We start from the raw sequence: 55,877 nt of genomic DNA, 5'->3' as shown, positions 1-55,877 counted from the left end.
CCATGGATGCCGATGCCGTGCGCGACGAGAAGTTGAAAGTCCTGCGCTCGCTTGCCCGCATCGATGCCAAGAATGCCGAAGAGCTGACCGTGCGCGGCCAGTACCGCGCCGGTGCGTCCGCCGGCGGCCCGGTCAAGGGCTATCAGGAAGAACTGGGCGCGACGAGCAATACGGAAACCTTCGTCGCCATCAAGGCCGAGATCGCCAACTGGCGCTGGGCCGGCGTTCCGTTCTACCTGCGCACCGGCAAACGTCTGGCCACACGCGCATCCGAAATCGTCGTTTCGTTCAAGCCCATTCCGCACTCGATCTTTGGCGAGAGCGCGGGCCGGGTTGTCGCCAATCAGCTGGTGATCCGCTTGCAGCCCGATGAAGGCGTGAAGCAGTGGATGATGATCAAGGATCCGGGTCCGGGCGGCATGCGCCTGCGTCACGTTCCGCTCGACATGAGTTTTGCGGAATCGTTCCAGGTCCGCAGCCCCGATGCCTATGAACGCCTGCTGATGGATGTGGTGCGCGGCAACCAGACCCTGTTCATGCGCCGCGACGAAGTTGTTGCCGCATGGCGCTGGATCGATCCGATCCTGAAAGCCTGGACCGACAATGACCAGTCCGCAGCAGGTTACACCGCCGGTACATGGGGACCATCCGCGGCCATCGCCTTGATTGAACGCGACGGACGCACCTGGCACGAGACATGATCATGCAGCAGACACTGAACAGTTTTGCCGATGGAAACGCTCTTGCGGAAGCACTGGCGACCAGTGTTGCAGCACACCTGCAGGCCGCATGCGATGCGCGCGGCAAGGCGGTTCTGGCCGTATCGGGCGGAACCACCCCTGCCCGCTTTTTCAAGGCGCTGTCGGTCAAGGACCTGCCCTGGACCCGGATCACCGTCACGCTGGTGGACGAACGTTTCGTGCCGCCAAGCAATGACCGCTCCAACCAGAAGCTGGTGACGGAGCTGCTTCTGCAGAATGCCGCAGCGAAGGCCAATTTCGTCGGGCTCTATCATGCGTCTGCGGATGCGGACGCTGCGGTTCAATCCGCGGCGGCGGCCATCGCCGCACTGGGCCAGCCTTTCGACGTGACCATTCTCGGCATGGGCGGCGATGGTCACACGGCCTCGTTCTTCCCCGGCGGCGACCGCCTTGCCGACGCGATTTCGATGACGCAGCCGGCGCTCGTCCTGCCGATGCAGGCGGAAGGTGCCGGTGAGCCGCGCCTGACACTCACCCTGCCGGTGATCGTTCATTCCCGGTTCGTTGTCCTGCACATCGAAGGCGACGGCAAAAAAGCCGTTCTCGACAAGGCGCTTGGCGACGGGGCAACCGCTGACATGCCCATTCGCGCCGTGCTGCGACACACACCCATCAATCTTGAGATTTTCTGGGCTCCATAAGGAGAAAACCGATGACCGTCCTGCAAAGGGTCAAAAGCATTACCAACCGCATCCGTGAGAGGTCGATCCCGACCCGCGATGTCTATCTCGACCGTCTGCGCGAAGCTGCTTCCCACAAGCCGAAACGCGCTGCATTGGCCTGCGCCAATCTCGCCCACGGCTTTGCCGCCTGCGGACCGTCCGACAAGGCCGCGCTGGCTGGCGATGTTGTGCCCAATATCGGTATCATCACGTCATACAACGACATGCTGTCGGCGCATCAGCCGTTCGAAACCTATCCGCAGCTGATCAAGGCGGCCGTGCACGAGGCGGGCGGCGTAGCGCAGGTTGCCGGCGGCGTGCCGGCCATGTGCGATGGCGTGACCCAGGGACAGCCGGGCATGGACCTGTCGCTGTTTTCCCGCGATGTCATTGCCATGGCGACGGCCGTTGGCCTGTCGCACGACATGTTCGATGCGGCTGTCTATCTCGGCGTCTGCGACAAGATCGTGCCGGGCCTCGTCATCGGCGCGCTGACATTCGGTCACCTGCCCGCCGTGTTCATCCCGGCCGGTCCGATGACCACGGGTCTTCCCAATGACGAGAAGGCAAAAACCCGCCAGCTCTATGCGGAAGGCAAGGTCGGCCGCGACAAACTGCTGGAATCGGAATCCAAGTCCTACCACGGACCGGGAACCTGCACATTCTACGGCACGGCCAATTCCAACCAGATGCTCATGGAAATCATGGGGCTGCACACGCCGGGCTCGTCCTTCATCAATCCGGGCACGCCCTTACGCGAAGCATTGACGCGCGAGGCCGCCAAGCGCGCCCTTGCCATCACCGCGCTCGGCAATGAATACACGCCGGTCGGCGAAATGATCGACGAGAAGACCATCGTCAACGGCGTTATCGGGCTGCATGCCACGGGCGGTTCGACCAACCACACCATGCACCTCGTCGCCATGGCTGCGGCTGCGGGCATCAAGCTGACATGGCAGGATATTTCGGACCTTTCCGACGTGGTGCCGCTGCTCGCCCGCGTCTATCCGAACGGTCTCGCCGATGTGAACCATTTCCATGCGGCCGGCGGCATGGGCTACATCATCCGCGAATTGCTGGATGCAGGCATGCTGCATGAGGACGTCAAGACCGTCTGGGGCGAAGGCCTGCGTGCCTACACCATCGAGGTCAAGCTCGGCGAAAACGGCACGGTACAGCGCAATCCCATTCCAAGCGAAAGCGCCGACAAGAAGGTCCTGTCCACGGTCAAGGAACCGTTCCAGGCAACCGGCGGCCTCAAGATGCTGAAGGGCAATCTCGGCACCGCCGTCATCAAGACATCGGCAGTCAAGCCGGAACGGCGCATCATCGAGGCGCCTGCCATCGTGTTCGACAGCCAGGCGGCGCTGCAGGACGCTTTCAAGGCCGGAAAGCTCGACCGTGACTTTGTCGCTGTTGTCCGCTTCCAGGGTCCAAAAGCCAATGGCATGCCGGAACTGCACAAGCTCACGCCGCCGCTCGGCGTCCTGCAGGATCGCGGCCATATGGTCGCGCTGGTGACGGACGGGCGCATGTCGGGTGCCTCGGGCAAGGTGCCTGCGGCAATCCACGTGACGCCGGAAGCCTTGAGTGGCGGCATCATCGGCAAGATCCGCGACGGCGACATGGTGCGGCTCGATGCGGAAATCGGAACGCTCGACGTACTGGAAGACCCGGAGGTTCTCGCCGCCCGTCCCGAACCGGTTGTCGACCTCAGCCATAACAGCTACGGCATGGGCCGCGAACTGTTCGCCGCCTTCCGCAACGTGGTGGGCCGCGCCGACGAAGGCGCGTCGGTTTTCCGCTGATCAATAGGTGGTGCGGCGCTCATCGGAGGGTGAGCGCCCGAACTGCGCCCGGTAGCTCTGGGCAAAATAGGAATGGGATGTGAATCCCGTTGCCAGCGCCACGTCGAGAATAGGCGAATGCGTCTGCCGCAGCAGCTCGCGCGCCCGCTCCAGCCGCAGACTCATATAATAGCGCCCCGGCGTCATGTTGAGATGGCGCAGAAACAAGCGCTCCACCTGCCGGACGGACAAGCCGACAGCCTTGGCCAGCCGCACCGCCGATTTCGGCTGTTCGAGATTGTCGGCCATCAGCTCGACGATCTTGCGCAGCTTCTCAGATTTTCCGGTCAGGTCCCGCTCGGGCCCGATGCGCTGGCGATCCGTCTGCGAGCGGATGCGCTCATGATGGAACTGGTTGGCCACTTCATTGGCAAGGCCGGGATCGAAATCCTGCCGGATGATCTCCAGCATCAGATCGATCGAGGTCGTCCCGCCCGCGCAGGTATAGCGCTTGCGGTCGATCTCGAAAACATTGCCGGTGCATTCGATCTGCGGAAAACGCTCCTGAAAACCGGCGCGGTTTTCCCAATGGATCGTGCAGCGATGCCCTTCGAGCTGGCCTGCTTCGGCGAGGATGTAACTGCCGATATTGAGCCCGCCCAGCGCCGCACCGCGCCGTCCGAGATTGCGCAGCGCAGCAATCACCTTGGGTTTTTCTTCAAATTCGGTCGTCAGCCCGGCGCAGATGAAGAAAATATCGGCGGCGGGAAGCTCCGCCAGCGAATATTGCACATTGATCTGCAGACCGTTCGATGCGGTGACCGGCGCACCCGTGGCGGACACGGTGGTCCACCCGTAGAATGGCTCTTCCGCCATACGGTTGGCCGTGCGCATCGTATCGATGGCAGCGGCAAGGCTGAACATCGGGAATTTGTCGACAAGCAGAAAAGCGAAGGTTCTACTGACCTTGAGGGCTTCGGGCATATGCTGTTCTAACGACAATCCGGTTGCAAACCAATGAATTAGAAGCGGGGCGGCGTTTTTCCGGCACTGCGGTGGGCGGCAACCAGCGTGTTGGCCATCAGCATGGCAATCGTCATCGGCCCGACACCACCGGGAACCGGTGTCAGCGCGCCGGCGACGGGAGCCACGTCGGCAAAATCGACATCGCCGACAAGACGCGTCTTGCCTTCACCCCGCTCGGGAGCCGGAATGCGATTGATACCGACATCGATGACAGTCGCGCCGGGCTTCACCCAGTCGGCCTTGATCATCTGCGGACGGCCGACGGCGGCCACCAGAATATCGGCATTGCGGCAAAGGCCCGGCAGATCCTTCGTCCTGCTGTGGGCAATCGTGACCGTGGCATTGTGTGCGAGCAGCAGGTTGAACATCGGCTTGCCGACGATATTGGAACGGCCGACAACCACCGCATTGAGGCCGGAGAGATCACGGCCGAGAATGCGGTCGATCAGCAGCATCGAGCCCTCGGGCGTGCAGGGGACGAATGCGGTGTCGAGCTCGCCGGTCCCCAGCTTGCCGACATTGATGAAGTGGAAGCCGTCGACATCCTTGTCGGGTGAAATGGTCTGGATGATGCGGCCGGAATCGATGTGCTTGGGCAAAGGCAATTGCACGAGAATGCCATGGATGGCCGGATCGGCATTGAGCGTTTCCACCAGCCTGACCAGTTCATCTTCGCTCGTCTGTTCCGGCAGGGTGTGCTGCACGGAATGGAAGCCGCATTCCTTGGCCTTGCGTCCCTTCGAGGCGACATAGACCTGGCTGGCCGGGTCCTCGCCGACGATCACCACGGCAATACCGGGCGTGATGCCAGTGACCTCAATCAGCTCGGCGGCGGACGCCTTGACCTTTGAAACCACGTCTTCGGCAATCTGCTTGCCATCAATCGTCACTGCCATGTGCTGCTCCTGGGCATCGCGCTTCGGGAATGGACGTCATTCTGAGGATTCTTAGGCAATACAATACCGCCAGAACGGCGTTCACTGACGCAATAACGAAAGCGGCCCATAAGGGCAATGCGATGATGTGACCCAAGGATGGTTCTGGGGCTTGCGAATACGCCAAAACCACGCATGATCACACTGTTCCGCCCGCAAACTGGATTCGTCGATGCGCTATTCCGCTTTCTCCCTTCTCAAGAACGCCCTCAACGGCAACAAGGACTGGAAGCCTGCGTGGCGCAAACCCGATCCGAAGCCGGCCTATGATGTGGTGATCATCGGCGGCGGACACGGGCTGGCGACGGCCTATTACCTGGCCAAGGAACACGGCATCCGCAATATCGCCGTGGTGGAAAAGGGATGGCTCGGTTCCGGCAATATCGGCCGCAACACGACGGCGGTGCGATCCAATTATCTCCTGACGGAAAACCAGCACTTCTACGAGGCATCGATGAAGCTCTGGGAGACCATGTCGCACGACCTCAACTACAATGTGATGTTCTCGCAGCGCGGCGTGGTCAATCTTGCGCATAATCTCCCCCAGCTCGATGTCTATGTCAGGCGTGGCAACCAGATGCGGCTCAACGGCATCGATTGCGAACTGCTCAATCCGAAACAGCTGGAAAAGCTCATACCCGGTCTCGACACCAGCGCATCGGCGCGGTTTCCGATCATTGGCGGCCTGATGCAGCGCAGCGCGGGAACCGCACGCCATGATGCGGTGGTCTGGGCCTATGCCCGTGCAGCCGACCAGCTCGGCGTCGATATCATCGAGAATTGCGAAGTCACCGGCTTCATCAAGGACGGCGACAAGGTCACCGGCGTCATGACTACCCGCGGTCCGATCAATGCGAAAAAGACCGCCTGCGCCGTGGCCGGACACACAAGCGAGCTGATGCGCCGGGCCGGTGTCGACCGGCTGCCGCTGGAATCCCATGTCCTGCAGGCCTTTGTTTCGGAAGCGCTCAAGCCCGTCGTCGATACGGTTGCGACGTTCGGCGGCGGCCATCTCTATTTCAGCCAGTCGGACAAGGGCGGGCTGGTTTTCGGCGGCGATATCGACGGCTACAATTCCTATGCACAGCGCGGCAACCTGCCCGTGGTGGAAGATGTGATGAGCGAGTTCGTCGCCCTCATGCCGGCGCTGGCCCGCGTCAAGCTGCTGCGCTCCTGGGGCGGAATCATGGACATGTCCATGGACGGCTCCCCCATCATCACTACCGGTCCGTTGCCGGGCATGTATCTCAACACCGGCTGGTGTTACGGCGGCTTCAAGGCAACCCCGATCTCCGGCAAATGCTTCGCCTGGACTATCGCCAAGGACGAGCCGCATCCGCTGTCGGCGCCGTTCACGCTTGACCGGTTCTACAGGGGCTATGTCATCGACGATAAAGGCATGGGGCCGACGCCGCGCCTGCACTGAACGCGGCTTTAGTCTCCGGCACGCTGCCGCAACACATCACGAATCTCGGCAATATCGGCGAGCATGTCCTCGATATTGGAGTTGTCGTGATGACGCGGGGCGAAATGCATGTCGGCATATTCGTAGAGAAGCTGCGCAACCGCGACCTGATCCTCGGCCCAAGCCGCATCTTCATCGGCCATTACAGCCGCATCGGAAGCGGAATTGCGCGTTTGGGCCTGTTTTATGGCAGCACCCAGGCGTGACTCGGCGGTTGCCGTGAGTGGGCTGGTAGCAGCCTGTTCCGTCTGCTTTCCGCCCGACGGCGGACCCGGATCAAACGGGCCGTCGTTTCCGGCACCTGCTGCCGCAGGCTTATGTCGGTTGCGGGCACCCGACCCGCGCAGCATTGCGACACCCAGTCCGGCAAGCAGGCCAGCCAGCATGCCGCCAATCACGGGAACACTGCGTGACGGCCCTGCGGGCTCGGCTGATGGCTGCGCTGGCGAAACGACCCGGATACTGGTGCCGCTCATATCGGCGTTTTGCGCGCTTGCCTGGCCGCGCTGCGCATAGGCGTCATAGGCCGCGCGCTTTGTTGCGGCATCCTGCTCCAGTGCTCGCAGCCGGCTCATATCCCCGCTTGTTCCGGCCGTGCGCGATTTGAGCTGCGCAAGCTGGTTTGCCAGATCCTGCTCCCGCTGCACCGAACGTTTGAGTTCGGCCTGCGCCGAGGCCGCCATGCGGCTCAATTCGCTGCGCGCTTCCTTGCGGATTGCCTCGACTTCCGACCGCGCCTGTATGAGCAGCGGATGGCGCGGTCCAAGCTTGATCGCCAGCGTATCGGCCTGCTGCTTGAGAACCGCATATTGCGAACGCAGCGCTGCTATCGCGTCGGACCCCAATGCATCCGGCACCGTGTTGCCGAGAACACTATCCACCGACGCGCCTTGGATGGCGGCAGCCTGCGCGTTGAGCTTTATTGTCTGATCGCGGGCGGCGGCGAGCGCATCGCCCGCCTTTGCTACATCGTCAGCCGGTCCGCCCTGGGCATCGGCGAGATTGTTGTCGATCCTGAATTTCTGCGCCGCATTCTCGGCATCTTCCGCAGCACTGCGCAGCTCATTCAGCCGGCCGGCAAGCGGGGCCGCTGCTCCCGCACCCGGGGACGGATTGCGCTGTTCCTCGATGAAGACATCGGACAGAGTGTTGGCAAGGCGTGCGGATTTCTGCGGATCGCTGGATTTGACAGTAACATTGAAAACAAAATTCTGTGCGCTCCGCTCCACGGTGAGATTGTCGGAGAGATTGCGCACCAGCAATGCTTCGCGTGACGCTGTGTCCGGTGTGCTGTCGGTCGAGAAAAGCTCGCGAACGGCCGCAAGCCAGCCCTTGTCCTTCAGATTGCCATTGAATTCCGGATCTTTGGCGAGACCTGTCCGGTCGATCACCTGGGAAAGCACGCGGTTCGAGCGGATGGCGCGCAATTGGCTCTCGGCAATGGCCAGGGACGCCTCGGCCGGCAGCTGACCGGTTGCTGGCGCTGTCCCGCTCAACGGGATGTTGCTCGGGTCGACCAGCAGTTCAGCGGTTGACGGGTAGAGCTTCGGCATTGTCATCGCATAGCCGGCACCAAGCAAAGTGCCGATCAGGGTCGTCGCGATAATCAGTTTTTTGGAATTGACGACGCGATTGAGAGCGTTGGACGGCTCGATGAACCGTTTCATCGCGACATGGTTGTCAGCAACGGGCTCGACGGGGCTTGTCGCCGGTGCAACGGGTGCATCGGCGGCAATCGTCGGCGAAACCGGCCCGGCGGACGCGTTATCGTCGATCCGGCGGTTGAGTTCGGCCTTAATGGCCGCCATGTCGGCACGCATGCGATCGATGGCGATCTGCTCGGCCTCTTCATCCGTCAGGGCAGTATCGGGCGCCGGCGCGGGGAGCTGCGTGATTTCGCTGCTGGCCGCCAGACGCAGCGCCCGCATCCGCTGATAGTGTTCCAGATCGTCTTCGCGGCGGGGTGCTTGCGGGGGTGTTGCAGGCGCCACGCGTGCGGGCGCGCTGCCCGCCGTTTCCGGCTGGCTGGCAAACGAGAGCAGCGAGCGTCGTGGCCGCTTGTCTATCCCGTTGTCCCGATCACCCATTCCTGTCCGCACTCCATAAGAACCGTTCAATACCTTACCCCCGAAGCATGGCTTACGGTTAACCCAACCTAAAGTTCTATGGGAAATAAATCGTTAATCATTGGTGAAACACCGGGGAATTTATCCGAAGATGCCCTGCGGTGTCGCGGTGTCTCCCATTATTTCAATGATCGGTGCACCGGCCGCAGGGTTGCCCAGTTGACCCGGCGCTTAGGACCGGATCAAAGTGCGGCCACATGATTTGGGAGAAGACAAATGGTTGACAGCGTGGTTCTGGTTGGTTGCGGCAATATGGGTTTCGCCATGCTCAAGGGCTGGCTGGATGCCGGCATATTGCAGCCGGGACAGGTCCATGTCGTCGAACCGACCGATGCCTTGCGGGATCGGGCAGCGACACTCGGGGTCAATGCCGTCGCCGACGCCGCATCGCTTGCCGCCGGTCTTCGGCCGCGTGTGATCCTGGTTGCAGTCAAGCCGCAGGTCATGGGCGACGTCCTGCCCGCCTACAAACGCTTTGCCGAACACGCAACATTCGTGAGCGTGGCTGCCGGCATTACGGTAAACTTTTTCGAGAAGCATCTGGGCGATAAGACTGCGATCATTCGCACGATCCCCAACACCCCAGCGGCAATCGGCAAGGGCATGATCGTCACCTTCCGCAACCCCCATGTCGGTGACGACGATGCGGCATTTGTCGACAGGCTGCTGAAAACCAGCGGCGCCGTCGCCTCCGTTGACGATGAAAGCCTGATCGACGCGGTGACGGCCGTTTCGGGTTCCGGACCCGCCTATGTGTTCCATTTCATCGAAGGCCTGACCGAGGCCGGGGTCGCCGCCGGGCTGACGCGGGAGATCGCCGGCCTTCTCGCCATGCAGACCGTTTATGGCGCCGGTGCGCTGGCTGCCGCCAGTGCCGACACCCCGACGACGCTGCGCGAACAGGTGACCAGCCCCAACGGCACCACGGCTGCGGCGCTGAAGGTGCTCATGGGCGAGGACCGGCTGAAAAACCTTCTGACCGAGGCCGTGCATGCGGCGCACCAGCGCGCCATCGAACTTGGGAAAGTTTGAGCTTTCCCACCCCGCCGGGCTGCGCTAGCCTTGCGGTATGAACGTTCACCCGTCCCTTGACCTGATACCGGAAACCAGGCCGCAGCGCGCCTACGGGCACGCCCGGCTGGCGGTGAAACCCGTCAATGGGCGTACGCGCATCGCCACGCTCTATCAGGAAGGCTGCGCGAAAATCCGACTGCCGGACCGGGACGATGCGGCGCTGGAAGCCGTGATGATCAACACATCCGGCGGCCTGACCGGCGGCGACGACATGCGCTGGCAGTTCGATGCGGGAAATGATTGCCACGCGCAGATCACCACGCAGGCCTGCGAGCGCATCTACAAAGCATCGTTTTCTATCGCCCAGGTGGAAACCACGCTGTCGGTTGGCGAGAACGCCAGTCTCGCCTGGCTGCCGCAGGAGACGATCCTGTTTGAGCGCTCCGCCCTGAAGCGAACGCTGACTGCGCGGCTTGCCGGAACGGGCCGCGCGCTGATCATCGAGCCGGTGGTGTTCGGCCGCAAGGCGATGGGCGAGGACGTCCAGACCTGTACCTTCCGTGACCGCTGGCGCATCTACCGGCAGGACAGGCTGGTTCACGCCGAAGACTTTGCGATTGGTCCTGATACGGCAGCCATGCTTGCCCGGCCTGCCCTGCTCGGCGGAATGCGGACAATGGCCACCATCCTGCTGCTCGACCATGATGCGGAGCGGCATCTGGAGCCGGCGCGAAAAATAATCGGTGAAAAAGGCGGCGCTTCCGCCTGGTCTGGCAAGCTTCTTGCGAGGCTGGTGGATGAGGATGCCTATTCCCTGCGGAAACGGCTGATACCGCTGATCGAACTGCTGAATCAAAAGGCAGGCGTGCCTAAAGTCTGGTCAATCTAGGGGCTGGGCCGCGGCGCACGGAACAAACATGGGATGGCCAAGAGGACAAAATGAACCTGACACTCCGTGAAAAAGACAAGCTCCTGATTGCCATGGCGGCAATGGTCGCCCGCCGCCGCCTCGAACGCGGCGTCAAGCTCAATCATCCGGAAGCCATTGCGCTCATTACAGATTTTGTCGTGGAGGGCGCGCGCGACGGCCGCTCGGTCGCCGAACTCATGGAAGCCGGGGCCCACGTCATCACCCGTGCCCAGGTGATGGAAGGCATCCCCGAGATGATCCACGACATTCAGGTGGAAGCCACGTTCCCCGACGGCACCAAGCTCGTCACCGTTCACGAACCGATCCGTTAGGAGACACCATGATCCCGGGTGAAATCATTCCTTGCGCAGGCGAGATCGAACTGAACGCCGGCGCAACCACTGTAACACTAAAGGTTGCAAACACCGGCGACCGTCCCGTGCAGGTCGGCTCGCATTATCATTTCTTCGAAACCAACAATGCGCTGATATTCGACCGTGCTCAGGCACGCGGCATGCGGCTGGATATCGCGGCGGGAACCGCGGTGCGGTTCGAGCCGGGACAGGAGCGCGACGTGACGCTCGTACCGCTTGGCGGCAACAGGACCGTTTACGGGTTCCAGCAAAAGATCATGGGAAAGCTTTGACCGACCAGCTTCCCCAATGCTCTGTCGCGCGGTCAGCTCGGCTTTTTGGTGACAAGGGTCAAAAGGCCCTTGGCATCGAGGCTCGCGACAACCACCGCCGCCGACGTCAGGCCCTTTTCCTTCAGGGCAGCGGAGACTTGCGGCGATGCATCGATCGAGGTGCGCAGCTGCTGCATGTCCTTGTCGGAGCGCTTGGCCACGGCATCGTTGACCTGGGTTTTCGTGCTCTCGGGCAATTCGTTGATATCGACAATGTTGATCGTCGTGATCGGCACCGCTCCGGATTGCGCCGGGGCCTTGCTGGCCGGTTGCTGTGTGGCTGGTGCCGCAGTCTGCGCATAGGCGGCGGACGTGGCGAGCGGGAAAGCGGCACACATGGCCAGGATCATCATCTTTCGCATCGTTTTTCCTTTCACGTGATTGGCGAACGATCATCTTTTGATGACGGGCGCAGTTCACCTGCGGAATTCGATCTCAAGCGGTCGGTTATCGGGTCATTCCGGGGCGATATCGTGACCGGAATGTGGCCCCGGTCTCCAGCCGCCGTGCGCGTACCGTGCCAGACCTACAGCCCAGGAGGGAACCACCATGCCCGCTAAAATCTCCCGCTCCGCCTATGCCCGCATGTTCGGCCCGACAACCGGCGACAAGGTGCGCCTTGCCGACACGGAGCTGTTCATTGAAGTGGAAAAGGATTTCACCATCCATGGCGAAGAGGTGAAATTCGGCGGCGGTAAGGTCATTCGCGACGGCATGGGACAGAGTCAGGTGGCCCGGGCTGACGGCGCCGTCGATACGGTCATCACCAATGCCCTGATCGTCGACCATACCGGCATCTACAAGGCGGATGTCGGGCTCAAGGACGGGCTGATTGCCGCCATCGGCAAGGCCGGCAATCCCGACACGCAGCCGGGCGTTACCATCATTATCGGACCGGGCACGGAAATCATCGCCGGGGAAGGCAAGATACTGACGGCCGGCGGCATGGACGCGCATATCCACTTCATCTGCCCGCAACAGATCGACGAAGCGCTGATGTCGGGCGTGACCACCATGTTCGGCGGCGGCACCGGCCCGGCACACGGCACGCTGGCAACCACCTGCACGCCGGGGCCATGGCATCTGGCGCGGATGATCCAGGCCTTCGATTCCATTCCGATGAATCTCGGACTATCGGGCAAGGGCAATGCCTCGCAGCCGAAAGCGCTGGAGGAGATGATCCTCGGCGGCGCCTGCTCGCTGAAACTGCATGAGGATTGGGGCACCACACCAGCCGCCATCGACAATTGCCTCACCGTTGCCGACCGGTTCGACATTCAGGTGATGATCCATACGGACACGCTCAACGAGAGCGGGTTTGTCGAGGATACGGTTGCCGCGTTCAAGGGGCGCACGATCCACGCCTTTCACACGGAAGGCGCAGGCGGCGGGCATGCGCCTGACATCATCAAGATCTGCGGCCTGCCCAATGTCATTCCCTCGTCGACGAACCCGACACGGCCCTACACGAAGAACACCATTGCCGAACATCTCGACATGCTGATGGTCTGCCATCACCTGTCGTCATCGATCCCCGAAGACGTGGCGTTCGCCGAAAGCCGTATCCGCAAGGAAACCATTGCAGCCGAAGATATCCTGCACGATATCGGCGCTTTTTCGATCATCTCGTCGGACAGCCAGGCCATGGGCCGCGTCGGCGAAGTTCTGATCCGCACATGGCAGACCGCCGACAAGATGAAACGCCAGCGCGGCAGCCTGCCGCAGGAAACCGGCGACAACGATAATTTCCGCGTGAAACGTTATATTGCCAAATACACGATCAATCCGGCGATTGCGCAGGGCGTTTCCAGACATATCGGATCGATCGAGGTGGGCAAGCGCGCCGATCTCGTGTTGTGGAATCCGGCCTTCTTTGGCGTCAAACCGGACATGGTGCTGCTGGGCGGCTCCATCGCCGCCGCGCCGATGGGCGACCCCAATGCATCCATCCCGACGCCGCAGCCGGTGCATTACCGTCCCATGTTCGGCACCTTCGGCAAGAATGTCTCCAATTCCTCCGTTGTCTTTGTCAGCAAGGCATCGATTGAGGCTGGCCTGCGCCAGTCGCTTGGAACGGACAAACGCTTGATCGGCGTCGAGAACACCCGTGGCGGCATTTCAAAGGCATCGATGATCCACAATGACGCCACGCCGCACGTGGAAGTTGACCCTGAAACCTATGAAGTGCGCGCCGACGGCGAACTTCTGACATGCGAACCGGCGACGGTACTGCCCATGGCGCAGCGCTATTTCCTGTTCTGAGGAGAATGAACCATGAAACGCGTCACAGGCCATGCGCATGCCGGTCACTACAGCGGTACGCCCTTCGACCATATCGTCCTGGCGCATGACGAGAGGCATCTGCGCCGCAAGGTCCTGACCCTGCAAAAGGGCGAGCAGATCCTGATCGACCTGCCCGATCCCATCGCCTTCACCCATGGCGACGTCCTTGTCCTCGATGATGGAAGGATGGCGGAGATTATCGCCGCCGAGGAAGTCCTCTACGAAGTGACGCCGCGCGACCGGCAGCACCTGTCGGAACTGGCCTGGCATCTGGGCAACCGCCATTTGCCGGCGCAGCTGGAAGAAGACCGCATCGTCATCTTACGCGACCATGTGATCAAGACCATGCTGGAAGGTCTTGGAGCCAAGGTTACCGAGATTGTCGCCCCATTCCATCCGCTGCGCGGCGCCTATCACAGCGGCCATGGTCACGATCACCACGATCATGCGCATCATGATCACGGGCATCACCATCATTCCCATGACTGATTTCACCGCAAACACCGCGCTGCTGCGGCTCATGACCTGGCTGTCCCCGGCCTTTCCCGTCGGCGCCTTTTCCTACAGCCATGGCATTGAACGGGCGGTCCACGACGGACTGATCCGCGACAAGGATACGCTGCACGCATGGCTGACAGACCTTCTGCACCACGGGTCGATCTGGAATGATGCGGTCTTGTTTGCGGCGGGCTGGCATGATGCGCGGGAAGGCGGGGATTGCCAGTCCATTGCAACCCTTGGCGAAGCCATGGCCGGATCGAAGGAACGGCACATGGAAACCATGCTGCAAGGCAGCGCTTTCCTGCAAGCCATCGTGCACTGGGGAGCAGACCAATCGGGCACGACCGGCGAAATGCCCTACCCCGTTGCGGTGGCCATGGCCGCTGCCGGCAATGGCGTAGCGCTGCAGCCGGGGCTGGCCGCCTTTCTGCATGCGGTCATTTCCAACCTCATTCAGGGTGCGGTACGGCTTGTTCCGCTCGGTCAAAGCCACGGGGTCGCGCTGATAGCGGCACTGGAACAGCCGATCCTGGCGGTTGCGCAACGCGCCGCCGCCTCAAGCCTCGATGATTTGGGATCGGCAGCGATCCTGTCGGACATCATGGCGATGCAGCATGAAACACAATATTCGAGGGTTTTCCGGTCATGATTTCACAGAATGGACCGCTTCGCGTCGGGATTGGCGGCCCCGTTGGCTCCGGCAAGACCACAGTCACCGAAATGCTGTGCAAGGCGATGCGCGACCGCTACTCCGTCGCCGTCGTGACCAATGACATCTATACCAAGGAAGACGCACTGATCCTCAGCCGCCTGCAGGCCCTGCCCGAGGACCGGATCATGGGTGTGGAGACCGGCGGCTGCCCGCACACGGCTATTCGAGAAGATGCCACGATCAATCTGCAGGCGATTGCCGAGATGAACAAGCGCCATCCGGACCTCGATATCGTCTTCATCGAATCCGGCGGTGACAATCTGGCCGCAACATTCTCGCCCGATCTCGCCGATCTGACCATCTATGTCATCTCGGTCTGCCAGGGCGAAAAAATACCGCGCAAGGGAGGCCCCGGCATTACCCGTTCCGACCTCCTGATCATCAACAAAAAGGATCTGGCACCCTATGTCGGCGCCGATCTTGACGTCATGGATGCCGACACGAAGCTACAGCGCGGGGCCAAGCCCTATGTTTTCACCGACATGCTGCGGCGCAACGGGCTTGATGAGGTCATCGCGTTCATTGAGACCGCAGGGGGTCTGCGGCCTTAGCCGCTGGCCCGTGCAGGCTCGGCCTGCTGCCCTGCGATCATGACCTCGGCGAGAATTTCGTAGGACCGAATCCGCGCCTTGTGATCGAATATATGGCCCGTCGCCATGATTTCATCGGCGCCTGTGCGCCGGATGAACTCTTCGACACCCGCCTTGACGGTCGACGGTGAACCGGCGACCGTGCACGACAGCGACTGGCGTAAAATCGCCCGCGCGTGCAGGTCGAGTGTTTCCTCGTAGCCTTCGACAGGCGCGGGCAATGGCCCCGGCATGCCCGTACGCAGATTGACGAATGCCTGCTGCTGCGAGCTTTTCAGCAAGTGTGCTTCATCATCCGTTGCCGCTGCAAAAACGTTCAGCCCCAGCATCACATAAGGCTTTTCCAGATGTTCGGACGGTTCGAAACGCGCGCGATAAATCTCGACTGCCCGCTCCATCTCTGCCGGAGCAAAATGCGAGGCGAAGGCGTAGGGCAGCCCGAGGGCTGCGGCCAGCTGGGCGCCAAACAGGCTCGACCCCAATATCCAGACCGGAACATCGAGGCCCGCGCCCGGTACGGCCTGGACCTTCTGGCCCGGCTCCGGTTCGCGGAAGTAGCCCATCAGTTCCACCACGTCCTGCGGAAAACCGTTGATGTCCTGCTCAAGATTGCGGCGCAGGGCATGGGCTGTTATCTGGTCCGTCCCCGGTGCGCGGCCAACACCGAGATCAATACGGCCGGGGTGCAGCGCCGCGAGCGTGCCAAAAGCCTCGGCGACCATCAGCGGCGCATGGTTCGGCAGCATGATGCCGCCGGCGCCGAGGCGAATGGTCGACGTGCCGGCGGCCACATGCGCGATGACGACGGCTGTCGCCGCACTCGCAATGCCGCGCATGTTGTGATGCTCGGCAAGCCACAATCGGTTGTAGCCGAGACGTTCGGCATGCTGGGCCAGATCCAGCGAATTGCGGAGGGATTGCCCTGGCGTGCTGCCAACGGGAACCGGTGAAAGGTCGAGGACGGAGAGTGGGGTCATCGCCTTCATATAGGCGAGCAATCACCGTGCACAATGCGCGGCAACCGATTCATGATTCACAAAATTTGAAGCCATGTTCAATGGAAGACAATGAATCCCCGCGCCCTGAATTGAACCAGTATTCAGTTCTTCAGGACCCGCAGACCGGCAGACTCGGCACGCAATTCCATTCCGACAAGCGCACGTGTTTCCTGGGACAATTGTTCATCGGACTCACGGATAGCCGTTTCAATGAAATAGGCGATCATCTCAAAGCCTTCACCATCGGCAATAGCGCACAGTTTCGAGAGTTCTGTTTTCAATACTTTCAGCGTTTGAACTCTTTTGTTCATGCTATTCTCTCCAGATCCCACCAGCGGCACTGCCATTTTTTCTTTTCATTGAAACATTCACACTATTGCAGATAAAAATCCATGTTGCAGACCACGCGATCAACAAACTCCACGGCACAATTGATGGATATTTTCCTCAGTAGTTAATTGTTCTTGCAGTTTATATTGAAAGTTTTCTAACGGTATTATTAGCAAAATTCACCGCTTGAAAAGCCCCGCAATGATCACAACTTTTGGCAATAACTTCTTACCTTGATTCAAATTTACATAAAATTAGAATTACTTGCGAACAACATCATGAATGCATTCATTTATTTTTTCCGGCCCCAAATTTATCGGTCAGAGCCGGGAAATTCGCAGCTGTGGTTTTCCGCATATTTCTTTTGATCCCGACTTCACCGCCTTGTCGATCAGGCCGGAAGCAAGGTCTGAAACCACTTCGACGGCGATATCTTCCGGCAATCCGGTCTCGGCCATTCCGGCTTTCATGGCGGCAAAACTTGCCGCACTGTCGGTTCCGCAAATATAGGCTTTGGCTTCCAGCAAGGCGGCCCGTTCAAACTTTTTATTGTAGATCTCACTGGCCTCGGACGGCGCTGCGGCCTGCCCTTTCATGCTGAAGGCTCCTGCCGGCTGGATCGACAATGCCGACGCTATCATTGCTACCATAAGGACTGACGCAGATATTTTACGCATCTTCTCGGCCTCGATTGCGGAGGTCCGATGCTTTCATCATCGGCCCCTTTACGAAGCATTAACGAATCAGGATGCCCGAAAGTTCCGTTCGCGCGCTCAACTCGGCGTGATGGCCAGGTGATAATTGAACGCTTCTTTGCTGCATTGCACCAGGCGCATTGCTGCTATGCAATATTATCTGTATTAAATCACATCAATGGAGTTATTGTTGGATCAGGAATTTTCGACAGCGTCACCTCCTCCCGGCTCTGTCGAAACGGTCGGCCTCTTCTCCTCCCAGAAGGCCTTCCATAACCAACGAAACCCATCGCACCTCCTCCCGCGGTGGGTTTTGTTGTTTCAGGGCTTCCCACACTTCCCTCATGCAACACGCCAGACGAAAACACCGGCCGGAGTTTGATCTCGCGGGCCGGTGCTTTGAAAAACATTCAAGTCTTTGGAGGTGTATCCAGGTCCTACTGCACCGCGTTCTGCGCGCCCGGTGTCTCGGGAACTTTTGACGGAACGGCCTTCTGGGTCAGGGACTTGGGGGGCGGAACAAAATGTGTGTCCTTCGCCGGCGACAGGGCATCAGCTGCTGCTTTTGGACTGTTGCTCGTGCTGGTACTCGTGCTTGTGCTGCAGGCCGCCAGGACCATGAGAGACAAGACAGCCAAGGGTAATGCAATGCGCATTCGACATTCCTTTGTTTGCATGAAAGAGCCGCCCAAGCGACACTTAGGACAATCGCGCCCGCTTGACCACCCAATCCAAGCCACCAAGCGTCAAATAAAGCCCGGGCCCGGTCCTTGAAAACCGGGCAAGCGTTCCCTAGCGAATGAGGATCGCCCTGAGATCATTGACATTGGTGCCGGTTGGTCCCGGGACGAAGAGATCGCCGATGGCATTGAACGCCGACCAGGCATCATTGCCGTTGAGATAGGCGGATGCGTCGAGCCCCTTCGCCAAAAGCCGCGCGATGCTGCCGCTGTCGGCAAAGGCCCCGGCATTGTCCTCCGAGCCATCGATCCCGTCCGTGTCCGCCGCAAAGGCGCTGATACCGTCATATCCGTCGATATCGAGCGCCAGGGACAGCAGGAACTCGCTGTTGCGGCCGCCCTTGCCTTTTCCGCGCACGGTCACCGTGGTTTCACCGCCGGAAAGCAGGACCACGGGTTTGGCAAACGGCTGATTTTTGGCCAGCACCTGCTTGGCCAGAGCCGAATGCACGTGCGCCACCTCGCGCGCCTCGCCTTCAATGGCATCGGACAGCACGACCGCCTCCACGCCAAGTGAACGGGCGGCATCGGCCGATGCTTCCAGCGAAACGGCAGCGGAGGCAATGACCCGGTGCTCATGCGACGCAAATACCGCATCTGACGGCTTGGGTGCGTCGGCCGCTGCCGACTGCAGGTGTTTCAGGGCTGCCGCCGGCAGAGCGAGACTGTAGCGCTCGACGATCCGCAGGGCATCCTCGCGGGTTATGGCGTCGGCAACGGTCGGACCTGATGCAACAAAGGCTGGATTGTCGCCGGGTATATCGGACACGATCAATGAAAAGACGCGGGCGGGATAGGCGGCCGCAGCCAACCTTCCGCCCTTGATCGTGGAGAGATGTTTGCGTACGGCATTCATCGCGGAAATCGGCGCTCCCGAAGCGAGCAGCGCCCTGTTGACCGCGATCTCGTCATCGAGGGTCATGCCTGCCGGCGGCGATGGCAGCAAGGCCGACCCGCCGCCTGAGATCAGCGCGACCACCAGATCATCGCTGGTCAGGCCCGAAACGGTTTCGAGCAGGCGCTTCGAGGCAACAAGACCCGCCGCATCCGGCACGGGATGCGAAGCTTCGATGATCTCGATGCGCTCGCACGCAACCCCAAAGCCGTAACGGGTGACCGCAAGCCCTTCCAGCGGGCCATCCCAGGCCTTTTCAAAGGCGCTTGCCATCTGCGCCGATCCTTTGCCCGCACCGATCACAATGGTCCGGCCCTTGGGCTTTTCCGGCAGATGCGCGGCAATCGTGCGCTGCGGATCAGCGGCAGCGACGGCGGCTTCAAACAGCTTTTTGAAAAATTCCTTATCCTGCATGCGCGTCACATATCCAGATCAAAGACAAAAACACCCTGAACACCGGCGGCAGCGGCGGCAACAATGCGCCCGCCGATAGCCCTGTGCCCGGCGTCGTCAAGGTAGGTGTCACGCGCATCCGCATCGGCGAAATCGATGATGAAGCCTTCGCTGAAGCCTTTGTCCATACCGGTTTCCGGACTGACATTGGCACCGGCATGAAAGGACAGGACGCCGGGCAGTTTTCCGCAAAGCGTTGCAAGATCGTTGTATATGTCCTGGCGGGTAACAGCGGCGACATCACCGCGAAAACGAATAAAAACACAATGGCGTATCACGGAAGAAACTTTCACTGATGGTTGGCGGCGCGATTGTGCGGTGAAGCAGCAAGGCCTGGCATTATCTTGGATCAATCGACGTGTATCCTGACGGGATTGCCGAAAATTGCGAGCGCTATTTCCGCCTCCTGCGCAAATTTCTCTGGACGGAACCTAACCGAACAATCGTTCCACCGACATGGCCATCGACAACAGGCGACGATCCGCACCATGCCGGGCAAACAGCATCAGCCCTCCGGGCAATGCCAGGCCCGGCATGGGAATGCTGATCGCGGTCAAATCGAACTGGTTGGCAATCTGCGGGTTGCGTAACAAGAGGCCTTCCGTGCGTTTGTAGAACTCCTCGTTCTCGCTCACGTCAGCGATCAGCGGAGCCGTCATCGGCACCGTCGGCAGTGCCAAGAGATCATAGGCGGCAATATGCCGGTCCATTTTTCGCACGAGCGCCTGCCGCTTTTGCATCACGCCGATGTAGTCGGCTTCCGCAACACTCAAGCGCCGCCGCAAGGTTTTCTGGACGCGCTGGTCCACATCAAGCCCGGTCTCATTCAGCCAGTCCGCATGAACCCGGCTGCCTTCGATCCCGGCAATGGAGCCGACCGACGTCGCCTCAGCCATTTCATCGACCAGTTCATCCAGCGTGCATTCCACCAGGATCGCTCCGGCTTTTTCGCATCGCTGCAGGCTTTCCTCGAATGCCCGAGCGATAACCGGTTCCATTGCGGAGAGAACCTCCCCCTGCGGCAGGCCGACGCGCAGGCCGGTAAGGGACAGGGGTTCAGGGACATCCGGGGCCTCGCCCGCCATCACCGCATCCGCCACGGCGCAATCGGCGACCGAGCGCGCCAAGGGACCAACGGAGTCAAGACTTGGCGCCAAGGGAAAAGCACCCTGCAGGGGAATGCGCTTTGCCGTGGGCTTGAAACCGGCAACACCATTCAGCGCCGCGGGAATGCGGATGGACCCGCCCGTGTCCGACCCTATGGAAATCTCACTCGTGCCATCGGCGACAGAAACCCCGGCGCCGGTCGACGATCCGCCAGCAATGCGGCGGCTGTCGCAGGCATTTCCGGCGATGGGATAGTGCGGATTGAGGCCAACGGCAGTGAAGGCAAACTCGGTCATGATGGTCTTGCCGACAATGACAGCACCGGAGCGCCGCAAACGCTCGACGATCACCGCATCCTTGACCGGGGCAGGCGCACGCTGGCGCATGCGCGAGCCAGCCAGGGTTGGTTCGCCAGCCACATCGAACAGATCCTTGATCGAAACGATCCGGCCATCGAGGCCGCCAAGGCTGGTCCCCTCGCGCATCCGCCGGTCCGAGGCGTCCGCCTCCGCCCGTGCGGTGGCGGCATAGAGCTTGACGAAGGCATACCCGTCTCCAGCAGCGATGGCTGCAAGGCTTTGCTCCAGTTTATCACGCACAGATCCGGCCGATTGAGACAAAGGCATCCTCCCCTCCCACATGAACTGCATTGTCTATAACGCCGCCTGCTGAAAATTCAAAAGGAGGTTCGGATTGCCGGTCATATTGCTATGCAGCATGCTCATTGCTGCCATGCAACATTGGCAATTTTCATGTGGCCGGACGCGTCGCACTATTTTCCCCGGGAGGTTGATCAAAAATAAGGGGAATACCAAATGAGCCTTCGCAACCATATCCAAAAGTGGCGCCAGTATCGTCAGAACCTGTATGAATTGAGATTGTGCACCGATCGCAATCTCGCCGATCTGGGCATCGCCCGCTCGGACATCCGCCGCGTCGCGTGGCAGGCCTGCGACTGAGCCTTTCAACAGCTGCATTTATATGGACTAAATCGGGCAGGCCGTTATCGGCCTGCTTCAGTGACCGACGCCGAACGAGTAATTCCAGGTCACGCCGATTGCCTTCTGGTCCTTGGACCCGAGTTTCGGCACAATCGGGCTATCCTCCGCATCGCCCGCCAGCCGGTCATACCGGCCGAACACCTGAACGCTCCACGCATCGGAGAATGAGTAGGTGGTGGCGGCGACAACCCCGTATGATTTGACCCCGCCACCGGGCGTGTACGGCTCGACGCGGTGGTTGTTGTGCGATTCCTCTTCCGTCACACCGAAGGTGTTGCGCATATAGGTGCTGTCGGCAAGCGACAGGCGGGGCCCGACAGAGAACAGAAATTTATTATAGCGCTGGAATACGTCAGCCGAGAGATCGGCGACGAGCCCCTCGGAATTATTGAAAGCCTGCCTCACCTCGGCGCGCACGCGCAAACGATCCTGGATCGGCCAGAACTGCGCGAACACGCCGCCATCCACGGTCCATGACACATGGCGCAGGCCGACAAAGCCCCGATCATCCGAATGGGAACGGCCGGACCGGAAACCGATGACAGGGCCGATCTCCAGCCCGCCGAGGGTCAGCAGCGTATAGTCGATATTGTCGTCGGGCGCACTCATGCCCTCGGGCTCATCGCCACGCCGGATATCGAAGGACGGCATGAAACCGAAGCCGTTGGCGCGTGCACCTTCAAACTTGCTGCCATATTCGACGCTGGCGCCAACCGTCACGATCCAGCGCGCCGGATTGACGGGCTTGCCGTCGCTGGCAATCGGGTCAGAATCTGCCGCAAAGGCACTGTGGGCAGTGGCGGTCACAAGACCAGCGCACGCCAGTGCGGCGGCAAATTGCCTTATACTCCGATACATCATCTCAAACGGTTGTCCCGATTTGCAATCATCCAGGATTGCCCCACCAGCAAAATTCATTTCCCTGGCCAATGCCAGCGCCATTCTCATCAGAGAAAATAGGCGCTTCAATGATATAAGTCACCTTCTGAACGGAAACGACAGGAAAATCGATATACGCAGTGAATCAATTTTAAACCAGAGGCAATCCACAGGGACACGCGCCCTTCCCGCAAACAACGCAACCGCGGCGGCGGGGCTGTAAGCATATTGCCTTTTTACAACCGCTGATTTAGTGACGGTTATGGTGTTACTCTCGAAGCTTCGAATAGTATTTCTCCGCGCAGTTCGACGTGAAAACAAGCGGCGCGTTGTCTATACTTGCCTTTTTGGGTACTCCGAACGCTTCGCAGATTTTGAATACGACCGGCCAGAGAATACAGATTTCGTCTGCTTCACAGATGATCCGAAACTATCCTCAGATTTTTGGCGGGTTATTTACGTGCCCGCCTCATCGCTCGATCCGCACAGGACATCCAAAGGCTATAAAATTCGACCGCATCTGTATTTCCCCAACCACAAATACAGTCTCTATCTCGACAATACGGTAAAACTGAAGAAGCCGGTCTCGACCATATTCGACGAGTTTGCGGCCTCGAGAGATATGATGCAGGCGTTTGTTCATCCTGAGAGAGATTGTGCCTACGAGGAGGCCAGGGTTGTCGCTGATATCGGATATGACAGAAAATCCATCGTCGAGCAGCAAATGGCATTCTATCGAGAGCTAGGTTATCCGCAGACCAATGGTTTGAACGTCGGAACGCTACTGCTGCGCAAGCACAATGAGCGGCGGGTCGTTGCCGCAATGAATGCGTGGTACGAGGAAGTGCTGAAGTTCTCGAAACGCGACCAGCTCTCCTTCAATTTCATACAATGGCGTCATGGCTTGCAGGTATCGCCAATCCTCGGATCGCCGCACGAAAACGAAATGATGGAATGGCCAACTGTTTTGAACAGCCAAAGGCTGCCGCGCGACTTCGAAGACAACAGGTATCTGGAACTCAATCAGGACGTCGCTGCTGCCGCGGTAAATCCGCGTGAACATTACTTGCATTACGGTATAAGCGAAGGCCGATCGTATAAGTGATTGCCATTCTATGGCCCTGATGCCTGCTGCACCACGACGCAATATGAAATCGGCTGATATCCGCCGTGGCTATCAAGCAAACTATTGGTCTTATTGAGAAAGAAGTGGTGCCCAGACGCGGATTCGAACCACGGACACGCGGATTTTCAATCCGCTGCTCTACCAACTGAGCTATCTGGGCACTTCAGGCATTTCCGTTATCCGGCAAGCCTTTCTGACAGCGTTGATTTTCCGTCAGAAGCGGGTGGGTTATAACACTAAAAATCCCCCTGTCCAGCATCAACTGACGATTTTTTTGCCGTTTTTCTGCCTCTTGCAAACAGCATGCATTGATGCGTTGTTTATTATCCAAAGAGACAGGATTCGCATTTCATGGATGAAACGGGGGACAAAGCTGCCAGGAGCAGTGCTTTTGGCTGGGGAATCATCGGCAGCGGCGCGATCGCTCAGCGATTTGCCGCCGATCTTGCGTTTGTTCCGCAGGCCTTCATCGCCGCCAATCATTCCCGCTCGCTCGCCGATGCCGAACAGTTTCGCGATGCATTTGGCAGCAAGTGTGCCTATGGCGATCTTGATTCCCTGCTGGCGGACCCGGCGGTCGATGCCGTCTATATCGCCACACCCAATTCCATCCATCTGGCGCAGGCCCTGAAGGCCGTGCGCTCCGGCAAGGCCATCCTCACGGAAAAGCCCATTGCGCCATCCCACACGGAAGCCTCGGTCATCCAGCGCGAAGCAGCCCGGATCAAGGTCTTTGCCATGGAAGCCATGGAGACCCGCTTCCTGCCGGCTGTCGTGGCGGCCAAAGCGAAAATCGATGCGGGCGAGATCGGAACGATTCGCCGAATCACCGCGGAACTCGCCCATGCCGAGGACTACACCCCGGAAAACCGGCTGTTCAATCGGTCCCTCGGCGGCGGTGCTACGCTGGATCTCGGCATCCACGGCGTCTCCCTGGCGATGCATTTTCTCGGCCAGCCGCAAAAAGTATCCGGCCTGTGGCATGCCGCGCCGAATGGCGTGGATATGAGCTCGGAAATAGCGCTGCACTATGATGGGGCCGACGCGATCCTGTCCTGCGGTTTTGATCGCAACGGCGCGAATCATTGCGTCATCGAGGGAACGCAGGGCACGCTGCGACTAGATGCCCCGTTTGACAAGGCGCAGCGGCTGACGATGTACCGGCCCTTCCTGGTTGCGACACCCTTCGGCCCGCTGAAACGGTCGGGAGGCCTGCTTGGCAGGCTGCTTGATCGCCTGCCGGTCCCCGGGCGCAGGAGCGAAGACTATCCGTTTGAAGGCAATGGCCGGCAGTTTGAAGCCATGGCGGTGATGGACGCCATGCGCAAGGGTGAAACAAGCGCAAGAACCATGCCCCTGAGCGACAGCATCCATGTCCTGCGTGCGATCAATATCGTCCTGGCACAGCCCGCCACACCGCGGGTGATCAAGCTCTGAAACGTTTCACGGCGGTGCGTTCAGCGTTCGGTGTCGTCTTCGCTGTCGTCGGCGCTTTCAACCGCCGGAAGAACATAGGCACCCGTCAGCCAGCGATTGAGATCGACGTTGCGGCAGCGGCTTGAGCAGAAGGGATAGTGCTCCCGCTGTGACGGCCGCTTGCATTCCGGGCATGGCCGTGTCGGCCGCAATGGCGTTACCTTCGCCGCGCTGTTGTTTTCGTCCATCAGTCCAAGACCTAGTGTGCCGATGATTGCCAGTTGGCATAGACGGGATAGCCCTCGCCGTGCAGGAGACCGGCTGTCTCGTAAAGCGGCAGGCCGACCACATTGCTGTAGGAGCCGACAAGCTTGACCACAAAACCGCCCGCAAGTCCCTGAATGGCGTAGCCACCGGCTTTTCCGCGCCATTCACCCGATGCAAGATAGCTCTCCAGTTCCTCGCGCGAAAGACGCTTGAAGCGCACCCGGGTTTCGATCAGATCCTGACGGATCTTGCCCTTCGGCGTGACAAGGCAAAGACCGGTGAAAACGCGGTGCGAACGGCCGGACAAAAGGCGCAGGCAACTGGTTGCGTCGTCGAGAATTTCAGCCTTGGGCAGAATGCGGCGGCCAACCGCCACTACGGTATCGGCAGCGATGATGTAGGACTTGCCAAGGTCCGCGTCACCTTTCAACTCGTCTGCCACCTTTTCGGCCTTGAGGCGCGACAGACGGCGTGCGAGCGAGCGCGGGTGCTCGGCACGCAAAGGCGTTTCGTCCACGTCGGCGGGCAACAGGCGATCGGGCTCCAGGCCGATCTGACCCAGCAGCGCCAGACGGCGCGGCGAGCCGGATGCCAGAACCAGTTTGTGTTGATCGCTCATGAACGCATTCCTGGAAATTCGTGTCCTGCGGACAAGTCAGGCCGAAGCCGGGAGGACTGTTATTTGAAGCGGTAGGTAATGCGACCCTTGGTCAGATCGTATGGGGTCATCTCGACAAGGACCTTGTCACCCGCCAGAACGCGGATGCGGTTCTTGCGCATACGGCCGGCCGTGTGAGCAATGATTTCATGATCGTTTTCAAGCTTGACCCGGAACATCGCGTTGGGCAGCAGCTCCGTCACGAGACCGGGAAACTCTAGTACTTCTTCTTTCGCCATGCGTAGTTCTATCTCCAGAAAGGAATTTGCGGTCACACTCGACCGCAATTTTGGGCGGAACCTATAGTATTGCGCGGCATTTGTGAACAAGGGAGTTCAATGCAATTGTGCACGGGCTGACAAAGGTTCGAATTGCCTAGCCGAAACGCGCTTGAATATGGTGTTTGAGGTTGTCGCGCACGTCGCGGTAGGCCTCCATGATCTGGTCACGGCGCCCGCGCACCAGCGTCGGATCGGGTGTAGGCCAATATTCCACATGGACCGATGTCGTTCGCGTCAGCTCCAGCGCCATGTGATGGGCCTTGGGCGACAGCGTGATGATCAGGTCGAAATAGTCGTCCTCAAGCTCTTCGAAGGTGCGCGGGTGCAGGGAAATGCGCTTCAACCCGAGTTCTTCCAGCACGGCATCGACGAATGGGTCCGGTTCGCCTTTTTCAACACCGGCCGAGGCAACATAGACCCGGGGCGGCAGCAGGCTGCGGGCCAGCGTTTCGGCAATGGGCGAACGGATGGAGTTCATGCCGCAGATGAACAGCACCGCACCGGGCATGCTCCGTTTGGCAGGCTCCTGCCCGTCCGGGAGCTTGTCGGGTTCGGCGCCCACTGGTCCGCTCATCCCCGCCAATGCAGCACACACACCAAGGTAAAGAGGCGGCGGGCGGTATCGAAATCCACCTCGATCTTGCCGTTCAGGCGATCCATCAGCGCTTGCGATCCTTCGTTGTGCAGCCCCCGCCTCCCCATATCGATGGCTTCGATCTTGCTGGGACTGGATGAGCGGATGGCCTCGTAATAGCTCTCGCAGATCATGAAGTAATCCTTCACCACCTTGCGCAATGGCGTCAGCGACAGAATATGGGTGACCACATCATCGCCGGCCTCACGCGAAATGGCAAAGACGAGACGCGACTCGATCAGTGACAGTCTCAGGCGATAGGGGCCCATCCCATCGTCATTGACAGGACGGAAGCTGTTTTCCTCAATGAGATCAAAGATGGCAACGGCGCGCTCATGCTCGACATCGGGCGTGGAGCGGCCGATGGTCTCGTCCAGCTCCACATCGATCAATCGCGCATCGGTATTGCCCGTTGCTGTCATTGTCACCCTATAGGTTCAACCGGATCGCGACGGAATTGCCGTGCGCATCAAGACCTTCGGCGCGCGCGAGTTCTATCGCCGCCGGCCCCAGAGCGCGCAACTGTTCCACACCCAGCTTCAGGATGGACGTTCGCTTGACATAGTCAAGCACCGAAAGGCCGGAAGAGAACCGGGCTGACCGCGCTGTCGGCAGGACATGGTTGGAGCCGCCGACATAATCACCGATCACCTCGGGCGTGTAGCGGCCGAGGAAAATGGCCCCGGCATTGCGTACGCCCGCCAGCAGGGCTTCCGGATCAGCGGTCGCGATTTCCAGATGCTCGGCCGCGATGCGGTTGACCAGCGGCAGTGCAGACTGCAAATCCTGAACCTGGATCACCGCGCCATAATCGCGCCAGCTGGCGCTTGCAGTTTCCGTCCGGGGCAGTCTTGCCAGTTGGCGCTCGACGGCGGCGATAACAGCATTGCCGAATGCCTCGTCGTCGGTGATCAGGATCGACTGCGACGCCGTATCGTGCTCGGCCTGGGCCAGAAGATCGGCAGCGATCCAGTCCGGATCGTTGTCGCTGTCGGCCAGAATGAGGACCTCCGACGGACCTGCGATCATATCGATGCCGACCGTGCCGAAAACGCGGCGCTTGGCAGCGGCCACATAGGCATTGCCCGGACCAACGATCTTCGACACCGGTGCTATGGTTTGCGTGCCATAGGCCAGCGCGGCGATTGCCTGTGCACCGCCCACCCGGTAAATCTCGGAAACGCCGGCAAGGCGTGCGGCCACGAGAACCAGCGGATTAAGCTTTCCGTCCGGAGACGGCACAACCATGACGATGCGCTCGACGCCGGCAACCTGGGCCGGGACAGCGTTCATGAGGACCGAGCTCGGATAACTCGCCGTGCCGCCCGGCACGTAAAGCCCGACCGATTCCACCGCCGTCCAGCGCGACCCGAGTTCCACACCCAGTGCATCGGTGTAGCGGTCGTCCTGCGGCATCTGTCGCTGGTGGTGGGAATGAATGCGGTTACGGGCGAGCTTGAGCGCCTCGACGGTTTCCAGCGGCGCTGCTGCCATCGCCGCATCGATTTCGGCTGGTGTGATAGCAATGCCGTGCTGCACAAGGTCGATACGGTCAAACCGCTGCGAATAGTCGATAAGCGCCGCATCGCCTTCGGTGCGAACCCGATGAATAATATCGGCAACCACGCGATCCACATCCTCCGATACTTCGCGCTTGGTCAGAAGAAACGCGGAAAACCGGGATTCAAAATCAGGATCGGACTGCCTCAACACCAAAACCACAATAACTGCTCCTCTTGCCCGTCAGGCTTCGTGTTCCGGCTTGAAATCGGTTTCCCATGCGGGGCCGAGATCGGTCAGCTGGGCCTCGATGGCTTCCACCTCGAGCCGCAACGCCCTGTTGGCAGCAAATGTCAGCTCGATCACGCCTGAAGGCGCGTCGCCAACAATGAAGCGGATCGCCAGCAGGGAAAGCACGTCGTCCTTGAAACGGCGGTCGATACCGGTTGCCTTGAGGCTTTTCACCCGGGCGAAATGCAGCGCCGTGCGCCGGCGTTCAAAACTGCGGTGGCGCTTGCCATCGGCGGCCAATTCCCAGACAAACCGGTTGACGGCCAGAACCAGACGGCTTTCGGCTGGCAGATAATCGATATCGGCTATTTTCAGCACCGAATCCTGCAGATGCGCAGAAAGGATTTGCAGATCTTCCTCATCAAGCGCGATGAGTTTGAGAGTGTCCATGTCTACCCTTTGCATAACTTTTCAGGACCACGGCGCGCGAAACACGCCATGCTCCCTTCCCTGTTAGAGGAAAGTTCAGGCAAATGGAATTCTGCTGTCAGGAGAAAGTGCACCAGCAGTAAAAACAGCCGGGAATCAGTCGCTGATACGCTCGACAACCGCACCGCAACGGGACAGTTTTTCTTCCAGACGCTCGAAGCCGCGATCAAGGTGATAAACGCGGTTGACCGTCGTTTCGCCTTCGGCGGCCAGACCGGCAATAACGAGCGAAACCGATGCGCGCAAATCCGTCGCCATGACCGGCGCGCCCTTCAAACGTTCCACGCCTTCGATCTTGGCCGTTTGCCCCGAAAGCGAGATTTTCGCCCCAAGGCGCGCCAGTTCCTGCACGTGCATGAAGCGGTTCTCGAAAATGGTTTCGGTGATGTGGGACGTGCCTTTGGCCTTGGTCATCAGGCCCATGAACTGTGCCTGCAGATCGGTCGGGAAACCCGGGAACGGCTGGGTGGTCACATCGACCGGCATGATGCCATGGCCGTTGCGCACAACACGCAGACCGGAATTTGTTTCGGAAATTTCCGCACCGGCCTGTCCGAGCGTCTCCAGTGCCGCGCTGAGGAGGCTGGCATCGGCGCCTTCGAGGATCACGTCACCACCCGTCATGGCAACGGCCATGGCGTAGGTGCCGGTTTCAATGCGGTCGGGAATGACGCGAACCCGCGCACCGGAGAGGCTGGTCACGCCCTCGATGGTGATGGTCGGCGTGCCTGCACCGCTGACGCGGGCGCCCATTGCATTGAGGCAATCGGCGAGATTGACGACTTCGGGTTCCTGTGCGGCATTCTCGATGACGGTTTCGCCCTTGGCCAGGGTCGCGGCCATCATCAGCACATGGGTGGCGCCGACCGATACTTTCGGGAAGGTGAAGCGCGTGCCGACGAGGCCGCCCTTGGCGCTGGCCTTGACGTAACCGTTTTCAATGTCGATGTCGGCGCCGAGCGCCCGCAGACCGTCGATGAACAGATCGACCGGACGCGTGCCGATGGCGCAGCCACCCGGCAGCGATACGGTCGCAACGCCCATGCGTGCCAGAAGCGGCCCAATGACCCAGAAACTGGCGCGCATCTTGGACACGAGTTCGTAGGGGGCGGTCGTATCGACAATATTGCGGGCAGTGAAGTGGATCGTGCGGGAATAGGCGCCGTCCTGGCGTTCGCGGCGGCCATTGACCGAGTAATCGACGCCATGATTGCCGAGAATGCGGATCAGCTGCTCCACATCGGCCAGATGCGGCACGTTTTCGAGCGTCAGCGTATCATCCGTCAGCAGAGACGCGATCATCAACGGCAGGGCCGCATTCTTGGCACCGGAAATCGGGATGATGCCATTGAGCTTATTACCGCCAACAATCTTGATACGATCCATAATGTGTCACTTTCGCGGGGATAGACCCGTCCTGTCGTTGAGACCCTTTGCAGAGCCGGTTGATCTAAACCATCGCAGAGAATGGTTCAAGAAATGCTTCGATCGCAGCGCGACCGGTCAAGATTCCGAAGACGGGGTATCGGAGGATGTCTGTTCTGCGGCGGTGATTCCCTCGTCCCGATCATCTGCAGCCCCGGAGCGCCGGGAACGTATTTGCTGTTTTCGGCGTGCCAGATTCGCCCGCAATTGTTCTGAACGCCGCTTCTCACGGCTTGTTTGCTCGGAATTCGGGTTTTTCGAAGACGGCGATGTCATAAGTTATCTTTCAAAATCCGTGCGCCCCAACGCGGCTTTTATCCACGTAAATACAGGGCTTTTGGCAAATACTGATATTTTGCCCAAGAGATTACAATTGCTTGCTTGCGATTTGAGCAATGATATGGCAGAAGTCCGCCGCGTTCGCAAATCAGCTGCGGTAGCTCAGTGGTAGAGCACTCCATTGGTAATGGAGAGGTCGAGAGTTCAATCCTCTCTCGCAGCACCAGTTTTTCCCCTTTATAATCAGACACTTACAAGAGATTTCAAAGGGCTGTCTGTGTCTGTCTACGTGTCTTGGTGCTGCGATCCTGCACTATTCCGGCACTCTCTTTACGCAAGCCGCCAAATGTGCGTAAAGTTTTTCCGAGCAAAGAGGGCTTTGGGAATGCGCGCACTCACCGATACAGAACAGCGAAACCTTGCAACGAATCATTTTGACCGTCTGGATCAAAAAGCGCGGGCGCGCAGATGGGTGGCCAAATCAGCCCCGCCGAGCGCCGAAGAACTGAAACGCGGCGGTCTTGAGCTGGACGCCATCTGCGCGTTTTTCGCCCTTCTTTTGCTGCTGCCGATTTTGCTACGCTAACCGCGAAGGCCGGAACATGCTTCCGACCTGTGGCCGCAGGGGCGTCCGAAGACGTTGGAACATGTCTGGGAGTTGCCCGACATCCTCCAAAGTCTGTGTTGGATCAGTCGCCGCAATCGTTGGCTGAACGCTTGTAAGCTCCGGCGTCGGCAAGAGGCCATCCACAGGTTTTTGATCCGGCGGCTGATACAGGGCGTTTTTGACGGCCCCGCCGACTTCACCGACAAGACCAGACAACAGCCCCGCAACAGTGCTTTCACCCGAACCGCCGGACGAAGGCGCAAACGGTATTGCGCCGGGCGTCTGCTGCGGGTTGAACATCGCTGAAAACGCACTCTGAGACATGTCTTGCGCGGCGGGTGGAGGTGTGAACGTATGGGGCTGATCCTGCACGGGGGCCGCGTTCACTGCAGCCGCAGACACATTCGTTGCGGGCGACGGATTGACCGGAATATTGACCACGGGCGCGTTTGATTGCGGAGCCAAGGCGTCACCGGACAGCGATGCCCGGATCATGTCGTCAGTATAAAGATTTCCCGAATTGCCGTGTTCCTGAACGATCAAGCCGCGCATGAAGCGCGCCGCACGTGTCGGATCAGTCAATCCAATATCGTCATTCGGGCCAATTCCGGCACTCCGGGCAACGTTGGCCGCAGCATCATAGTTTCCGGGCGTCCAGCCCATATTCCCGGCGATCATGGCGTTTGGCGTTGTCTTGCCGCCCTGATACTTTTTCAACAAGAGCCGATACATCGCGCCCATACCCGCCTCTGGGCTGGAAAAGACCGCTTGCGGGTCGCCCTGATCAGTATTGACGGATGGGCCGACAATGCCCGCGACCTTCTGCCCCACATACTTAATGTTGCCGGGATTGTTGTTCCGCATCCCTGCAGGCAGTTTCGACCGGGTGTATTCGTTCGCCAGAACTTCGGCTAGAGTGGCCATTATTGACGCTCCTGATTAATTACTGCCGACCGGCCCGCCTGCCCAACGAGGCGCGGCAACAGACGATCCGCGAGTTTCGGGGCCTTGCTGGCCAACATTTCAGCAAACTTCTCACTGGCCACTGCCCGACCGGCCAAATGTCCGGCTGTGAGGGCTGTAAGCGTCGTTTTGGGCGAAGACAGCAACCCGGCAGCCGCAGTGCCGGTCATCAAGTGACCAGCGGTGCCAGAGGGATTACCGGTGCGCCCACGTTCCCGGAAAGCGGTCGCAGACATGGCAAGATCGTCCAGCGCCGACATTTCGTCACCGGCGATGATTTGCTTGGACCGTGCAGACAGCTTGTTCCAGTTGGTGAGGAACGTTTCCGGCGAGAAATCCGAGGCGGAGGAACCTTGGCCCGGCTTGGCCCGGCCCATTTGTTCGATGACATCTGCCGAAATTTCCGCCCACTGATCCGGGTGCATATTGCGCCTGATCGCGTCCAGTTTTTCCGGTGCCTGCTGGCCACCCTGAATAACGGCCCTGTAGACATCGTCGCCGGACGGCATGTTGGTGATTTTCTGGGTCAGCGGAATATCGCCACCGGTATCGAGATTTCCACGGCGCTGATACAGTTCGGCTTCCGCTGACATGAGGTCATCGAAATTCTGCCGCATGCCCGCACGATCCGCAAAATCTTGAGTTGCGCCCGTTGTCGCCTTGTATGTCTGCGCCATATTGCCGCCGGGGATGCCGCCCTGTTGGGTCGCCTGCCCGATTTCAGTACGCCAAGCGCGTAGACGCGTATAATCGACGCCAAGGTTGGCATCAATTTCCGCGTTGAGCTTTTCGAGGTTGCCGTGCATGGTCTTCGCCTGCGTCTTGAGCGCCGTGTCTTGGGGCGCGTCGGCAAGTTTCTTGTTCACATCCCGAATGTTCTTGGTCAGCACCTTTTGCTGCTGCAGCATCGTCTGATGCTTGGCCGCGTCAATAGGCACGTCACGCATAGCGTCCAGATCACGGACGGCCGCATTCAGCGTAGCCTGTTGGTTTGGCGTGGACTTCGCCGACAGGGCCGCAATCTCCTGCTTTACGCCGGAGACATCGACCGCGGAGTTTGCCTTTGCGGCGCGCGAGCCGAGATTACCTTCAAGGGAGTTGATATTGGACTTGATCGTGTCCAGACCTTCCGACGCTGCATTTTGGATTTTCGTCCCGATAGTGTGACTATCCGGGATTTCATCACTCCGGTATCCGCGCATGCGCGCGGCTGTGTTCTGGACTGCTTCGCCAAACTGACCGACCTGCCTAGCCTGCTTGTTGGCCACCACACTGCCAAGGAATGGAACCGAGCTGGCGACATTTTCAGCTTTCGCAATACCGCGATTGCCGACCAATCCGCCGGACGGCTCAATCCCCTGACGCTGCAATGCACCGAGAATTTCAGCACTTGAGACACCCGTGTCCTCTGCCGTGCGCGCGCCGACGGCGCTTGGCAGCTTGGAGACACCCGTGGCAACAGCGGCAGGCGTGATACCGCCGAGGATCGAACCAAGGGTTTCACCGACAGCACCGCCGGTATCCCCTCCCACCCGTTCGCCCACCGCGCGGCCACCCGCGCCACCCACGGTTGAACCGACACCGGCAGCGCCTTCGGCAGCGAGAAGTTTCGCATAGTTGGCAGCATCACCAGCGATCCCACCAGCTCCACCGGCAGGCGCAAAAGCCCGAGACGACGCATTACCGACCGTAGACAGCGCATTGTCTGCGACCTGCACGGCACGGGAATTGCCGAGCGCATTGGTCAAACTCGCACCCTGCATCGCGGTGTTGAGCAACGCACCGCCAGCCACCGAACCGACGCCAGCGCCGGTCACTTCACCAACTTTCTCAAGCGTTGGGTGTTTTGGATCAGGATCGCGAATTGCGCCGATAGCTTCAAGACCGGCAGCGGCAGGGCCGCTTCCGCGCCATTCTTCCGGCAGGCCCACCTTATCGGCAATCCAGTTTGTCAGATGGACCGGCGCGTCAACGACACCGGCCAGACCCCGATTTGCCCCGGACAGAACAGAGTTTGTAGACCGCACGATACCGTCTTTGCCGAATTGAGCATCGCTGTTGATGACGGCTTGGTCTTGGGGCGAATGTGTTCCGCCCGGCACCCCGCGCGCATCGGGAACGTCCCAAGGCATAACATCAGGCGCTTGTGCCTGCGCCGGAGCTGTCGGGGCCGTGTCTACAGACACAGGGGCAGCCTGTTCTGTCTGGGCGGCACGGGCCATAGCCGCGAGACGACGCGCGCCCTCTGTGTCGCCCGCCGCGTCGGCGTTGCGAAGGGCTTTCATGATCCGCTCATAGTCAGCCATGTCTCAACCACCATACTTGTTCAAAAGGTCTTCATCGCTCATGCCGCCGGGCGTGGGTGTCACACTGTCTTGTGTCTGCGCAGGCTGTGTGACATCGCCCCCACCTTGTCCGGCAGGGTCAGCACCCAAGAACATCGCTGCGGCAGACCGGAGACGGCTAGGATCAACACCCCGCTTGAGCAGAGCGTTGTAGTCCAGCTCGAATGCCCGACGAATGCGCTGCTGACCCTCCTGCCGGACCTTTTGAAGCCGTTGCAGGTTGAACTTGAGCTGATCGTCGGTCTGAGACTGCTCAAGCGCACCCATGGCAGACTGCAAGAGGACGTTTTCGTTGTCAGAGACAGCGCCCAACGCGCCGCCCGTTGGGGACGCTTCACGCATCTGCTGCAGCCTGTCAAAGCCGACATTAGACTTGATGGTGTGCAAAATGCTTTTGAGGTTACTCTGGGGCGATCCCTTCACGTCGGACAGGTAATCGCCAACGCCGGTCAAGGGGATCAGCGAATTGTCAATCATGCTGATCGCACGGTTGATATCCTCGTCAACAAGGTTTGCGGCAACAGCGGATTGCTGCGCCGAAGACGCGGCTTTTGTCAGATTGCCCGGAGCTTCCGCGATTGCCTTGCCCTCAACCCCACCGCGAGCCTTGTCAAAGTTCTCTTGGTAGTTTTCTTTCTTGCGACGGCTGATCTCGTTGTCGTACTGATCGACGGTCACAATGTCTGTGCCTGTGTCGATTTCGCGGGTCTTGGTCAAAAACTGATTGCCCTCACCAAGATTGATAGGCTTGAAAACGCCCCCCTTGCTGATCTGGCCATAAGCGACAGTGCCGTCCGGCTGCTTGTACGCAACCGGATTACCGAAATACTCGCCAGCGCCACCGGTTGGGTCGTTTTTGGCGACCGCTGCCCGGTCGGCCTCGCTCAAGACAGTCTTGTTGTCCGGGAGTTTGTCCAGCGCGGCGCTCGCGCCAATGCGAATGCGCGTCGGATCGGTGCCGAACAGCATTTCATTGTTGCCGAGCATCATGCGCTGCGCTTCCGCAATCTTGTTCGGGTCTGCGCCTGGCATGGCAAGGGCAGCCGTGCGGCCCTGCGCATCAAACAACGCACCGGTGCTGTCTGGGATGGTTTCCCGGCGTGTCTCCATGGGCTGCTGCGGGCCGAAAGTGGTGGTTTCCGGCGTGTGAGACTGAATATACGCGTCCTTGAAAAAGTTGCCGTAGGCCGAACCAAGATCGTTTGCCGCGCCCATCTGGCTCTCAAGCAGCGCGTTTTTCTGCTTAATGCCGGTGGTTTCTACGCCTGTCTTGGACACGGTCGCAGAGTTAAGCGCCTGCTTGAGCGCGTAATCCCGATTGTCAGACAGAACCGACTGTTCGTATTCCTGCCGTTTGATATCGGCGGCTTGCTTCGCCAAGTCCATCTGCTGGCGAATACGGTAGGCGTCGGCCTGATCGCGCAGGCTACCGCCCTCGCCACCACCTCCCATCGCCTTCGCAAAGAGGGAGCCAAGCCCGCCGTCCTGTACAAAAATCTGTGGCATCCCTGTGTCTCCTTATGCGCCGAAGAACGATCCAGCACCGGCCTTGTAGGCACCCTGTCCGATAAGGTTGGTTGGAAGGCTTCCGAGCATTCCCGCAATCTGGCCACCGCCACCGCCGAAATACTGGACCGGGTTAACAGCCTTCGCTGAACCATATGCAGACAGCGAACCGCTGCGGATATTGTTCGCGAGGTCAATCTTGTTCCCGGTCTTCTGCAAGGCATTTTGCGTGGCCATTTCCAGACCGCCGGACGATCCGCCGAACGCCTGCAAGCTGGCAAGCGCCTTGATACGATCCCGCGCCTTGCTGGTCGCATCGGCAAGTTTCGCGCCGAGGGCATCGTTGAATACCTGCGATCCGCGCTGCTGGCCGGAAAGCAAAGCATCAGACACGTTGATGTTATCCACGGGCTGCTGCAGCTCTTGGTTCAAACGGTTGGCCTCGTTGGCCTGTGTCTGGACCATCGCTTCCGGGGCAATCTCTTTCAGACCTTCAACGCGAGCTGCATCGGCCTGCATACGCGCGGCGTCCTGCCTACTGGACTCCTGCAAACGCTGCTGGCGCTGATAGTTGGCCCAATCATTGTTGGCCTGTTCCTGCTTTTTGGATGCGTTCATTTGCATGCCTACCTGCAGGGCTGTCCCTGCAAGTCCGGCCACCGCGCCCAAAGCTGCCATTGGCAAACACATGGTCTACCTCCTACCGGATCGTTGTCGCGGCGTTGCGATTGCCGCCGGTGATGATGTTGTAATAATTCCGGTCATTCCTACCCTGCTGGTAATTTCCCATACCGACGGCGGCGGTCTTGAAAATGTCTCCAAGGGGCGAATATGACGGCTGTTCGTTCTGGATTGTGCGGATTTGAGACAGGGCAGAATTTGCGCCAATGTCCGGGTTTTCTGTGGAATAGAGCTGGTTGATTGCGTTTTGCTTGGCCGAATTGATCCGCTGTTGGAGCGCGGCAACGCCTTGGTCAGCCTGAGACTTCAAGCTGGCCTCGTTTTCGGCTTTCTGGCGCACCAAATCGGACTGACTGTCTACGGCAGCCTGTGACCGCAGGATACCGGAACGCGCCAGATCAAACGTAAGATTGTCGGTCGCAGTCTTGAACTTGTCCTGCAACTGCGGCTGATAGAAGTCGTTATATGCCTTCTTATAATTTCCAAAGAAGTCATCCTGCCACGCGCCGGACGGCTGCACATTGTACTGCCCGCCAGCCTGCCCCGCTTGGAGACGACCGTTGATCAGAGAGTCAAAGCCCTGATCGCCAACATTGAAACGACCATTCTTGCCGGAATTGTACTGATTGAATTCGGCCTGATTGATGACGCCATTCTGCAAGAGCTTATTCAGGTCATAAGCCTGTGTCTGCGGCTGCTGTTGGGTCGGCTGTTTGACAGGTGCATATGATGACGGCGAACTGCGCCCGCCACCGCCGCCACTGCTGCCCCCACCGTCGTTCATGGACACGTTTTCGGACGCGCCCCAGCCGTGAGACGCCCCATATGAACCTCCCAACATCCCACCGACAGACGTAGCAGGAGCCGAGGACGCATAGAAATCTGAAAGCTGCATTGGGCCGCGCGGCGCATATTCAGTGCTGCCCGGCGTATATGTCGGCATAGCGCCGAGGGTTGGCAAAGCGGTGCCGTCAAAGAGCGCGTTGATTTCGTTGGTGCCTTTTTCAAGACGCCACCGACGCAAGTCCTCTTTATACCTCGCCTCTGCAGCCGAAGCCTTCTGTTCATTGATGGCTGATTTATTGCTGCTACCGCCGCCCATGTCTTAGAGCCTCTTGCAAGCGCCGCCCGCGTAAGGCACGAAACCACGCTTGGACAGCAAGTTGAGAAAGGATTTCCCACCACGGGGAAGGTGATTGAGTGCGTGAGCGTGAAGGTTCACGGCACCGTCGAATTTGGCTACGGCTTCCGCACCATTGATAAGCTGCCGGGGTAGCGCAGTACGACGATATTCCGGCAGGACATAGATCGCGTAGACAAGCCCGACCTTCTCGACGGTGAAATTGTCGTCATACGACACAACGACGAAGCCGGAGAGATTTCCGTCCTGATCGAACCCGGCTACCACACGGGCATAGCCGTATTCCACACTGTCCAAAAGACGGCGCTTGGCTTTCTCTGGGTCAAACGTGAGGTAGTCCCAATCCCGCGTTTCAGAGAAGAACTGCTCGACAGCGGGAAAAATCTGGTCAAGCTCATTCGGCCCAAGAACCTTGAGCTTGAAGCCGTCTTTCAGGAAGGAACTATGCTCCGGGTGTTTCAATTTCGTTGGCCTTCCAGACGTAGACAATGATGTCTTCACGGGTAGTTGAGCGTTCGCTCAACACCGCTTCTGGACGGCCTCCGAGTAGTTTCATCCAACGCTGGATGTCCACCCGGTTTGAGAGTGCCATGCACTCCGCCCTGTGAAAGCGCAGTGCTTTCAAGTGAGGTATCATATACCTCAAAATATGCTTTGTGATCAATAGCAATGCTTCGTTCCAACGCACTGTCCCAAACGCAAAAACAGTGCAAACGCCGGGATACTGACCGCCGCAGCCCGCACCGAAAATCGCAACCGGTTCGCCGTCGTCTGCCAGCACCGCCCAAGACATAACGCTGTGATACAGAACACCCGACGCAACGATTGCGAGGTTGTAGACTGGCAAGATGGCCTTGAACTCGTGCTGATCGGCGTCGCGCAGATTGTGCAGCACGTGCCAAAGGTTGATTTCGTCTACCGGGACAAGACTAGCCACTTTCAGCATCCTCATAATGGATCGCCAAGTGAGCGAGGGTTGCAGCCGATTTGCTGGTCGTTTCCGCCCGGATCGCAATATGGGAGCCGAAGGCGTCAAAGGTGAAATCGCCGTCCATGAAGGTCGAACCAACAGCGGACCCGATAAATTCCTCCGCGCTCAAGTCGCGATAGTTGGTGTTGACGTAGAATTTCCACGTCCCCTCGCATGCCGCGTCGATACCTTTGAACGTCTTGAAAGAGGCTGGACGGTCGGCATTCATGAAAGGCGTGAGAATTTCGGCCTTGGTGGCGTCATAGGTGTCTGCGCCGTATCGATAGATCGTCCCGTCGTCGGCCAGCAAAGCAATATCGTTGTCCACAACGGTCGCGGCCACGGTCGTAAAATTCGGGGTGTATGTTGACCACGCTGTCACCTTGGGGCTTGGAAACAACGAAAGGACAAGAACGCGGTCGCCAAAAATCAACCAGAACCGGCCCGTAAGTGGTTCAACAAGGCTGATCGCGCTCGACAGGTAGTCCTCTGTCTTGGTCCGCCGGAGTTCATCATAAAGCAAATCAATGGGTGAACCGATGTCCGAGACAGCGGCAGCCTGTGAACTATCGCGCGCCCGGAGCGAACGGATGCCGCTGTCTGAAAGATACAGGATATCACCGTTGCCGAACTGCTTCACAGACAGAGGCGAGCGGGTGCCAGCGGCGCGCAATACCTGCATTTGCTGATATTTCAGCGGGTCTGGGTCAACGTTCCAGATCTGAGTTGAGCGCCGAGACATGACGGCCAGCGTGTCATAATAGATTTCGAGGCCGATCAGGTCTTCTGCTTCTGCATCTTGCGTAGACAAATTGATGAAGCCGGAGCCTGTCCCCTTCCAGTCGGCCGGATTTCCCAACGCTGAAAAGTACAATTCCCGGCCCAAGACACCATGGATTTTCTGGCGGTATGTCCTGATGCTCCTGCCCTTGCCGTCCGGCACCCGATTGCCAGCATAGAAATGCTGGACATTCTTGTTGGTGTCTTCACAGACAACGTACAAGTCGCCGTCGAAGATATCCCAATCGAGAAGCTTGACCAGCTGATACGCGGTGCCAGTTTGGAGCTGCATCACCTTATATTCCGGCGATGCAGGCTGCGCGGTGTTGCTGAACGTGTAGAGGTTCGGACCGAGCGCAGCCAGACCGAAACAACCGGCGGGGACTTTGCCGTGCGCAACAAATGCCTTGCGCTTCTGGATTTCGCCGCCGGGGGTGACATGCGCATTGATGATACGCCGCAGCGTACCCGCCGGGGCCGTCACGGGCGATTTGCGAAGATCAAGACCGGCGGAAAAATCGTGGACAAGGAAATAGGGCATCGGTCAGCCCCCACGCGGGATATAGTCCAGATATGGACGTTTCGTGGGGCGCCCGTTGTACGGGTCCACACCACCCAAAACGACGGTCCCGGTCTTGTTGGAAACCGAGCGTGTCTTGAGCCGCCGCAGCAAATCCTGCGCCTTCTGCAGCTTGATCTGCGCGTCTTCTGATTTGGACTTCGCAAGGATTTCGGAAGCGACGAACAGCACGAGCATTGTGCCGTCTAGAGTGCAGCGGTCGCTTTCTGCAACGAAGGGCGCAAGCGCTTTCGTTCCCCAAAGCCGGACTTTCCCGTCCGTCGGCGGAACAGGCCAGACCTCGAACTGCGCGTTGTCTGGATCGAAATTCCAACGTTGGACAGGCGAAGCGCGCGTAGGGTTGTCCGTGTCTGTGGAATAGACCGAGTATTCAGCATCGCCAATACCGTAAGGCACAGCACTCCAAGTTGTGCCGTTGAGATAGTGAAGATGCAGCGTATGTTCAAAGCTGAAATCAATCGGGAAATCATACGTCTTGTCTCCGGCATGGAGTAACACGTCCCTGTAGACATAGAGCTGCGGCCAATCACTCGCCTCAAAAAGCTCTGTCTGTGTCCGGCGCAATAGGTATTGGATTTTCTCGCGGGTGTTCACACCCTGAGACACGCTCATAGAATGCCCGCACTCTGCACGGACATCCTTTACAAGCTGACTGAGCTGAACACCGCGAGCCATGGATTAGACCCCTGTGCCGCCGCTCTGACCGGCGAACGGGTCAATGCCTGCGCCTTCGGTGTCCGTCGTGTCTTCTGAGACAGTTTCGGTCTTCGCCTTGGTCTTCTTTGGTTCTGAAACCTTGGCAGTCTTGAACGTCGGGTCCACGAATTCCATCTGCGGATTGCGGCCCGGATACACATCCTCGACAATCGCGCCATACTTCTGCAGAAGGCGGGATTTTTCAGCCGCAGCTGTGGTTTCAACTTCGTCACAGACAGCAAACGACATGATGCACTGTTCGCCGTGAACTTCCTGCAAAACTGCGATTTCTGGCCAGCTCACCGGATTACTGATCGACCGGTTGACCACGTTCGTAATGTCTCCGGCCAATGCGATCAGTGCTGTAGCCATGTGCATCTTAGTCATGGGGGTGGTTCCTGTTTGGTTTCGGGAGATGCCCTGTCGCCTTTCGGCGGCAGGGTTATGTCTGTAATGTCGTCTTAATTAACCAACATTACTTGATGTCGATGACAAGCGAGCTGTCAAACTGCTGCGCGACGAGCTGGCCGGTCGCAGTCAACGAGCGGTACATGACAAATTCGTCCGGTGCGCGTTCCGGCGAATGGCTGCGCCGCCATTCGTTCTGCATCGCCTGCAGGGAGATTGCGCGCCCATCCAGCCAATATGCGCGCTTGGACTTCCCAAGAACGTCAAGGGTCGGATCGTATTCGATGGTCGTTCCCTTGTAGTTGAGAGCGCCCATGGACACGTCACCGCCCTGCGAAAAGCCGGTCTGGGAGTACAGACCGTTGGCCCGCATTTCCTTTTCCATCGCACCGATGAAGTCGGAACCGGCGAGGAACTTGGTCGGCTTGCCGCCGAAGCGGATGAGCTGACGGAACTCGCTGTCCAGAACGGTCAGGAGCGCACCGCCGTCCGCCGTATTGGAGGTGATTGCATCACCGCCATGCGCAGCGAGTGCCGGGGTGGTCGCAACCTTCGCGCCGAAAGCCGCGGTACGTGCGCGGTTGCGCATGAATGCGTAGTTGGCACGATCAAGACCGCCGACAACGCCAACCGACGGATCGTCCGAAATGAGGAACTGGACGCCCGCAAGCGCCTTGGCATCTGCCGAGCCATCACCCCAGAACAGGTTGTTCATGGTGATAGCGTAGCGTTCGCCCATGTCGAAAAGCTTGGTTTCGAGCAATTCGATCAGTACCGTCATTTCACGGCTGGAGTGCTTGCGCAGCTGTTCGCCGGACGTATCCATGACGGAAATACCGTCAATTTTCAGTTCGGTGTGCGTGAGGGTGATACCGATGTGGTGTTCACGCCACGGGAAGTTAAGGCGCTGGTTATTCGCAGGGGTGTAGAAGACAACCTTGTCGTTGTGGGTGTAACCCTTAACGCCATCATTCACGCCGCCAGCGCCGTAAGTGCCGATCACGCCGAGCGAGATATTGCCCTTGCCGCCGGGGAAAGTCTTTTTCGAACCTTCCAGCCAGTTCAGAAGGGGTTTCTTCTGCAGGGAGAGCTTGAAAGCATCACCCTTGTTGAAATAGAAATCGAGCGCCGAAGCGGCGATTGAATTGAGTTCACCAGCCGTAAAAGCCATGGCTCTGTCTCCACATTACTGTGCAGCGCGAAGTCCCATAAACGCCGCTTCTGCGAGCGAGCGTGGTTCGGGGACTGAGCTGCCGTTGGACCGTGTGCCACTTGGGGTTGTCGCCGTTGGACGTGGACGCGGCGCAAACTGCTTCGCGTAATCATTGGCCCGGCGGTATGCCTCTTTGGCCATGTCCAATGCCTGATTGACATCGCGCGGCGCACCGCGTTCTGCCAAAATGGCGCGTGTGAAATCCCGAATGGCTGCTTCTTTGTGCTTGTAGTCGGGGTCCGAGGCTTTGACTGAGTTCTCCCACGAAGTAACCGTGTCTGCGATGGTGTTCGCATTCTGCTCAATGAGGGTGCGCTGTGACGCTTCCTGCTGGACTGATGCTGTCCGGGCTTCACGAGACAAACGCTCGTTATGCTGGACAAGCTCAAGACGCTGCCGCGCAACATGGCGCGCGCCGTCTTCGGTCATATGCCCGTTCAAGACTTGCTCGCGGAGGTCTTGCGGCAGGGTATGCCCCATATACTCCTGTGCGAGCTGAACATAGGGGGCGACACCTTCCAAGAATGTCTTGAAATCGCCCTTCTGCAACGCGGCACCAAGACCCAAAAGGGTCGTGAAGCTTTCGTTGTCGATGTTGCTTTCTTGAAGATACGCATTGAGGCTTTCAGCCGCGCGGGCCGGTGCCTCAAGAGTCTGCACCCGCACGGCCTGCTCTTGGAGAGCGCGGACCTTACGGCGCGTCTTTGAGTTCATCCGCTGAAATTCCTTGGAGGAAATATCAAGCGACTGACCATCATCGACGGTTTCAGCCTCGTTATCTTCGTCGTCTTCCGGGTTTTCGACCGTCCCTGCAGGTGATCCCTCCTTTTTGGCAGCGGTTGCTGTCGGGTCGGCTTCCTGTTTGTCGGTTCCCGCTTTCGCGGCATTCTGATCCTTGGACACATTGAGAAGGTCGTCGCCTTCCTCTGTGATTTCCAAGTCCGGCACGGCTTTCGTGACGAACTCCAAGAGGCTAGACGGCTCCCCGCCGTTTGCGTCCGAGGATGTCGAAGTGTCGGTTGAAGCCGCAGGGGTGTCTGAGACAGTAGTCCCGGTGTCTACCGTGAGCGTATCGTCCCGAACGGATGTTTCCTGCGTATCAATCTCAAGTGACATTAGTGTCTCCTGTCTTCGTCGTTATTGTATAACATTGTCTTCTGCAAAAACCAACATTGCAGACACTAAGAATTTTGCATCGGTGTCTGCGGTGCTGAAACCATGTCTGGGCCATTGGCTCCGCCCGGCCTCTGCGGCTGTGTCCCGTTTGAAGCCCCCTGCGCGCCCTGCGCATCAGGAGCTTGCGCCGGGTTTGATGTCATCCCGGCGGCGATGGTGCGCATGGAGTTCATCGCTGTGATCGAAGGCATCTGCGCAGCAAAGGCTTGAGACAGATCAATCCGGTCATCCAGACGCTTGATCAGTTCGCGGGCCATAAATTCCGGGTCAATGCCGGGGATTTGCATAAGCAGAGGCACAAGGCGTTCTGCATTCTGGATTTCCTGCGCCTTGTTCGGGCGTCCCGTCGAACCGGCCTCGACCTCAAGATAGATTTCCTGCGCCACATCTGCCTTTGACATGGTGGGCCAGATTGCACCCTGCCCCGCGATTTTCTTCGCAGTTTCCTCGGACATTTCCAGCAAGAGAATTTGGCCGGACGCACGGAAAAGCTGTGTCAGAAGGTCGTCAAGATCATCAATGTTGGAACCAAGGCTTGTCATGCGGGAACTTTCCGCAATTTGGGACTCGGTGGCTGTCGCTCCGGCGGTCCCGCCGAGATTGGCTTCCTGCATGCCCGTCACCCGGAGACTGTCTTCATAGACAGAATTTGTCTCATAGAGGTTCGGGTCAATGGGTGGACCCTTGAAGGGCTGCAGCAAGTCTTCAACCTTCTGACCCGGCGCAAGCCCCTCAAGCTCGATGATCGCGTTGTTTGGGTGGTTCACGAGCTTTTCCTTGTCTCCGGTAGACAAGAACCCGGTGGCCGTGAGTGTCTTTGGACGCGCTGCAATCCGATGTTCGCGGATGCCTTGGCGCGAACGATTGATTTCACCCTGCATATCGCGGATCAACCGAACGTCAGAAGGCGGGAAAATCCGACCCTCCGCGTCACATTCATTGGGAACGAAGGGGAACCAAGGCCAGAACCGTTCAATGTAGACTTCGGGCGCTGCCGGTTTGCGGAGGAAATCCGGGTAACCGTCGCAGATGTGGAACACCAAGCCTTCCTTGCGGGAATATACCTCCCAGACAAGAGCCGTGCTGCAATCGCTATCGTCCGGCATGGAGCCATCCGTGCGAGCCATGCGGCGCTCTACTTCCGAGGTCGTGTCGTCGCCTTCCTTGCGATATCCGGTATAGCTGCCGGACACGTCCACGTCGTAGATTTCCTTAATCTCGTCAACAGACAGCGCATATTCCTGCGCGACCCAATCCGCGCCAAGAAATTCGCGAAGATTGAGTGTCTTGGGGTCAGGGATAATCGCAGTGCTGTTCGGATAGTCGTAGACAACGCCCTCACGCACAAGCACGTCCTGCTGTTTCTGCGCAGCCTCAATTTGAGCCTGCAGGGCGGCAACTTCCGGGCTGTTTTCGTCAATCTTGCCGTCAGCAAGGTCTGCCGACCGGCGCTGCATGCTCGAAAGCTGCTGCGTCATGTCTGCAATCGCCGCTTCTTTGTCCGGGTCGCGCTTCATGACACGCTGGTAGCCGATTTTGACATACCCGACGCCGGATGTGACCGCCCGCCGAACAAGGAGCTTCATCATGATCTTGAAATCGTGCGCCTGCTCTTGGATCGTATAACCCTGCACAAGTTCGAGCGTCCGGGCGATGGTGTCCAACATGCTCGACTGCTGCCGGACATTTTCCGCGTCCTGTAATACGCTTTGAGCCTGCTGCATCTGCGGCATGGCCTGCATTCCAGACATGATAGACCCCATGGCCCCCACCATGTCGCCAGACTGCATCTGCTGCATGAGCGTAGGCATCATCTGCTGCATCATCTGAATTTGGGTCTGGGCTGTCTGCAGCGATTGGTTCGTACCATCCCAGACAGTGTGCAAAATCTGTTCGCGCCGCCGCGCAACAGCCTTCGGATTTTTGGCATAAAGAGCCGCGACACGCTGCTGCACGTGGCGGAGCGTGATGTTCGCAACATACTTATCGGCGTTGTCGCTTTCGGCTTTTGAGCCGTTCAGCTCTTTCTGACCGTCCCACTGCAGGCCATACGCAAATGTCTGGTCTTCACGCATGCGGGTAAAGTCAGGCTTCCAGTGCTTTTTGCCAGCAAGAACCTTGTCTTGCCATGTCTTCACAAGCCGCTTTTCGGCCTCGGTCGCTTCCTTGTCCGGCTCGCGCTTCATGCCGGACGATGTGTCGGCAGCGTCCGTCTGACCGCCCAAAATGGACTGCTCAAGAGTGTTGAGGCTTACGAGTTCTTCGGTGTTGTCCATTTTACCAGCCTTTCGTATCCATTTTTGCGCGGTCGGCGGCTTGCTGGCGCTTGGAACTTTCCTTGAGCCAACCATAAGTCATGCGGGATGCTTCGATTTTTGGAGCCGTTGCCGTGACGTGCCGCTGCTGCATCAGGCCCATGCCGATGTATGCGAGCGCGTCTACGAAATCGTCGTGAAGGCCCTGCGGGAACTTCAAAAGCTCATTGCGGGCGTCTCCCCACCACTTGGCGAAGGCCGGGAAATAGATTTTCCCCATGGCCATGCGGGCATGAATGGGCTGTGCGCGAGCAACCTTGTCTTGCGTCGGCGTGACTTCAATGACAGCCGCGTAGGTGCGTGTCTCCAACATGCGCTTGCGCAGGAACGGCCCAATAGACTTTGAGATGTGGCCGCGCTCCGCCCACCAAAACACAGGTTTGTAGTGCTTCATGGTGTGGAGCATCGCTTCTACAACCTCATCTGTCGGCGCGCGTTTCCAGTAGATGTCTGGCATTACCCATATATTGTCTTCTTTGTCTACTGCAACAACCAACAGACATGTCTTGTCACGATTTTGCTGTGTGGAGACAGCATGGTCAGACGCGACATAGAATTTGAGTTCATCGCGTGGGGGGAGTTCCTTCATGCCGCTGTAGGTGCGGATGTAATCGACATTGAAGAACGCGCCTTCCTCCGGCGCGGGCCGACCCTGATACAGGGCTTGAAAACCGCGACTGTCGGACTGCTGGAATGACCGCAAGTACGGCTCATCAAAGCGTTCCGGCCACAATGCCTCGCCGGGCTTGCGGCCAAGAACGTCATTTTCATAGGCGAGAGCTGGCAAGTCGATGATGTGCCATTTCTTCGCCTCTGCCGCGTTGAAGCAAGGGTTTGTCGGGTCCGTCAAGCGCCCGATAAGGTCGTCTTCATGCCAGCGTGTCTGAATGATGATGATCGCGCCTGTCTTGGTCATCATGCGCGACTTGATGACTTGGTTGTACCAAGACCACAGGCTTTCGCGGATTGTCTTGCTGTCTGCCTCTTTGCGATCCTTGATCGGATCGTCAATCAGGAGGATGTGACCACCGCGACCGGTGGCGGAACCGCCCCGGCCAGTGAAGAACATCACGCCGCCCTCTGTCAGTTCAAGGCGATCAACGGCGGCAGCGCCGGATTTCAACTGCGCGTCAGGGAAAACCTGCCGGTACTGAGGCTTGTTGAGGATGTCGCGCACATTGCGACCGAAATCCCAAGACAGCTTTTCGTTATACGTGCCAAAAATGATGTGCTTGTTTGGATTGCGCCCCAAGAACCACGCCGGAAAATTGCGTGACGCAAGCTCGGACTTCCCGTGCCGGGGAGGAACGGAAATAATCAGGCGGTGGATAAGCCCCATTTCCACAGCCTCAAGAGACTTCGCAATGGCGTGGTGGTGGCGCTGATCTTGATACAGCGATCTTGTCACGTCGTCGGGGAAATCAGGTGACGGCAACATGTATTTGGTGAAGTCGATCAAGCTGGAACGCGCCTGAGTGATGCACCTTTTGCGTTCCAGCAAAGACAGGAGACGTTCTGTATCGTCCATCGTCAGATCACCGCTTTCGTACCGACATCACGCCAGTCGGTGCCGTCGGAAAACGCGACGATTGCTGTGTCTGAGACATAGACAAGGCGTCCGGCCGGAGCTGCCGCGGGCTTAGACGTAGACAGGCAGGACGGGAGCTGCAGTGCATTGCCTTTAATGTCTGCTTTATTAACCAACAGTGTTGTCACATCGCTGGTATTTGCCTTTTGTGCCAACGCATTTTGGGTATCGGTGGCATCCGCCTTGCTATTCAGCGCCGTCTGTGTGGCTGCCGCGTCGGCCTTATCGTTGAGCGCATTCGGAAGCCCCGTGACCTGCGCAATGCTGTGCGTGTGGTTGATGGCAGCTTTCCCGTTGACCTGCGACTGCATGTCATCAAGACGCGCAGCGATGCTCCCCGGATCGAGGTCAAGGCTGTTCTCCACAACGTTTTTCACGTCCCGTTCAAATCGTCCGGGCAAAGGCATATCAGCGCGCTCCTAGTTGGGTTTTCGGTCGAACGGTGAAGACATTGGAGTTGGCGCGGACCTCGCGCATGGCGTACCCAACCGGGTTGATGATCCAGCGGGTGCGGACCTGATATTGGCCCTGCGGAAGCTGGCAACGCACCGGCCACGTCCAGAAATCGAGGTCCAAACGATCCGGGAGAACATCGTCCACGTCATAGCTGTTCGTCCCCGTCGAAAGACAGAACGGGTAAAACCCCCGCGCGCCCTTCCGGTAGACCGTCACCACCCATTGCGCATGAAAGGATTTGCGGATCGTCCTGTCTGCAATCATGCCGGGTGTCTCGCCCTCGACACTGTCAAAGACGTAGACCTTAGACACGTCAAACCAGCTGCTAGCCGGCATGTTTGAGTGCCAGACGGAAACCGCCAGAATGACGAACCACCCAACAACGATGAAAGCGGGCCATGTACGCTTATGGGTCATTGTTTGTCGCTCCCTCCGCCACCCCTCCATGACCGAAGCAAGTCAAAGATTTTGGAGGGGTCGTTTGCTGCGCCGATGATCCAGCGCATGATGCCCTCGCCCGTCAAAGCGAGCAGGGCGGCAACAGGGTTGTTGTAGATCTCCGGCGGGAGCTGCAGCCAATCCAAGACCGGCGCCGTAAAATGGTAGGCGACAAAGACAGCCGCACACACAACGATGATCGAGCGGAGAAAGCTTTGCTTTTCCGACGTGAAGACACGCAATAGAGCGGCCCCGATCACCGCAAACCACCAGCTAAGGTCCAGATTAAACAGGTTCATCCCCGCCCCCAGATAGTTTTCGCGGTATGTCCGCCGAGATACAGGCCGAGATACGCAATCGTCAGGCTTGTTGCGGCGTCGATATCCGGGAGTGGAATTGCAGCCTTGAATGAGGCATTGGCCAGCGGAAAAACAATGAAGACACAGCCCCAGACCACCATGAGGAACCACATCCACGCCGGACGCCAAGCCCACGTCCAGAGACTTTCGGACTTGGACATTTCCTGCGTCAAAAGCTCATTGGTCTGTTTCTGTTGCTCGATGTAGAGCTTGAGAATTTCCGGGTTTTCGTTCGTATTCGCGACTGCCTTGTCAACCGATGCCGGGTCTTGGGCCGGGATTTCCTCCGGGGTGACACCAAGCGAAGTCGAGACGGTATCAATGATCGAACCCGCCACGCCGCCGAGCGTCGGCCCCAACTGACGGTCCAAAAGTTCTTTCACCACATCCGAGCCGGTGCGGATCGCGGCGTCCTTGATGGTTTTGAGGATTGCGGCGTCCATTACATGACCCCTTGATATGCTTTCGCGCGTTCGCTGTTCACATGCGCGCGCCAGACGAGATAGATGACCACCAAGACGCCGACGATCAGGACACCGCCCACGGCGATACCGGCCCACTGATCAGCATTGTCTACAACAGCACCGGACCCAACAGACGATCCGGTCGCAGTACCGACCGCGCCGGTTGCCTGTTTCTTGGCCGTGGCAGATGCGGATTTTGCTTCCTGTTCCAAGACGGGCTTTGCGTTGGCGGTGGCACCGAGCGCCCAAGACACTGCGGTTGCTTCAACTTCCGCGATACGCCGCGCCCAACCCTTGCCGAACGTCTTCCACGTCTTGAATGTCTGGTAAATTCCCAGACGTTTCGCGCAGAGTTTCTTGATGGTCTGGACGGGAGTGCCGCCGACCACCTTCAAGAGCTGGTTGCGCGATGTCTGCGGGCCGGAATTAACGCCATAATCAAAGGCAGCCAGGTCAACGCCTGTCTCAAGCGTGTCTCCTTTGACCGGCAGCCAATAATCAGACAGGTAAATCTCTTCCAGTTCGGCTTGCGTGATGTTTCGCAAATCCTGTTTGGTGGCGTTGGGCTTGCGACGACGGTATGTCGCGAGCGTCACGCCCTTCATGGTGGCCCCGCCGGGGTCTTTCGGATTGTCGGACCACGCACCCTCATGTTTCAGAGTGACGGCGAGACATTTCTTGAAATTGGATTTTGTCACAGCGTTGCGGCCTCCAGCCAAAGGGCGTCGATTTCTTCGGGCGTCTTGTTCACTGCCTGCCCAATGATGCTGAACAGCGGATCGACGCGAGAAAATTCGGTGACATACTGGCGCTTGCTCCGGGCAGTAGTCCGCTGCGGTTCCGGCAACGCATCAATGGCGGCATCAATCGGGGCGCGCAGGTTGTGCAGGTCAATAATCGCTTCGACACGCCATTTTTGCAGTGTCGGCATGTTGGCACGGACCTGTTCCGGCGTCGGCGGCACAAAGGGATGGATTGCGCCCCACTCTCCGGCAACACCACGTTGAAAGATATCGCGGCAATGCGCTTCTGTGTCTGCAGCGGTGGCCGCGAACGGTTGAACCCCGGACATGTGTTTGAACACCACTTTGCAGGTGAACACCGTATTGCCCGCGTCAGCCCACTGCAGATCAGTGATCGACTGAACTTCCCATGGGTTGACCAGCTCTGTGTTTGATATCTCATCCATTATGCGTACCTCAACCAAAGACCGGGAAAGGTGGTGGTTGAATAGCTCATGCAACGCCACGACCCACCACCGACTGAACTGTTTGGCGTGCCGCCACCACCGGTTGAATAGCGCAGATTTGCCCCGTTTTCTTGATCACCGGGACTGCGCGTGTTGATGGAGCTGGCGAGCGCATAGGTGCCAATTCCACCGGCCCCCAAGGCGCTAATCCTGTACGGCAAGTTGCGGTTTGAAATGAGGGTTTCAATCGACCAGCCGTCGAACATGAAGTATGGCTGATTAACGTCACCACCAACGAAGCCGCCAGACGTAACGCGATCCCGTGAGATGTAGTTTGCGCCCACGGCGCGTGCCCAATCCTCGGCGCGGCGCTCAATCCGCGCGTCAATTGCATCGAAAGCCCAAGCACTAGCCGCGCCAGTCCAAGAACCCCAACGAGAACCCGAAATGTTGCCATCTGTGTTGAGGGCGGCATTGCCGTTCGCAGCGTAGAGTGAACCGGCTGCCACAATGTCAGCTGTGGTAGTAATCCGACCGCCAGCATCGAGTTTATCCACGCTCAACGGTGCACCCGGAAGTTGGTATCTTGTGCCGTCAAAAAATAGATACTTGGTGCCCGAACTGCCTAGATATAAAACACCTGTGTTGGGCGCGGCAGTGCGGGCGGCGTAGATGTCGCCGGTCGTTTCAAGGTGGCCAATACCAAATGACAGGTTGCCCGCGAGTGCATCACCAGCCTTGTTAAGAGGCGTGAAACCCAATGCAGCCTGATAGATCGGATCGAAATAGGCTTTGAGCCTGCTTTTGATCGCCAACCACGTAAAGCGCTTGATCTTGCCGCTGTCTTCGCTGTCCAACGCAACCAGCGTGTCATTGTCAACGGGAACGGCCTTTAAAGGAGCCGCAAGCAAATCTGGCGCGGCAAGGGCGTTATCCGCCTTGGTGCCTTGTGCGGCGGTCGCAAAGTCAGCTGTGTTGGCAAGAGCGGCAGTCCCGAAAGCCGGTTTCAGCTTCACATCTTCCCAGAAGACAGAGTCGGCGAGCGTTGCGCGGTCGGCGCGATCCGCAGCATCAACCTTCCCATCTCGGTTCGTGTCATAGATCGCAACCAGCATGTCACCGCCGCCGGGGATCGTGAACCAACCGTAGTCGAAGTCCGTATTGCTCCGCTTGAGCATGGCCTGACCTGTCAGGCCACCGGCAAGGTGCGAGACAGCAATATCAACGTGCGCGGCGCTCTGGGCGGCAGCATCTTCGCTGGCCTTCGCATTGGTTTCGGACACCTTAGAGTTGGTTTCAGACGTCTTGGAGTTGGTTTCGCTGGTCTTTGCGTTTGTCTCGGACGTTTTGGCGTTCGTTTCCGAGGTCTTCGCCTTGTTCTCGGACGCCAGTGCGGCCGCAGCACTCTGTGCAGCGTTTGTTTCCGACCCCTTTGCGTTTGTCTCGGACGTTTTTGTGTTGGTTTCGCTGGTCTTGGCGTTTGTTTCGGACGCCTTCGAATTGAGTTCGGAGTTATGTGCATTGCCAGCACTGACGGCTGCGTTGTCGGCGTGTGTCTTGGCTTGACCGACATAACCTTGAAAGACGCCGTAGACATCGTCCTTCATCTGTTCGGCACCAACGGACTTGTTTGCCAACTGGCCGTCGTCGCGCTGGATCATGTTCAAACGATCAATCGTCTGATCCGAGGCGCGTTTCACTTCGCGCAGCGCAATGTCCACCTCGTCGCCGGGCAACGGCGTGTCGGCGTTGTGTGTCTGAAAGTCCGTGAATGAGAACGTGTATGTGATCTTCGTGGGAGACGCCATGGCCCGAAACCTGCTTGAGTTTTGGTAGCGTGTCGGGGTCAGTTTCGCGCTCTAGGCCCGGTATCCGCACGGCTGTCTGTCTCGGATGTCTAGCTCATGTTGGTTTTGTTGGCAATAGCGGCAGACACATCGAACAAGGCGAGGCGGAGTGAGACAGCCGAAGTTTTGGGGGTGGGGAGTGGGGGTATATTAACCCCCTACGGGGGTATATACCCCCCTCACCCACCCCCAACGGGCAAGGTTATTGGGGTTTGTGTAGTTCGCTTTGTATCCATAAAGTTTTCAAAGCAGCTTGGTATTGCTGGGTTTTTCGAGTTTTCCAAAGAGGTCAGAACGAAAAATTTTGTGCGTGTGGGGGAACACTTCCGCAGCGCGGCCAGTCAGGGGGTGGCCGGGGGTCGGGTCACGTTATAACGTGACATTGTGTCTCATGTCTGCGGCAAACTTTTGGTCACGTGTCTAGGTGTCACGACCAGCGCAAGGCAGGACACAACACTATTAATGTTGTGCCTGTCATTGATTTCATTGGGGTTATTGGTTCAGCGCAGCACTATTCGCGGCAGTACGCTTGCGAAGCTCTTGGATTTCTTGGTCGATATCCGTTTCGCTCATGTTTTCGCCTTCGGTATCGTTACGAATTGGAACGGTTTGGAACTTGCCGAGCAGCCCTTCAATCTCCGCCAAAGTGCGGGCCGCAGTGGCTTTCGCAGCCGCCGGAGCGGCCTTGTCTTCGCACACGCCCCTCAAAGTATTGATCACCAATTGCTTTAAACCGGGATTGACTACGTCTGTCATTTGGAAAACTCCCTCATTCACCCCAAATCAGGGCCAAACTGGCTAACCTTCGATAGCCGCTTTTGAAAACTTCACATGTCGCGCGTACCCGACATATTCCCCACGACGGGCTGCAACACTAGCGCCACCGTGCTTGCGGCACACCATTTGCCCGCGCATTGCCGGTTGTCCGCAGTGCTTACATTTGGGGAGGTTTTGAATAAACGTCTTATGCCGTACCGCTGCCAGCGCAAGCGGCACACCCTGTTCTTTTGTGCGGCCTGAAAACGTAGGCCCTTTTTGCTTTTTGATCCGTGCCATGTCTTTTTTGTCTTTCTGTGTCTTTTATGTCTTGCGTTACAAAACGTAACGAGCTACACAAACAACAAGCCCGCTGATTTGGGTCGCGTACCGTGTAACAACATAACATCAAAACGAAGGAAACTCAAAGATGACTGACACCCTGAAAGCCCGCTGGAATGACGCTTTTCAAGCCGCTGACAAGTCCCAGAAATTGACCAGCGCCACGCGCAGCGCATTGAAATCCGCCATTGCCGAACACGGACTATGGAGCGATTTGCGCACGATGATGCTGCAGGGCCGCAACACCGGCCAACTCACAAAAGACGAACTGTTGACGGTGGCTTACATTCTGGAAATTCGCGTTGACGGTCTGTCTGTTGACGCGGCAGACAATGCAGACACGGCAACGCCTGACGAAACGGCACCGGCACAAAACCCGGTCGAGGCTGCGACCGATGTCAGCGACACGCCGTCCCTTGACGCTGCCATGACCGTTGCACGTGACGCGCTGGACAACCTTCGCCCGTTCATGAGCGACAAGGTAATCGGCCCTCTGGAAAACGCGATTGCGCATGTTGCCCTCGCTGCAAAAGACGATATCTCCAATGTCGTGCCATTGGCGTCAGTTCCGGCCGGAAGCCTGCCGCAAGCAAAGCCGGTTGCGCTGGAAAGCGTTGGATCACTCTTTCCTGTAAAATCCCCTTCCCTGCGCAGTCGCCACGTTCGTATGTGGAATGCGTCAGACGCGCCGCGCATTGACCGCGCTTTCGTCTTTCAAGACGATTTGCTTGAAGACGTGCTTGTTGCTCTTGAGCGCAGCGACACGATTTGGCTTGCAGGACCAAAAGGCACGGGCAAGACATCCTTGCCACGCGAGATTGCAGCCCGGACAAAGCGCCCATGCGTCCGCATTGCGCACCATAGGACAACCGAACCGGTTGAACTTATCGGTTCCATGTATCCATCAAGCAACGGCGGGGTCGAATGGAAAGACGGCGTGTTGACTGCGGCCATTCGCCGGGCCGGTACGATCATCATTCTGGACGAACCGACGTTTTGCCGGGCTGGTGTCTTGGCGCTCTATCAGACATTGCTTGACCACCGTTTCTTGACGCTTGCCGAACACAGCGGCGAGGTTGTGCCATGTGCGCAAGGCGTGACGTTTGTTATCGCAGACAACACGGCGGGCAATGGTGATGCAACTGGCAGGTATTCCGACACCAATAACATGAATGCCGCGTTCCTTGATCGTGCGGCCAAGATTTTGAGTGTCGATTACCTCCCTCGCAACCTTGAAATCCAAGCGCTCACCGCGAAAGCCGGTTGCCCTCAAGCCATGGCTGAAACCATTGTCGATTTTGCAGCCAAGACACGCAAGGCGGGCGAGCAGGGCGATATCACGGAAGGCTTGTCTTTCCGGCGCATGGTGGCATTCGCCCACGACCTGCTTGACGATATCGCCGCGCGTCGGGCTTTCCAGAACTGCATTATCAACCACGCGCCCGCCGACGACGCTGTCGCAATCAATGAGCTTGCGAAGGCCCATCTTGATTTCAATAAGCTGACCGGCAAGCCCGCCGTAAGCGCCGGAAAAGCCGCAACCGATTTTGATAGTGTGTCGCTTTAAGCGGCATACAAACACAACATTCAAGACAAAGGGAAACACTCAAATGACACTCGTTTATGACTATCTGGAAGGCGTCAAAATCGCCGCTGTCAAATCCTACGTTGACGCCACCGATGACCACCGCAGTCATTGGACTATCAAAACCGGTTATGTTGGTGAGACGGCGGCAATCGTTTGCCCTAAGCCCTACACTGATTTCGAATTGCACATGCCCGCCATGCCGATTGACGGCAAGCTGACCAAAAAGGAGGTCGAGCGCTTGACCGGCTATTGGCTGCATGAGGTGCTAGGCCATGCAGTGCAGACTGATTTCAAGGTCTGGGACGAAGCTGTCAAGCTTGGCCTGTCGCAGGAATTGAACGCCATTGAAGACGTGCGCATAGAACGCGGTATTGTCAACGCTGGCAAATACCCAAACGCCAAGCGCTACCTTGAAGCCCTTTGCGAAAGCATCGCTTACAAGGCCGCGAAGGAAAACTTTGACTGGACCGATGACCGCGCCTTCCTGTCTTCTATTGCGTATATCGGGCGCGTGGAATTGCTTGGATACAACGTCCCCTCCCTGCCCGCTTTTTCAGCGCTGAAACCCCACATCCAAACCGCCTTGCGTCGGGTGCTTGACGCGATCG

Annotated in this window: 59 protein-coding genes and 2 tRNA genes (2 of these 61 running past the window's edge); 19 read left to right on the top strand and 42 right to left on the bottom strand. The window is 58.5% G+C overall.

Features of this window, described 5'->3' with window-relative positions:
- The 3 genes in view from zwf to edd are tightly spaced (at most 11 nt apart) and all read left to right on the top strand, a layout consistent with a single transcriptional unit that may run on beyond the window.
- On the top strand, positions 1–701 hold the 3' end of the coding sequence (gene zwf / locus AC1Q5O_RS25610) for a glucose-6-phosphate dehydrogenase (RefSeq protein ID WP_492566912.1). Its footprint begins 769 nt before the window's first position; 701 of the gene's 1,470 nt are visible here — the last part of the coding sequence; the start codon falls outside the window, past its left edge; it ends in the stop codon at positions 699–701.
- A 2-nt stretch (positions 702–703) separates the two neighbouring features.
- Complete coding sequence (pgl, locus tag AC1Q5O_RS25605; protein WP_492566910.1) at positions 704–1,402, top strand: 6-phosphogluconolactonase; 699 nt, start codon at positions 704–706, stop codon at positions 1,400–1,402.
- Between the two features lie 11 nt (positions 1,403–1,413).
- Positions 1,414–3,231 carry a phosphogluconate dehydratase gene (edd, locus tag AC1Q5O_RS25600; RefSeq protein ID WP_492566908.1) on the top strand — a complete coding sequence of 606 codons (1,818 nt, stop codon included), beginning with the start codon at positions 1,414–1,416 and terminating at the stop codon, positions 3,229–3,231.
- Here edd and AC1Q5O_RS25595 read toward each other — a convergent pair whose 3' ends face one another.
- Positions 3,232–4,194 (bottom strand): GlxA family transcriptional regulator, encoded by a 963-nt coding sequence (locus AC1Q5O_RS25595; RefSeq protein WP_105736378.1) that lies wholly within the window; start codon positions 4,192–4,194, stop codon positions 3,232–3,234.
- 38 nt (positions 4,195–4,232) lie between these two features.
- Positions 4,233–5,132 (bottom strand): bifunctional methylenetetrahydrofolate dehydrogenase/methenyltetrahydrofolate cyclohydrolase FolD, encoded by a 900-nt coding sequence (gene folD / locus AC1Q5O_RS25590; protein ID WP_223611778.1) that lies wholly within the window; start codon positions 5,130–5,132, stop codon positions 4,233–4,235.
- A gap of 211 nt (positions 5,133–5,343) precedes the next feature.
- Between folD and AC1Q5O_RS25585 the strand changes: the two genes are divergently transcribed.
- Positions 5,344–6,597, top strand: a complete 1,254-nt coding sequence (locus AC1Q5O_RS25585; RefSeq protein ID WP_105736383.1) for a sarcosine oxidase subunit beta family protein — start codon at positions 5,344–5,346, stop codon at positions 6,595–6,597.
- Positions 6,598–6,605: 8 nt separating this feature from the next.
- Here AC1Q5O_RS25585 and AC1Q5O_RS25580 read toward each other — a convergent pair whose 3' ends face one another.
- Positions 6,606–8,723 (bottom strand): GumC family protein, encoded by a 2,118-nt coding sequence (locus AC1Q5O_RS25580; RefSeq protein ID WP_492566905.1) that lies wholly within the window; start codon positions 8,721–8,723, stop codon positions 6,606–6,608.
- Positions 8,724–8,978: 255 nt separating this feature from the next.
- On the opposite strand from AC1Q5O_RS25580, the gene proC reads away from it, so the two are divergent.
- The 4 genes from proC to AC1Q5O_RS25560 are packed head-to-tail and all read left to right on the top strand — an operon-like array spanning position 8,979 to position 11,332.
- Positions 8,979–9,794: a pyrroline-5-carboxylate reductase gene (gene proC, locus AC1Q5O_RS25575; RefSeq protein ID WP_492566903.1), complete on the top strand. Its 816-nt coding sequence runs from the start codon at positions 8,979–8,981 to the stop codon at positions 9,792–9,794.
- Between the two features lie 37 nt (positions 9,795–9,831).
- Positions 9,832–10,665: an urease accessory protein UreD gene (locus AC1Q5O_RS25570; RefSeq protein ID WP_492566901.1), complete on the top strand. Its 834-nt coding sequence runs from the start codon at positions 9,832–9,834 to the stop codon at positions 10,663–10,665.
- 50 nt (positions 10,666–10,715) lie between these two features.
- A complete protein-coding gene (locus AC1Q5O_RS25565) occupies positions 10,716–11,018 on the top strand; it encodes an urease subunit gamma (protein ID WP_105736392.1) in 303 nt (100 codons plus the stop codon).
- An 8-nt stretch (positions 11,019–11,026) separates the two neighbouring features.
- Positions 11,027–11,332: an urease subunit beta gene (locus AC1Q5O_RS25560; RefSeq protein ID WP_464662756.1), complete on the top strand. Its 306-nt coding sequence runs from the start codon at positions 11,027–11,029 to the stop codon at positions 11,330–11,332.
- A gap of 32 nt (positions 11,333–11,364) precedes the next feature.
- Here AC1Q5O_RS25560 and AC1Q5O_RS25555 read toward each other — a convergent pair whose 3' ends face one another.
- Complete coding sequence (locus tag AC1Q5O_RS25555) at positions 11,365–11,733, bottom strand: hypothetical protein (RefSeq protein WP_464662755.1); 369 nt, start codon at positions 11,731–11,733, stop codon at positions 11,365–11,367.
- Positions 11,734–11,920: 187 nt separating this feature from the next.
- Between AC1Q5O_RS25555 and ureC the strand changes: the two genes are divergently transcribed.
- Genes ureC through ureG form a run of 4 tightly spaced genes read left to right on the top strand, consistent with a single transcriptional unit; the run spans position 11,921 to position 15,418 of the window.
- On the top strand, positions 11,921–13,633 hold the full coding sequence (ureC, locus tag AC1Q5O_RS25550; protein WP_463011721.1) for an urease subunit alpha: 1,713 nt from the start codon (positions 11,921–11,923) through the stop codon (positions 13,631–13,633).
- 12 nt (positions 13,634–13,645) lie between these two features.
- A complete protein-coding gene (ureE, locus tag AC1Q5O_RS25545) occupies positions 13,646–14,143 on the top strand; it encodes an urease accessory protein UreE (RefSeq protein WP_492566898.1) in 498 nt (165 codons plus the stop codon).
- The gene (locus tag AC1Q5O_RS25540; RefSeq protein WP_492566896.1) at positions 14,079–14,804 is read left to right on the top strand and encodes an urease accessory protein UreF; all 726 of its coding nucleotides are present in this window, start codon (positions 14,079–14,081) and stop codon (positions 14,802–14,804) included. The genes ureE and AC1Q5O_RS25540 overlap by 65 nt, the downstream gene beginning before the upstream one ends.
- Positions 14,801–15,418, top strand: coding sequence for an urease accessory protein UreG (gene ureG / locus AC1Q5O_RS25535; RefSeq protein WP_346306016.1), 618 nt, complete (start codon positions 14,801–14,803; stop codon positions 15,416–15,418). The genes AC1Q5O_RS25540 and ureG overlap by 4 nt, the downstream gene beginning before the upstream one ends.
- On the opposite strand, the gene AC1Q5O_RS25530 is transcribed toward ureG, so the two are convergent.
- The 6 genes from AC1Q5O_RS25530 to AC1Q5O_RS25505 all read right to left on the bottom strand — a co-directional run bounded on the left by AC1Q5O_RS25530 (position 15,415) and on the right by AC1Q5O_RS25505 (position 21,301).
- Positions 15,415–16,434, bottom strand: a complete 1,020-nt coding sequence (locus tag AC1Q5O_RS25530; RefSeq protein ID WP_463011723.1) for an LLM class flavin-dependent oxidoreductase — start codon at positions 16,432–16,434, stop codon at positions 15,415–15,417. The genes ureG and AC1Q5O_RS25530 overlap by 4 nt on opposite strands.
- A gap of 122 nt (positions 16,435–16,556) precedes the next feature.
- Complete coding sequence (locus AC1Q5O_RS25525; protein WP_464662751.1) at positions 16,557–16,802, bottom strand: hypothetical protein; 246 nt, start codon at positions 16,800–16,802, stop codon at positions 16,557–16,559.
- 303 nt (positions 16,803–17,105) lie between these two features.
- Positions 17,106–17,381 (bottom strand): hypothetical protein, encoded by a 276-nt coding sequence (locus AC1Q5O_RS25520; RefSeq protein WP_464662750.1) that lies wholly within the window; start codon positions 17,379–17,381, stop codon positions 17,106–17,108.
- Between the two features lie 891 nt (positions 17,382–18,272).
- Entirely contained in the window at positions 18,273–19,529 is a 1,257-nt protein-coding gene (locus AC1Q5O_RS25515; protein WP_492566892.1) for a glycerate kinase type-2 family protein, read from the bottom strand.
- Positions 19,530–19,534: 5 nt separating this feature from the next.
- Positions 19,535–19,846: a Dabb family protein gene (locus AC1Q5O_RS25510; RefSeq protein ID WP_492566890.1), complete on the bottom strand. Its 312-nt coding sequence runs from the start codon at positions 19,844–19,846 to the stop codon at positions 19,535–19,537.
- 153 nt (positions 19,847–19,999) lie between these two features.
- Positions 20,000–21,301 (bottom strand): amidase, encoded by a 1,302-nt coding sequence (locus AC1Q5O_RS25505; RefSeq protein WP_492566887.1) that lies wholly within the window; start codon positions 21,299–21,301, stop codon positions 20,000–20,002.
- 189 nt (positions 21,302–21,490) lie between these two features.
- On the opposite strand from AC1Q5O_RS25505, the gene AC1Q5O_RS25500 reads away from it, so the two are divergent.
- Positions 21,491–21,634 carry a DUF1127 domain-containing protein gene (locus AC1Q5O_RS25500; protein ID WP_223611812.1) on the top strand — a complete coding sequence of 48 codons (144 nt, stop codon included), beginning with the start codon at positions 21,491–21,493 and terminating at the stop codon, positions 21,632–21,634.
- A gap of 57 nt (positions 21,635–21,691) precedes the next feature.
- Here AC1Q5O_RS25500 and AC1Q5O_RS25495 read toward each other — a convergent pair whose 3' ends face one another.
- Entirely contained in the window at positions 21,692–22,483 is a 792-nt protein-coding gene (locus AC1Q5O_RS25495) for a MipA/OmpV family protein (protein ID WP_346306009.1), read from the bottom strand.
- 334 nt (positions 22,484–22,817) lie between these two features.
- Between AC1Q5O_RS25495 and AC1Q5O_RS25490 the strand changes: the two genes are divergently transcribed.
- Positions 22,818–23,660 carry a glycosyltransferase domain-containing protein gene (locus AC1Q5O_RS25490; RefSeq protein WP_492566884.1) on the top strand — a complete coding sequence of 281 codons (843 nt, stop codon included), beginning with the start codon at positions 22,818–22,820 and terminating at the stop codon, positions 23,658–23,660.
- A gap of 105 nt (positions 23,661–23,765) precedes the next feature.
- Here the strand turns inward: AC1Q5O_RS25490 and AC1Q5O_RS25485 are convergent.
- Positions 23,766–23,841, bottom strand: a tRNA-Phe gene (locus AC1Q5O_RS25485).
- Between the two features lie 191 nt (positions 23,842–24,032).
- Here AC1Q5O_RS25485 and AC1Q5O_RS25480 point away from each other — a divergent pair.
- Positions 24,033–25,118, top strand: a complete 1,086-nt coding sequence (locus AC1Q5O_RS25480) for a Gfo/Idh/MocA family protein (RefSeq protein ID WP_492566882.1) — start codon at positions 24,033–24,035, stop codon at positions 25,116–25,118.
- Between the two features lie 20 nt (positions 25,119–25,138).
- On the opposite strand, the gene yacG is transcribed toward AC1Q5O_RS25480, so the two are convergent.
- From yacG to murA, 8 genes are all read right to left on the bottom strand, one after another.
- Positions 25,139–25,345, bottom strand: a complete 207-nt coding sequence (gene yacG, locus AC1Q5O_RS25475; RefSeq protein ID WP_374042664.1) for a DNA gyrase inhibitor YacG — start codon at positions 25,343–25,345, stop codon at positions 25,139–25,141.
- Between the two features lie 11 nt (positions 25,346–25,356).
- Positions 25,357–25,983 carry a Maf-like protein gene (locus AC1Q5O_RS25470; protein WP_403169935.1) on the bottom strand — a complete coding sequence of 209 codons (627 nt, stop codon included), beginning with the start codon at positions 25,981–25,983 and terminating at the stop codon, positions 25,357–25,359.
- Between the two features lie 59 nt (positions 25,984–26,042).
- Complete coding sequence (gene infA, locus AC1Q5O_RS25465; protein WP_008122731.1) at positions 26,043–26,261, bottom strand: translation initiation factor IF-1; 219 nt, start codon at positions 26,259–26,261, stop codon at positions 26,043–26,045.
- Positions 26,262–26,397: 136 nt separating this feature from the next.
- Positions 26,398–26,877: an arsenate-mycothiol transferase ArsC gene (locus tag AC1Q5O_RS25460; protein WP_223611819.1), complete on the bottom strand. Its 480-nt coding sequence runs from the start codon at positions 26,875–26,877 to the stop codon at positions 26,398–26,400.
- On the bottom strand, positions 26,874–27,359 hold the full coding sequence (locus tag AC1Q5O_RS25455) for a UPF0262 family protein (RefSeq protein ID WP_403169931.1): 486 nt from the start codon (positions 27,357–27,359) through the stop codon (positions 26,874–26,876). The genes AC1Q5O_RS25460 and AC1Q5O_RS25455 overlap by 4 nt, the downstream gene beginning before the upstream one ends.
- Positions 27,360–27,366: 7 nt before the next feature.
- Positions 27,367–28,659, bottom strand: coding sequence for a histidinol dehydrogenase (gene hisD, locus AC1Q5O_RS25450; RefSeq protein WP_492566879.1), 1,293 nt, complete (start codon positions 28,657–28,659; stop codon positions 27,367–27,369).
- A gap of 21 nt (positions 28,660–28,680) precedes the next feature.
- The gene (locus AC1Q5O_RS25445) at positions 28,681–29,118 is read right to left on the bottom strand and encodes a DUF2948 family protein (protein ID WP_223611825.1); all 438 of its coding nucleotides are present in this window, start codon (positions 29,116–29,118) and stop codon (positions 28,681–28,683) included.
- Between the two features lie 135 nt (positions 29,119–29,253).
- On the bottom strand, positions 29,254–30,543 hold the full coding sequence (gene murA, locus AC1Q5O_RS25440) for a UDP-N-acetylglucosamine 1-carboxyvinyltransferase (protein WP_223611827.1): 1,290 nt from the start codon (positions 30,541–30,543) through the stop codon (positions 29,254–29,256).
- A gap of 469 nt (positions 30,544–31,012) precedes the next feature.
- Between murA and AC1Q5O_RS25435 the strand changes: the two genes are divergently transcribed.
- Both AC1Q5O_RS25435 and AC1Q5O_RS25430 read left to right on the top strand, forming a co-directional pair.
- Positions 31,013–31,087, top strand: a tRNA-Thr gene (locus AC1Q5O_RS25435).
- A gap of 159 nt (positions 31,088–31,246) precedes the next feature.
- Entirely contained in the window at positions 31,247–31,447 is a 201-nt protein-coding gene (locus tag AC1Q5O_RS25430; RefSeq protein ID WP_492566877.1) for a hypothetical protein, read from the top strand.
- Here the strand turns inward: AC1Q5O_RS25430 and AC1Q5O_RS25425 are convergent.
- From AC1Q5O_RS25425 to AC1Q5O_RS25320, 22 genes are all read right to left on the bottom strand, one after another.
- A complete protein-coding gene (locus tag AC1Q5O_RS25425) occupies positions 31,439–32,332 on the bottom strand; it encodes a hypothetical protein (protein WP_492566875.1) in 894 nt (297 codons plus the stop codon). The genes AC1Q5O_RS25430 and AC1Q5O_RS25425 overlap by 9 nt on opposite strands.
- Positions 32,333–32,391: 59 nt before the next feature.
- Positions 32,392–34,737 carry a hypothetical protein gene (locus AC1Q5O_RS25420; protein WP_492566874.1) on the bottom strand — a complete coding sequence of 782 codons (2,346 nt, stop codon included), beginning with the start codon at positions 34,735–34,737 and terminating at the stop codon, positions 32,392–32,394.
- A 3-nt stretch (positions 34,738–34,740) separates the two neighbouring features.
- On the bottom strand, positions 34,741–36,282 hold the full coding sequence (locus AC1Q5O_RS25415) for a hypothetical protein (protein WP_492566872.1): 1,542 nt from the start codon (positions 36,280–36,282) through the stop codon (positions 34,741–34,743).
- A gap of 12 nt (positions 36,283–36,294) precedes the next feature.
- Positions 36,295–36,951 (bottom strand): hypothetical protein, encoded by a 657-nt coding sequence (locus AC1Q5O_RS25410; RefSeq protein ID WP_492566870.1) that lies wholly within the window; start codon positions 36,949–36,951, stop codon positions 36,295–36,297.
- Positions 36,952–36,982: 31 nt separating this feature from the next.
- Positions 36,983–38,065, bottom strand: a complete 1,083-nt coding sequence (locus tag AC1Q5O_RS25405) for a hypothetical protein (protein ID WP_492566868.1) — start codon at positions 38,063–38,065, stop codon at positions 36,983–36,985.
- Positions 38,066–38,068: 3 nt separating this feature from the next.
- Positions 38,069–38,566, bottom strand: a complete 498-nt coding sequence (locus AC1Q5O_RS25400) for a GNAT family N-acetyltransferase (protein ID WP_492566866.1) — start codon at positions 38,564–38,566, stop codon at positions 38,069–38,071.
- On the bottom strand, positions 38,547–39,041 hold the full coding sequence (locus tag AC1Q5O_RS25395) for a hypothetical protein (RefSeq protein ID WP_492566864.1): 495 nt from the start codon (positions 39,039–39,041) through the stop codon (positions 38,547–38,549). The genes AC1Q5O_RS25400 and AC1Q5O_RS25395 overlap by 20 nt, the downstream gene beginning before the upstream one ends.
- The gene (locus tag AC1Q5O_RS25390) at positions 39,034–40,395 is read right to left on the bottom strand and encodes a hypothetical protein (protein ID WP_492566862.1); all 1,362 of its coding nucleotides are present in this window, start codon (positions 40,393–40,395) and stop codon (positions 39,034–39,036) included. The genes AC1Q5O_RS25395 and AC1Q5O_RS25390 overlap by 8 nt, the downstream gene beginning before the upstream one ends.
- Positions 40,396–40,398: 3 nt before the next feature.
- On the bottom strand, positions 40,399–41,109 hold the full coding sequence (locus AC1Q5O_RS25385; protein WP_492566860.1) for a phage adaptor protein: 711 nt from the start codon (positions 41,107–41,109) through the stop codon (positions 40,399–40,401).
- Between the two features lie 3 nt (positions 41,110–41,112).
- On the bottom strand, positions 41,113–41,517 hold the full coding sequence (locus tag AC1Q5O_RS25380) for a hypothetical protein (RefSeq protein ID WP_492566858.1): 405 nt from the start codon (positions 41,515–41,517) through the stop codon (positions 41,113–41,115).
- 88 nt (positions 41,518–41,605) lie between these two features.
- Positions 41,606–42,709: a phage major capsid protein gene (locus AC1Q5O_RS25375; protein ID WP_492566856.1), complete on the bottom strand. Its 1,104-nt coding sequence runs from the start codon at positions 42,707–42,709 to the stop codon at positions 41,606–41,608.
- Positions 42,710–42,724: 15 nt separating this feature from the next.
- Complete coding sequence (locus AC1Q5O_RS25370; RefSeq protein WP_492566854.1) at positions 42,725–43,867, bottom strand: hypothetical protein; 1,143 nt, start codon at positions 43,865–43,867, stop codon at positions 42,725–42,727.
- A gap of 65 nt (positions 43,868–43,932) precedes the next feature.
- On the bottom strand, positions 43,933–46,203 hold the full coding sequence (locus AC1Q5O_RS25365) for a hypothetical protein (RefSeq protein ID WP_492566852.1): 2,271 nt from the start codon (positions 46,201–46,203) through the stop codon (positions 43,933–43,935).
- Position 46,204: 1 nt separating this feature from the next.
- Positions 46,205–47,770, bottom strand: coding sequence for a phage terminase large subunit (gene terL, locus AC1Q5O_RS25360; protein ID WP_492566850.1), 1,566 nt, complete (start codon positions 47,768–47,770; stop codon positions 46,205–46,207).
- 2 nt (positions 47,771–47,772) lie between these two features.
- Positions 47,773–48,237, bottom strand: a complete 465-nt coding sequence (locus AC1Q5O_RS25355) for a phage tail fiber repeat family protein (protein WP_492566848.1) — start codon at positions 48,235–48,237, stop codon at positions 47,773–47,775.
- Between the two features lies 1 nt (position 48,238).
- Positions 48,239–48,703, bottom strand: a complete 465-nt coding sequence (locus AC1Q5O_RS25350; RefSeq protein ID WP_492566846.1) for a hypothetical protein — start codon at positions 48,701–48,703, stop codon at positions 48,239–48,241.
- Positions 48,700–49,023 (bottom strand): hypothetical protein, encoded by a 324-nt coding sequence (locus AC1Q5O_RS25345; RefSeq protein WP_492566844.1) that lies wholly within the window; start codon positions 49,021–49,023, stop codon positions 48,700–48,702. Before AC1Q5O_RS25345 ends, AC1Q5O_RS25350 begins: the two co-directional genes overlap by 4 nt.
- On the bottom strand, positions 49,020–49,526 hold the full coding sequence (locus AC1Q5O_RS25340; protein WP_492566842.1) for a hypothetical protein: 507 nt from the start codon (positions 49,524–49,526) through the stop codon (positions 49,020–49,022). The genes AC1Q5O_RS25345 and AC1Q5O_RS25340 overlap by 4 nt, the downstream gene beginning before the upstream one ends.
- Positions 49,526–50,245 (bottom strand): glycoside hydrolase family 108 protein, encoded by a 720-nt coding sequence (locus AC1Q5O_RS25335; RefSeq protein WP_492566840.1) that lies wholly within the window; start codon positions 50,243–50,245, stop codon positions 49,526–49,528. The genes AC1Q5O_RS25340 and AC1Q5O_RS25335 overlap by 1 nt, the downstream gene beginning before the upstream one ends.
- A complete protein-coding gene (locus tag AC1Q5O_RS25330; RefSeq protein ID WP_492566838.1) occupies positions 50,242–50,736 on the bottom strand; it encodes a hypothetical protein in 495 nt (164 codons plus the stop codon). Before AC1Q5O_RS25330 ends, AC1Q5O_RS25335 begins: the two co-directional genes overlap by 4 nt.
- Positions 50,736–52,544 carry a hypothetical protein gene (locus AC1Q5O_RS25325; protein ID WP_492566837.1) on the bottom strand — a complete coding sequence of 603 codons (1,809 nt, stop codon included), beginning with the start codon at positions 52,542–52,544 and terminating at the stop codon, positions 50,736–50,738. Before AC1Q5O_RS25325 ends, AC1Q5O_RS25330 begins: the two co-directional genes overlap by 1 nt.
- Before the next feature lie 531 nt (positions 52,545–53,075).
- Positions 53,076–53,339: a hypothetical protein gene (locus AC1Q5O_RS25320; RefSeq protein ID WP_492566835.1), complete on the bottom strand. Its 264-nt coding sequence runs from the start codon at positions 53,337–53,339 to the stop codon at positions 53,076–53,078.
- Positions 53,340–53,769: 430 nt separating this feature from the next.
- Between AC1Q5O_RS25320 and AC1Q5O_RS25315 the strand changes: the two genes are divergently transcribed.
- Together AC1Q5O_RS25315 and AC1Q5O_RS25310 are read left to right on the top strand one after the other, a co-directional pair.
- Positions 53,770–55,248 (top strand): AAA family ATPase, encoded by a 1,479-nt coding sequence (locus AC1Q5O_RS25315; RefSeq protein ID WP_492566833.1) that lies wholly within the window; start codon positions 53,770–53,772, stop codon positions 55,246–55,248.
- A gap of 43 nt (positions 55,249–55,291) precedes the next feature.
- Positions 55,292–55,877 carry the beginning of a VWA domain-containing protein gene (locus AC1Q5O_RS25310; RefSeq protein WP_492566831.1) on the top strand. Its footprint extends 1,205 nt past the window's final position, so the window shows 586 of its 1,791 coding nt (coding positions 1–586); it begins with the start codon at positions 55,292–55,294; its stop codon lies beyond the right edge, outside the window.

Source organism: Phyllobacterium sp. MT110 (assembly GCF_058792715.1).
The sequence above is the reverse complement of the archived record's forward strand: the minus strand, read 5'-3'. Positions and strand labels throughout refer to the sequence as shown.

Bases quoted from the DNA above. Each gene is read 5' to 3' on its own strand.
- proC (WP_492566903.1), top strand. From the start codon at position 8,979: ATGGTTGACAGCGTGGTTCTGGTTGGTTGCGGCAATATGGGTTTCGCC.
- AC1Q5O_RS25540 (WP_492566896.1), top strand. From the start codon at position 14,079: ATGGTCACGATCACCACGATCATGCGCATCATGATCACGGGCATCACC.
- AC1Q5O_RS25345 (WP_492566844.1), bottom strand. From the start codon at position 49,023: ATGAACCTGTTTAATCTGGACCTTAGCTGGTGGTTTGCGGTGATCGGG.
- AC1Q5O_RS25530 (WP_463011723.1), bottom strand. From the start codon at position 16,434: ATGACCCCACTCTCCGTCCTCGACCTTTCACCGGTTCCCGTTGGCAGC.
- AC1Q5O_RS25565 (WP_105736392.1), top strand. From the start codon at position 10,716: ATGAACCTGACACTCCGTGAAAAAGACAAGCTCCTGATTGCCATGGCG.
- AC1Q5O_RS25415 (WP_492566872.1), bottom strand. From the start codon at position 36,282: ATGCCACAGATTTTTGTACAGGACGGCGGGCTTGGCTCCCTCTTTGCG.
- AC1Q5O_RS25320 (WP_492566835.1), bottom strand. From the start codon at position 53,339: ATGACAGACGTAGTCAATCCCGGTTTAAAGCAATTGGTGATCAATACT.
- AC1Q5O_RS25330 (WP_492566838.1), bottom strand. From the start codon at position 50,736: ATGGATGAGATATCAAACACAGAGCTGGTCAACCCATGGGAAGTTCAG.
- AC1Q5O_RS25380 (WP_492566858.1), bottom strand. From the start codon at position 41,517: ATGACTAAGATGCACATGGCTACAGCACTGATCGCATTGGCCGGAGAC.
- AC1Q5O_RS25350 (WP_492566846.1), bottom strand. From the start codon at position 48,703: ATGACCCATAAGCGTACATGGCCCGCTTTCATCGTTGTTGGGTGGTTC.
- AC1Q5O_RS25560 (WP_464662756.1), top strand. From the start codon at position 11,027: ATGATCCCGGGTGAAATCATTCCTTGCGCAGGCGAGATCGAACTGAAC.
- AC1Q5O_RS25430 (WP_492566877.1), top strand. From the start codon at position 31,247: ATGCGCGCACTCACCGATACAGAACAGCGAAACCTTGCAACGAATCAT.
- AC1Q5O_RS25365 (WP_492566852.1), bottom strand. From the start codon at position 46,203: ATGGACAACACCGAAGAACTCGTAAGCCTCAACACTCTTGAGCAGTCC.
- infA (WP_008122731.1), bottom strand. From the start codon at position 26,261: ATGGCGAAAGAAGAAGTACTAGAGTTTCCCGGTCTCGTGACGGAGCTG.
- AC1Q5O_RS25470 (WP_403169935.1), bottom strand. From the start codon at position 25,983: ATGAGCGATCAACACAAACTGGTTCTGGCATCCGGCTCGCCGCGCCGT.
- AC1Q5O_RS25580 (WP_492566905.1), bottom strand. From the start codon at position 8,723: ATGGGTGATCGGGACAACGGGATAGACAAGCGGCCACGACGCTCGCTG.
- AC1Q5O_RS25555 (WP_464662755.1), bottom strand. From the start codon at position 11,733: ATGCGAAAGATGATGATCCTGGCCATGTGTGCCGCTTTCCCGCTCGCC.
- ureC (WP_463011721.1), top strand. From the start codon at position 11,921: ATGCCCGCTAAAATCTCCCGCTCCGCCTATGCCCGCATGTTCGGCCCG.
- AC1Q5O_RS25505 (WP_492566887.1), bottom strand. From the start codon at position 21,301: ATGCCTTTGTCTCAATCGGCCGGATCTGTGCGTGATAAACTGGAGCAA.
- AC1Q5O_RS25425 (WP_492566875.1), bottom strand. From the start codon at position 32,332: ATGCGGAACAACAATCCCGGCAACATTAAGTATGTGGGGCAGAAGGTC.
- terL (WP_492566850.1), bottom strand. From the start codon at position 47,770: ATGGACGATACAGAACGTCTCCTGTCTTTGCTGGAACGCAAAAGGTGC.
- pgl (WP_492566910.1), top strand. From the start codon at position 704: ATGCAGCAGACACTGAACAGTTTTGCCGATGGAAACGCTCTTGCGGAA.
- AC1Q5O_RS25455 (WP_403169931.1), bottom strand. From the start codon at position 27,359: ATGACAGCAACGGGCAATACCGATGCGCGATTGATCGATGTGGAGCTG.
- AC1Q5O_RS25385 (WP_492566860.1), bottom strand. From the start codon at position 41,109: ATGGCTCGCGGTGTTCAGCTCAGTCAGCTTGTAAAGGATGTCCGTGCA.
- AC1Q5O_RS25370 (WP_492566854.1), bottom strand. From the start codon at position 43,867: ATGTCACTTGAGATTGATACGCAGGAAACATCCGTTCGGGACGATACG.
- murA (WP_223611827.1), bottom strand. From the start codon at position 30,543: ATGGATCGTATCAAGATTGTTGGCGGTAATAAGCTCAATGGCATCATC.
- AC1Q5O_RS25570 (WP_492566901.1), top strand. From the start codon at position 9,832: ATGAACGTTCACCCGTCCCTTGACCTGATACCGGAAACCAGGCCGCAG.
- AC1Q5O_RS25500 (WP_223611812.1), top strand. From the start codon at position 21,491: ATGAGCCTTCGCAACCATATCCAAAAGTGGCGCCAGTATCGTCAGAAC.
- AC1Q5O_RS25585 (WP_105736383.1), top strand. From the start codon at position 5,344: ATGCGCTATTCCGCTTTCTCCCTTCTCAAGAACGCCCTCAACGGCAAC.
- AC1Q5O_RS25515 (WP_492566892.1), bottom strand. From the start codon at position 19,529: ATGCAGGATAAGGAATTTTTCAAAAAGCTGTTTGAAGCCGCCGTCGCT.
- folD (WP_223611778.1), bottom strand. From the start codon at position 5,132: ATGGCAGTGACGATTGATGGCAAGCAGATTGCCGAAGACGTGGTTTCA.
- AC1Q5O_RS25420 (WP_492566874.1), bottom strand. From the start codon at position 34,737: ATGGCTGACTATGAGCGGATCATGAAAGCCCTTCGCAACGCCGACGCG.
- edd (WP_492566908.1), top strand. From the start codon at position 1,414: ATGACCGTCCTGCAAAGGGTCAAAAGCATTACCAACCGCATCCGTGAG.
- yacG (WP_374042664.1), bottom strand. From the start codon at position 25,345: ATGGACGAAAACAACAGCGCGGCGAAGGTAACGCCATTGCGGCCGACA.
- AC1Q5O_RS25525 (WP_464662751.1), bottom strand. From the start codon at position 16,802: ATGGCAGTGCCGCTGGTGGGATCTGGAGAGAATAGCATGAACAAAAGA.
- AC1Q5O_RS25595 (WP_105736378.1), bottom strand. From the start codon at position 4,194: ATGCCCGAAGCCCTCAAGGTCAGTAGAACCTTCGCTTTTCTGCTTGTC.
- ureG (WP_346306016.1), top strand. From the start codon at position 14,801: ATGATTTCACAGAATGGACCGCTTCGCGTCGGGATTGGCGGCCCCGTT.
- AC1Q5O_RS25480 (WP_492566882.1), top strand. From the start codon at position 24,033: ATGGATGAAACGGGGGACAAAGCTGCCAGGAGCAGTGCTTTTGGCTGG.
- AC1Q5O_RS25490 (WP_492566884.1), top strand. From the start codon at position 22,818: ATGGTGTTACTCTCGAAGCTTCGAATAGTATTTCTCCGCGCAGTTCGA.
- AC1Q5O_RS25460 (WP_223611819.1), bottom strand. From the start codon at position 26,877: ATGAGCGGACCAGTGGGCGCCGAACCCGACAAGCTCCCGGACGGGCAG.
- AC1Q5O_RS25340 (WP_492566842.1), bottom strand. From the start codon at position 49,526: ATGGACGCCGCAATCCTCAAAACCATCAAGGACGCCGCGATCCGCACC.
- AC1Q5O_RS25375 (WP_492566856.1), bottom strand. From the start codon at position 42,709: ATGGCTTTTACGGCTGGTGAACTCAATTCAATCGCCGCTTCGGCGCTC.
- AC1Q5O_RS25355 (WP_492566848.1), bottom strand. From the start codon at position 48,237: ATGCCTTTGCCCGGACGATTTGAACGGGACGTGAAAAACGTTGTGGAG.
- AC1Q5O_RS25390 (WP_492566862.1), bottom strand. From the start codon at position 40,395: ATGCCCTATTTCCTTGTCCACGATTTTTCCGCCGGTCTTGATCTTCGC.
- AC1Q5O_RS25315 (WP_492566833.1), top strand. From the start codon at position 53,770: ATGACTGACACCCTGAAAGCCCGCTGGAATGACGCTTTTCAAGCCGCT.
- ureE (WP_492566898.1), top strand. From the start codon at position 13,646: ATGAAACGCGTCACAGGCCATGCGCATGCCGGTCACTACAGCGGTACG.
- AC1Q5O_RS25445 (WP_223611825.1), bottom strand. From the start codon at position 29,118: ATGGACACTCTCAAACTCATCGCGCTTGATGAGGAAGATCTGCAAATC.
- AC1Q5O_RS25325 (WP_492566837.1), bottom strand. From the start codon at position 52,544: ATGGCGTCTCCCACGAAGATCACATACACGTTCTCATTCACGGACTTT.
- AC1Q5O_RS25520 (WP_464662750.1), bottom strand. From the start codon at position 17,381: ATGAAAGGGCAGGCCGCAGCGCCGTCCGAGGCCAGTGAGATCTACAAT.
- AC1Q5O_RS25405 (WP_492566868.1), bottom strand. From the start codon at position 38,065: ATGGGCGGCGGTAGCAGCAATAAATCAGCCATCAATGAACAGAAGGCT.